The organism is Pseudonocardia sp. Ae331_Ps2 (assembly GCF_001932405.1).
In the GTDB taxonomy this organism is placed as follows: Bacteria; Actinomycetota; Actinomycetes; order Mycobacteriales; family Pseudonocardiaceae; genus Pseudonocardia.
The window spans coordinates 1,283,081-1,338,304 of the sequence record NZ_MCIM01000001.1 but is presented as its reverse complement, the minus strand read 5'-3'; the positions used below and the strand labels follow the sequence as shown (position 1 = coordinate 1,338,304).

Genomic DNA, 55,224 nt, shown 5'->3' with positions numbered 1-55,224 from the left:
ATCGAGATGCGGGACGCCGACGACGAAGACCTCGAGCGTGCCGCGGCGAATCTGGGCATCAACCTGTCCAGCCGCCCGGGCTCGGAGTCGATGACCGTCGACGACGTCGTCAACTGACCCCCGTCCGACCAGCCGCCCTTTAAACGAAGAAACAGAGGACATACGTGCTCGACGTCAACTTCTTCGACGAACTGCGCATCGGCCTGGCCACCGCCGAGGGCATCCGCCAGTGGTCGCACGGTGAGGTCAAGAAGCCCGAGACCATCAACTACCGCACCCTGAAGCCGGAGAAGGACGGGCTCTTCTGCGAGAAGATCTTCGGTCCGACCCGGGACTGGGAGTGCTACTGCGGCAAGTACAAGCGCGTCCGGTTCAAGGGCATCATCTGCGAGCGCTGCGGCGTGGAGGTCACGCGCGCCAAGGTGCGTCGTGAGCGGATGGGCCACATCGAGCTGGCCGCCCCGGTCACGCACATCTGGTACTTCAAGGGCGTCCCGAGCCGGCTGGGCTACCTGCTCGACCTGGCTCCCAAGGACCTCGAGAAGATCATCTACTTCGCGGCGTACGTGATCACCTCGGTGAACACCGAGCTGCGGCACAACGACATGTCCACGCTCGAGAACGAGATGAGCGTGGAGCGCCGCCGGGTCGAGCAGACCCGCGACGCCGACCTCGAGGCCCGCGCCCAGAAGCTCGAGCAGGACCTCGCCGAGCTCGAGGCCGAGGGTGCCAAGGGCGACGTCCGCCGCAAGGTCAAGGACGGCGGCGAGCGCGAGATGCGCCAGCTGCGCGACCGCGCTCAGCGCGAGCTGGACCGGCTCGACGAGATCTGGACGACGTTCACCAAGCTCGACGTCCAGCAGCTCATCGCGGACGAGTCCATCTACCGCGAGCTCTACGACCGCTACGGCGACTACTTCACCGGTGCCATGGGTGCCGAGGCGATCCAGAAGCTGCTGGAGAACTTCGACATCCCGGCCGAGGCCGAGAAGCTGCGCGAGATCATCCGGTCCGGCAAGGGCCAGAAGAAGCTGCGTGCGCTCAAGCGCCTCAAGGTCGTCGCGGCGTTCCAGACCACCGGCAACTCGCCGATGGGCATGGTGCTCGACTGCGTCCCGGTCATCCCGCCGGACCTGCGCCCGATGGTGCAGCTCGACGGTGGCCGCTTCGCGACCTCGGACCTGAACGACCTGTACCGCCGGGTCATCAACCGGAACAACCGCCTCAAGCGACTGATCGACCTCGGCGCGCCCGAGATCATCGTCAACAACGAGAAGCGGATGCTCCAGGAGTCCGTCGACGCGCTGTTCGACAACGGCCGTCGCGGCCGGCCGGTGACCGGGCCGGGCAACCGCCCGCTCAAGTCGCTGTCCGACCTGCTCAAGGGCAAGCAGGGCCGGTTCCGCCAGAACCTGCTCGGCAAGCGCGTCGACTACTCGGGCCGTTCGGTCATCGTCGTCGGCCCGCAGCTGAAGCTGCACCAGTGCGGTCTGCCCAAGCAGATGGCGCTGGAGCTGTTCAAGCCGTTCGTGATGAAGCGCCTGGTGGACCTCAACCACGCGCAGAACATCAAGTCGGCCAAGCGGATGGTCGAGCGCGGCCGCTCGCAGGTGTGGGACGTGCTCGAGGAGGTCATCTCCGAGCACCCCGTGCTACTGAACCGTGCGCCCACGCTGCACCGTCTCGGCATCCAGGCCTTCGAGCCGCAGCTGGTGGAGGGCAAGGCCATCCAGCTGCACCCGCTGGTCTGCGAGGCGTTCAACGCGGACTTCGACGGTGACCAGATGGCGGTGCACCTGCCGCTGTCGGCCGAGGCGCAGTCCGAGGCCCGGGTCCTGATGCTCTCGTCGAACAACATCCTGTCCCCGGCGTCGGGTCGCCCGCTGGCGATGCCGCGTCTGGACGTGGTCACGGGTCTGTACCACCTGACCCGTCTCCGCGAGGACGCCCACGGCGCCGGGAACCACTACGGCTCCGCGGCCGAGGCGATCATGGCCTACGACCGCAAGGTCCTCCACCTGCAGGCGCCGATCAAGATCCGGCTCCCGAACGTCACACCGACCCCGGGTGCCGCGGCCGAGACCGTGACCGAGGACGGCGTCTGGACCGCGGAGACCACGCTCGGGCGGGTGCTGTTCAACGAGCTCCTGCCGGCGGACTACCCGTTCGTCAACGAGCCGCTGCCGAAGAAGCGTCAGGCCACGATCGTCAACGAGCTGGCCGAGCGCTACTCGATGACCGAGGTCGCGCAGGTCCTGGACCGGCTGAAGGACGCGGGCTTCTACTGGGCCACGCGCTCCGGCGTCACGATCTCGATCGCGGACGTGCTGGTCCCGCCGGCCAAGGCGGGCATCCTCGAGGAGTACGAGGCGAAGGCCGACCAGATCAACAAGCGCTACCAGCGTGGTGCCCTGTCGCACCAGGAGCGCAACGACGAGATGGTCAAGATCTGGAGCCGGGCGACCGAGGAGGTCGCCAAGGCGATGGAGCAGAACTTCCCCGAGGACAACCCGATCCCGACGATCGTGCAGTCCGGGGCCGCGGGCAACATGACCCAGATCCGCCAGCTGGCGGGTATGAAGGGTCTGGTCGCGAACCCCAAGGGCGAGTTCATCCCGCGTCCGATCAAGGCCTCGTACCGCGAGGGTCTGTCGGTGCTGGAGTACTTCATTTCCACGCACGGCACCCGTAAGGGTCTGGCGGACACCGCGCTGCGGACCGCGGACTCCGGGTACCTGACCCGTCGTCTGGTCGACGTGTCGCAGGACGTCATCGTCCGCGAGGTCGACTGCGGCACCGAGCGCGCCATCCCGATGGCGGTCACCGAGGAGACGAGCGACGGTCGGTTCATCCCGCACCGTTACCTGCGCACCTCGGTGTACGCCCGGACCTCCGGCGAGGAGATCACCGGACCGGACGGCACGGTGCTCGTCCGCAAGGGCGACGACCTCGGCGACACCGTGCTCGACGCGCTCGTGGCGGCCGGTGTCAAGACGGTCCGGGTCCGGTCCGCACTGACCTGCGCCTCGGCCACCGGTATCTGCGCGATGTGCTACGGCCGCTCGATGGCCACCGGCAAGCTGGTGGACGTCGGCGAGGCCGTCGGCATCGTCGCCGCGCAGTCCATCGGTGAGCCCGGCACCCAGCTGACGATGCGTACGTTCAAGCAGGGTGGCGTCGCGGGCGACGACATCACGACCGGTCTGCCGCGTGTCACCGAGCTGTTCGAGGCCCGGGTCCCGCGCGGCAAGGCGCCGATCGCCGACGTCGACGGCCGCATCCGCATCGAGGACGGCGACCGGTTCTGGAAGATCACGCTGATCCCGGACGACGGCGGCGAGGAGATCGTTTACGAGAAGCTGTCCAAGCGGCAGTGGCTCGGGATGACCACCGTCGACGGCACCGAGCGTCCGCTCGCGGACGGCGACCACGTGACGGTCGGCCAGCTGCTCCTCGAGGGCATGGCGGACCCGCACGAGGTGCTGCGTGTCATGGGCCCGCGTGAGGTGCAGCTGCACCTCGTGCGTGAGGTGCAGAAGGTGTACCGCACGCAGAGCGTGGACATCCACGACAAGCACATCGAGGTCATCGTCCGGCAGATGCTGCGCCGGGTCACGATCATCGACTCGGGTGCGACCGAGTTCCTGCCCGGCGCACTGGCCGAGCGGGGCGAGTTCGAGTCCGAGAACCGCCGGGTCGTCGCCGAGGGGCTGGAGCCGGCGTCGGGCCGTCCGGTCCTGATGGGGATCACCAAGGCCTCGCTGGCGACGGAGTCGTGGCTGTCTGCGGCGTCGTTCCAGGAGACCACCCGCATCCTCACCGATGCCGCGATCAACGGAAAGCGCGACAAGCTCGTCGGGCTCAAGGAGAACGTGATCATCGGTAAGCTGATCCCGGCCGGTACCGGCATCAACCGGTACCGCAACATCCAGGTCCAGCCGACCGAGGAGGCCCGCGCGGCCGCCTACGCGCTGCCGAGCTACGACGACGGCTACTACAGCCCGGACGTCTTCGGCACGGGCACCGGTGCCGCGGTGCCGCTGGACGACTACGACTTCGGTCGCGACTACCGCTAGCGCGCAGCGCGCATCAGCGCTGAGGTAGCCGCTCGGTCCGGACCCGCGACGGTGGGTCCGGACCGTGACCGAGGAGGTCCCGGACGGGGCCGGACACCGCTCTCCCGTGGCGGTGACCGGCCCCGTTCGTGCGTCCGGGGGCTGTGCCCCGGTGCGGGCCTCAGCGCAGGCAGTCCGCGCGCAGGGCGGAGCCCAGCGTGCGCAGCGAGGAGTCGGCCTCGGCGAGCAGCCCGGCCAGGGTCGGGAAGGCGTGCCACATGCCGGGTGCGCGCTCGTAGGTGACCGGGGTCCCGGCCGCGCGGGCACGCTCGATGAGGGTGTCGGCGTCGTCGACGAGGATCTCGTCGGCGCCGGCGACGACGTGCAGCGGCGGCAGCCCCGCCAGGTCGGCCTCCAGCGGCAGGAGCTCGGGGGCCCCGGTGTGCGGGCCCGCGTAGTCGGCGACGGCGTCGGGCAGCCACGACGGGTCCAGCATAGAGTCGGAGGCGACATTGCGGGTGAGCGCGTCGGCGGTGCAGGACAGGTCCAGCCACGGCGAGATCAGCCCGATCGAGCCCGGGAGGTCCTCACCGGCGGCGCGGAGCCGCAGCAGCAGCGACATCGTCAGCCCGCCGCCCGCCGAGTCACCGGCCACCGCGATGTGCCGGGCCGGGATCCCCGCGGCGCGCAGGGCGGTCCAGGCGGCGTACGCGTCGTCGAGGGCGGCCGGGAACGGGTGCTCCGGCGCGAGCCGGTAGTGCGGTGCGAGGACGGCGCTCCCGGTGGCGTGCGCGAGCCCCGCGAGCAGCGGCCGGTGCGAGGACGACGACCCCACGAGGTACCCGCCGCCGTGCAGGTAGAGCACTCGGTGCGGGGAGAGCGGCCCGGGCGGTGCGACGACCGCGGTGGGCACCCCGCCGAGCGTCCCGAGGCTCCGGCGGGTGCCGCGGGGGAGCGGGAGGGACGCGCCGACCAGGTCGAGTCCACGCCGCCGGAGGGCGACGGGTAGTGTGGGACCGAGCAAGGGCGCGATGAGTGCTCGCGTGGCGAGGCGGTTGACGGCCGTCGGCAGGTGCATACCGGACCGTAACCGTCCCTCCGTCGCCATCGTCCACAGGGTGATCCACACCGTGATCGACACGGCGGGATCCCGTGGGGACACAGTCATCGCCCACCACCGATCCGACCGCGACGAGCGGCCGTCGATCTGCGACGAGCGGGTGAGTCCGCTTGCCAGAGGCGGCGTCGTACGGCATCGTCGGGTCACCACAGGTCTCCTCCGGAGTGTCATCCCGGGGGATCCGAGGACCATCGAAGCCCCCGATGGACCCGAAGGCAGGTCCGAGGCGAACGCCCGGAACGGACCCGCTTTGACCGCCTTGAAGAGGGCCGGGTACTCTCGTGTTCTGTGCTCGGCTCCGGTCGGGCAGGTCCGCGTGTCCCGTGGTGTGCACCGATCCGATGGTTCCGACCCTCAGGTCTGTGGTTGCGCCCCGGAGCAGGGCACGCCGGACGTCCCGACAGCCTCCGCGGGGCCCTTCCGGCCCCGAGCGTGCCCGGGACGACACGCCCGACCTCGGGGTCCGGCGCGACGGTGGCGGAGTCCGGTGAGAGCCGGCAGCCACGCCGGCGCCCGGAGTCCGGGACACCGAACCACGATCACCAGTGTCACGGCGAGCAAGACAGTCGAGCCACGTCGACGGGAAGAAGTAGACGGTTCATGCCCACGATCCAGCAGCTGGTCCGCAAGGGCCGCGAGGACAAGGTCTCCAAGACCAAGACCGCCGCGCTGAAGGGAAGCCCCCAGCGCCGCGGGGTCTGCACCCGCGTGTACACCACCACGCCCAAGAAGCCGAACTCGGCCCTGCGCAAGGTCGCCCGTGTGCGCCTGTCCAGCGGCATCGAGGTCACCGCGTACATCCCCGGTGAGGGCCACAACCTGCAGGAGCACAGCATCGTGCTCGTGCGTGGTGGTCGTGTGAAGGACCTCCCCGGCGTGCGCTACAAGGTCATCCGGGGGTCGCTGGACACCCAGGGCGTGAAGAACCGCAAGCAGTCCCGCAGCCGCTACGGCGCGAAGAAGGAGAAGAGCTGATGCCCCGCAAGGGCCCCGCCCCGAAGCGTCCGCTGGTCTCGGACCCGGTCTACGGCTCGCCGCTGGTCACCCAGCTGGTGAACAAGGTCCTCAAGGACGGAAAGCGGTCGCTCGCCGAGCGCATCGTCTACGCCGCCCTCGAGGGCACCCGTGACAAGACCGGCACCGACCCGGTCGTCACGCTGAAGCGCGCTCTCGACAACGTGAAGCCGGCCCTCGAGGTCCGCAGCCGCCGCGTCGGTGGCGCGACCTACCAGGTCCCCGTCGAGGTCCGTGCCGTCCGGCAGACCACCCTGGGGCTGCGTTGGCTGGTCACCTACTCCGGTCAGCGCCGCGAGAAGACCATGGTCGAGCGCCTCATGAACGAGCTGCTCGACGCCAGCAACGGCCTCGGCGCCAGCGTCAAGCGGCGCGAGGACATGCACAAGATGGCGGAGTCGAACCGCGCCTTCGCCCACTACCGCTGGTGACCGGCCGACCGTCGGGCGCCATCTCGCGATCGAGGGAGAGCTGAGCTAGTGGCAGCACAGGACGTGCTGACGGACCTGACCAAGGTCCGCAACATCGGCATCATGGCCCACATCGACGCCGGTAAGACGACCACCACCGAGCGGATCCTGTTCTACACCGGGATCAACTACAAGATCGGTGAGGTCCACGACGGCGGCGCCACGATGGACTGGATGGAGGAGGAGCAGAAGCGCGGCATCACGATCACGTCCGCCGCGACGACCTGCTTCTGGAAGAACCACCAGATCAACATCATCGACACCCCCGGGCACGTCGACTTCACCGTCGAGGTGGAGCGGTCGCTGCGGGTGCTCGACGGTGCGGTCGCGGTCTTCGACGGCAAGGAGGGGGTCGAGCCGCAGTCCGAGCAGGTCTGGCGGCAGGCCACCAAGTACGACGTCCCCCGCATCTGCTTCGTCAACAAGATGGACAAGCTGGGCGCGGACTTCTACTTCACCATCCAGACCATCAAGGACCGGCTGAACGCGACGCCGCTCCCGCTGCAGATCCCGATCGGCTCCGAGAACGACTTCATCGGTGTCGTCGACCTGGTCGAGATGCGTGCCCTCACCTGGCGCGGCGAGGTCGCCAAGGGTGAGGACTACACCGTCGAGGAGATCCCGGCGGAGCTCCAGGCCAAGGCCGAGGAGTACCGCACCCAGCTCATCGAGGCGGTCGCCGAGACCGACGACGAGCTCATGGAGCTCTACCTCGGTGGTGAGGACCTGACCGTCGAGCAGATCAAGAACGGCGTGCGCCGGCTGGTCAACGACCGCGCCGCGTACCCGGTCCTCTGCGGCTCGGCGTTCAAGAACAAGGGTGTCCAGCCGATGCTGGACGCGGTGATCGACTACCTGCCGTCGCCGTACGACGTGCCGCCGGTCGAGGGTTTCCTCACCGACGGTGAGACGCCGGCGAGCCGCAAGCCGTCGAAGGACGAGCCGTTCTCGGCGCTGGCCTTCAAGATCGCCGCGCACCCGTTCTTCGGCAAGCTCACCTACATCCGGGTCTACTCGGGTCAGGTCGCCGCCGGCGCCCAGGTCATCAACTCGACCAAGGACCGGAAGGAGCGCATCGGGAAGCTCTTCCAGATGCACTCCAACAAGGAGAACCCGGTCGACGAGGCCGTGGCCGGCCACATCTACGCGGTCATCGGTCTGAAGGACACGACCACCGGCGACACGCTCTGCGACCCGCAGAACCCGATCGTCCTCGAGTCGATGACCTTCCCGGACCCGGTCATCCAGGTCGCCGTCGAGCCCAAGTCGAAGGCGGACCAGGAGAAGCTCTCCCTGGCGATCCAGAAGCTGGCCGAGGAGGACCCGACGTTCCAGGTCTCCCTGGACGACGAGACCGGTCAGACCATCATCGCCGGCATGGGCGAGCTGCACCTCGAGGTGCTGGTCAACCGGATGAAGTCCGACTACAAGGTCGAGGCCAACATCGGCAAGCCGCAGGTGGCCTACCGGGAGACCATCAAGAAGGCCGTCGAGAAGTTCGAGTACACGCACAAGAAGCAGACCGGTGGTTCGGGCCAGTTCGCCCGCGTCATCATCAAGCTCGAGCCGCTCACCAGCGGCGACGGTGCGCTGTACGAGTTCGAGAACAAGGTCACCGGTGGCCGTGTCCCGCGGGAGTACATCCCGTCGGTCGACGCCGGTGCCCAGGACGCCATGCAGTACGGCATCCAGGCCGGCTACCCCGTGGTCGGTGTGAAGCTCACGCTGCTGGACGGTCAGTACCACGAGGTCGACTCCTCGGAGATGGCCTTCAAGGTCGCCGGTTCCATGGCGTTCAAGGAGGCGGCCCGCAAGGCGAGCCCCGCCATCCTCGAGCCGATGATGGCCGTCGAGGTGATGACGCCCGAGGACTACATGGGCGACGTCATCGGTGACCTGAACTCCCGCCGCGGCCAGATCCAGGCCATGGAGGAGCGGGCCGGTGCCCGTGTCGTCAAGGCGACCGTGCCGCTGTCCGAGATGTTCGGCTACGTCGGCGACCTGCGGTCGCGGACCCAGGGCCGGGCGAACTACACGATGGTCTTCGACTCCTACGCCGAGGTTCCGGCGAACGTGGCGAAGGAGATCATCGCGAAGGCCACGGGCGAGTAAGAGCTCCCCGGGGCGGGCCCCAGTGCCCGACCTGCTCGGAGGGTGCGGTCCGCGGATCGGTAAGGTCCGCGGCCCGCACACCCGACACCGACAGACCTGCCGTCAGCACGGCGGAGTACAGACACGAGTCCAGGAGGACCCAGCAGTGGCGAAGGCGAAGTTCGAGCGGACCAAGCCGCACGTCAACATCGGCACCATCGGTCACATCGACCACGGCAAGACCACGCTGACGGCGGCCATCACCAAGGTTCTGCACGACAAGTTCCCGACCCTCAACGAGGCGTCGGCGTTCGACATGATCGACAAGGCGCCCGAAGAGCGCCAGCGCGGTATCACGATCTCGATCGCGCACGTCGAGTACCAGACCGAGAAGCGGCACTACGCGCACGTCGACTGCCCCGGGCACGCCGACTACGTGAAGAACATGATCACCGGTGCCGCCCAGATGGACGGCGCGATCCTGGTGGTCGCCGCGACCGACGGCCCGATGCCCCAGACCCGTGAGCACGTGCTGCTCGCGCGTCAGGTCGGCGTGCCGTACATCGTCGTCGCCCTGAACAAGGCGGACATGGTCGACGACGAGGAGATCATGGAGCTCGTCGAGATGGAGGTCCGCGAGCTGCTGTCGGCTCAGGACTACCCGGGCGACGACCTCCCGATCGTGCGCGTCTCGGCGCTGAAGGCGCTCGAGGGCGACGACAAGTGGGCCGAGGCCATCGTCGAGCTCATGGACGCGGTCGACGAGGCCATCCCGGAGCCCGAGCGCGACGTCGAGAAGCCGTTCCTCATGCCCGTCGAGGACGTCTTCACGATCACCGGTCGCGGCACGGTCGTCACCGGCCGTATCGAGCGCGGCATCGTCAAGGTCAACGAGACCGTCGACATCGTCGGGATCCGGCCGAACAAGACCTCGACCACCGTCACCGGTGTCGAGATGTTCCGCAAGATCCTCGACGAGGGTCGCGCCGGCGAGAACGTCGGTCTGCTCCTGCGCGGTATCAAGCGTGAGGACGTGGAGCGCGGCCAGGTCGTCGTGAAGCCGGGTTCGATCACCCCGCACACCGAGTTCGAGGGCCAGGTGTACATCCTGGGCAAGGACGAGGGCGGCCGTCACACCCCGTTCTTCAACAACTACCGTCCGCAGTTCTACTTCCGGACGACCGACGTGACCGGTGTCGTGACCCTCCCGCAGGGCACCGAGATGGTCATGCCGGGTGACAACACCACCATGAGCGTTCAGCTGATCCAGCCGATCGCCATGGAGGAGGGCCTGCAGTTCGCCATCCGTGAGGGTGGCCGCACCGTGGGCGCCGGCCAGGTCACCAAGATCAACGCGTGACGTGACGGGGTCGTCCCAGCAGGGGCGGCCCCGTTACCCACCCCCCGGTCGAGGGTGCCGCACAGCGGTGTGTCATCCTTGACGGGTTGCACGATGAGCATGGCGCGTGGGAGCGCCGCCCCTGTTCCCGGTTCCCGGTAGTTCAGAGGTCGCGAACCACGCGCCATGTTCGTTGTCAGCCCCGGTACCACGGTCCGCCGTGAGGCCGGGGAGATTCCGAGCGACATGCCCGCCCCAGATGGGGGTGGGACGCGGTGACCCGGGCAGAACCATGCGGGTAGGGCGCGACACGCCCGACCTCGTGGACCGGAGAGCCCCGGCAGGACGAGTGCTCCAGGGAACTGGACGCGCGACTCCGGGCCGACAGAGACCTGAACAGAGCACGGGCCGCAGCCGGCCCGCCGGACATCCGGTGGCAGCACGGCGCGAGTTCTTACGGGGCCGAACCGCGACACCCCCGCGGCAGGAAGAAGAGGACGACCGACGACCATGGCGGGACAGAAGATCCGCATCAGGCTCAAGGCCTATGACCACGAGGCAATCGACGCGTCTGCTCGCAAGATCGTGGAGACCGTGACGCGTACCGGTGCCCGGGTCGTCGGCCCCGTGCCGCTGCCTACCGAGAAGAACGTGTACTGCGTCATCCGCTCGCCGCACAAGTACAAGGACTCGCGCGAGCACTTCGAGATGCGCACGCACAAGCGACTCATCGACATCCTCGACCCGACGCCCAAGACGGTCGACGCGCTCATGCGCATCGACCTGCCGGCGAGCGTCGACGTCAACATTCAGTGACGGCGGGGTGGAGACGATGACTGCTGCATTCAAGAAGACGACTGCCACCAAGCAGACGAAGAAGGTCACCGGCCTCCTGGGCACCAAGCTCGGGATGACCCAGTTGTTCGACGAGAACAACCGCATCGTGCCGGTCACCGTGGTCCAGCTCGGACCGAACGTCGTGACGCAGGTGCGCTCGCAGGAGACCGACGGCTACACCGCCGTCCAGCTGGCCTACGGGGCCATCGACCCGCGCAAGGTGAACAAGCCGGAGTCCGGCCACTTCGCCAAGGCCGGCGTCACCCCCCGTCGCCACGTCCTGGAGCTCCGCACCTCCGACGCCGCCGAGTACACCACCGGCCAGGAGGTCACCGTCGAGGCGTTCGCCGAGGTGGCCGAGGTCGACGTGGTGGGCGTGACCAAGGGCAAGGGCTTCGCCGGTGTCATGAAGCGCCACGGGTTCAAGGGCCTGGGCGCCTCGCACGGCACGCAGCGCAAGCACCGTTCGCCGGGCTCCATCGGCGGCTGCGCCACCCCGGGCCGCGTGTTCAAGGGTGTGCGGATGGCCGGCCGGATGGGTTCCGACCGCCAGACCACGCAGAACCTGAAGGTCCACCGGGTGGACGCCGAGCGCGGGCTGCTGCTCGTCAAGGGCGCCGTCCCCGGTCCGCGCGGTGGCCTCGTCGTGGTGAAGACCCCCGCGAAGGGTGATGGCAAGTGAGCACCGTGCAGATCAAGACCCCCGAGGGTTCCGCCTCCGGCAGCGTCGAGCTCCCGGACCACGTCTTCGACGTGACGGCGAACATCGCCCTCATGCACCAGGTGGTGACCGCGCAGCTCAACGCCGCGCGTCAGGGCACGCACGACGTGAAGGGCCGCGGCGAGGTCCGCGGCGGTGGCAAGAAGCCGTACCGGCAGAAGGGCACCGGTCGCGCCCGTCAGGGCTCGATCCGCGCGCCGCAGTTCGCCGGTGGTGGCATCGTCCACGGCCCGACCCCGCGCGACTACTCGCAGCGGACCCCGAAGAAGATGAAGGCCGCCGCCCTGCGTGGCGCCCTCTCCGACCGGGCCCGCGCCGGAGCCGTGCACGTCGTGTCCGCCTTCGCCGAGGGTGACGCGCCGTCGACCAAGTCCGCCCGCAAGGTGATCGAGGCCGTCGTGCCCGACGCCCGCCGGGTGCTCGCGGTCGTCGAGCGTTCCGCCGAGAACGCCCTGCTGAGCCTGCGCAACCTGCCGCAGGTCCACCTGATCGCGCCCGACCAGCTGAACACCCACGACGTGCTCGTCAACGACGTCGTGCTGTTCACGCAGGCGGCGCTGGACGAGTTCCTGGCCGGCCCGATCGCGAAGCCGAAGGCTGCCGGCCGCCGCGCTGAGGAGGCCGACAAGTGATCACGGACCCGCGGGACGTGCTGCTCGCGCCGGTCGTCTCGGAGAAGAGCTACGGGCTGCTCGACGAGCGCCAGTACACCTTCGTCGTGGCACCGGACGCGAACAAGACCCAGATCAAGATCGCCGTGGAGAAGGTGTTCGGGGTCAAGGTGACCAGCGTGAACACGCTGAACCGCGCGGGCAAGCGCAAGCGCTCCCGCACCGGCTACGGCAAGCGCAAGGACACCAAGCGCGCGATCGTCACGCTCTCCGAGGAGAGCAAGGCGATCGACGTCTTCGGTGGCCCGGCGAGCTGAGGGAGCGAGCTGACCCATGGCCATTCGTAAGTACAAGCCGACCACCCCGGGCCGTCGTGGCTCGAGCGTGTCGGACTTCGCCGAGATCACCCGCGACACCCCCGAGAAGTCGCTGCTGCGTCCGCTGCACAACAAGGGCGGCCGCAACGCGCACGGGCGGATCACCACCCGTCACCAGGGTGGCGGGCACAAGCGCGCCTACCGTCTGATCGACTTCCGTCGTCACGACAAGGACGGCGTGCCGGCGAAGGTCGCGCACATCGAGTACGACCCGAACCGCACCTCGCGGATCGCACTGCTGCACTACGCCGACGGCGAGAAGCGCTACATCATCGCGCCGGCGAAGCTCAAGCAGGGCGACAAGATCGAGAACGGTCCCCGGGCCGACATCAAGGTGGGTAACAACCTGCCGCTGCGCAACATCCCGACGGGCACCGTGGTGCACGCGATCGAGCTCCGCCCCGGTGGCGGCGCGAAGATCGCGCGCTCGGCCGGTGTCGGCGTCCAGCTGGTCGCCAAGGACGGGCCCTACGCGCAGCTGCGGATGCCCTCCGGCGAGATCCGCTACGTCGACGTGCGCTGCCGCGCCACCGTCGGCGAGGTGGGCAACTCGGAGCACGCCAACATCAACTGGGGCAAGGCCGGCCGTATGCGGTGGAAGGGCAAGCGCCCGACCGTCCGTGGTGTCGTCATGAACCCGGTGGACCACCCGCACGGTGGTGGTGAGGGCAAGACCTCCGGTGGCCGCCACCCGGTGAACCCCGCGGGCACGCCCGAGGGCCGTACCCGCAAGAACAAGCCGTCCGACAAGTTGATCGTCCGCCGGCGCCGTACCGGCAAGAAGCGCTGAGCAGGGAGGTAAGACATGCCGCGCAGCCTGAAGAAGGGCCCCTTCGTGGACGACCACCTGCTCAAGAAGGTGGACGCCCTCAACGAGTCCGGCAAGAAGACCGTGATCCGCACGTGGTCCCGTCGGTCCACGATCATCCCGGACATGATCGGTCACACCATCGCGGTGCACGACGGCCGCAAGCACGTCCCGGTCTTCGTCTCCGACTCGATGGTCGGGCACAAGCTGGGCGAGTTCGCCCCGACCCGCACGTTCCGGGGGCACATCAAGGACGACCGCAAGGCGCGTCGGCGCTAGAAGCCGGCCCGAGTAGCGACAAGGAGAGGTGGAGAAGATGGCAGACACTGCCGAGACCACCGGCGCTGCGCTCGAGCCGACTCGTGCGCGCGCCGTGGCACGGTTCGTCCGTAGCTCGCCGATGAAGACCCGCCGCGTCGTGGACCTGGTCCGCGGCCTGCCGGTCGACGAGGCGCTGGCGATCCTGCGGTTCTCGCCGCAGGCCGCGGCGGAGCCCGTCGCGAAGGTCGTGGCGAGCGCCGCGGCCAACGCCGAGAACAACCTGGACCTGGACCCGGAGACCCTCGTGGTCGCCGTGGCGATGGTCGACGAGGGCCCGACGCTGAAGCGGATCCGGCCGCGCGCCCAGGGGCGTGCGTACCGCATCCGCAAGCGGACGAGCCACATCACCATCGAGGTCGAGTCGGTTCCGCAGAAGGCCGGCCGTCGTGGTGCGAAGGGGAGGGCCCGCTGATGGGGCAGAAGATCAACCCGCACGGCTTCCGCCTGGGCATCACCACGGACTGGAAGTCGCGCTGGTACGCCGACAAGCAGTACTCCGAGTACGTCAAGGAGGACGTCGAGATCCGCCGCATGCTCTCCAAGGGCATGGAGCGGGCCGGCATCTCCAAGGTCGAGATCGAGCGGACCCGGGACCGCGTGCGGGTGGACATCCACACCGCGCGTCCGGGCATCGTGATCGGCCGCCGCGGCGCGGAGGCCGACCGGATCCGGGGCAACCTCGAGAAGCTGACCAAGAAGCAGGTCCAGCTGAACATCCTCGAGGTCAAGAACTCCGAGTCCGACGCGCAGCTCGTCGCCCAGGGCGTCGCCGAGCAGCTGTCGAACCGGGTCGCCTTCCGGCGTGCGATGCGCAAGGCCATCCAGTCGGCCATGCGCAGCCCGCAGGTCAAGGGCATCCGGGTCCAGTGCTCGGGCCGCCTCGGCGGTGCCGAGATGTCGCGGTCGGAGTTCTACCGCGAGGGTCGGGTCCCGCTGCACACGCTGCGTGCCGACATCGACTACGGCCTGTTCGAGGCCCGGACCTCCTTCGGCCGCATCGGCGTGAAGGTCTGGATCTACAAGGGCGACGTCGTCGGCGGCCGCCGCGAGGGCGTTCCGGCCGCTGCCGAGGCCCCGGGCCGCGGTCCGCGCCGCGAGCGTCCGGCCCGGCGCCGTTCCGGTGCCTCGGGCACCACTGCGACCAGCACCGAGGCCGGGCGTGCCGCGCAGAGCGCGGGCCAGGCCGGCGGCGCCGCGGCGGCGACCGCCGAGGCCCCGGCCTCCGGTGAGAACCAGAGCAACGGTGGGGAGAGCTGACCGATGCTGATCCCACGCAAGGTCAAGCACCGCAAGCAGCACCGTCCCAAGCGCAAGGGCATGGCCAGCGGTGGTACCGCGGTCACCTTCGGCGACTGGGGCATCCAGGCGCTGGAGCCGGCCTACGTGTCGAACCGACAGATCGAGTCGGCGCGTATCGCGATCAACCGGCACATCCGTCGTGGCGGGAAGATCTGGATCAACGTCTTCCCGGACATCCCGATGACCAAGAAGCCGGCCGAGGTCCGCATGGGTTCCGGTAAGGGTTCGCCCGAGAAGTGGGTCACGAACGTCAAGCCGGGCCGGGTGCTCTTCGAGATGAGCTTCCCGAACCGCGAGGTGGCGCACGAGGCTCTGACCCGTGCGATCCACAAGCTGCCCATGAAGTGCCGGATCGTGTCCCGTGAGGGTGGTGACATCTGATGGCGAGCAGTGGCAACACCAAGGCCGCCGAGCTGCGCGAGCTCTCCGACGAGGAGCTGGTCGTGCGTGTCCGGGAGGCCAAGGAGGAGCTGTTCAACCTCCGCTTCCAGATGGCCACCGGGCAGCTGGACAACAACCGGCGGCTGCGGGCCGTCCGTCACGACATCGCGCGGTGCTACACCGTCATGCGCGAGCGTGAGCTCGGCCTTTCCGCCGCACCGACCGAGAGTGAGGGCGCGGCGTGAGCAGCGATAACTCGGCTGAGACGAAGAACGAGGAGCGCGGGGAGCGCAAGGTCCGCGAGGGCCTGGTCGTGTCCGACAAGATGGAGAAGACGATCGTCGTCTCCCTCGAGGACCGGGTGAAGCACCCCCTGTACGGCAAGGTCATCCGCCGGACCAGCAAGGTCAAGGCGCACGACGAGGGGAACACCGCCGGTATCGGCGACCGTGTCCGCCTCATGGAGACCCGCCCGCTGTCGGCGACCAAGCGCTGGCGGCTGGTGGAGATCCTCGAGAAGGCCAAGTAGGAGTCGAAGTGATCCAGCAGGAGTCGCGGCTGCGCGTCGCCGACAACACCGGTGCCAAGGAGATCCTGTGCATCCGGGTGCTGGGCGGCTCCGCGCGGCGCTACGCCGGGATCGGCGACGTCATCGTCGCCACGGTCAAGGAGGCCATCCCCGGCGCCGGCGTGAAGCGTGGTGACGTCGTCAAGGCGGTCATCGTGCGCACCAAGAAGGAGAAGCGCCGTCCCGACGGCAGCTACATCCGTTTCGACGAGAACGCCGCCGTCCTGATCAAGGCGGACAACGGACCTCGGGGGACCCGTATCTTCGGCCCGGTCGGGCGCGAGCTGCGCGACCGCAAGTTCATGAGGATCATCTCCCTGGCCCCGGAGGTGCTCTGACATGAAGGCGAAGATGAAGGTCAAGAAGGGCGACACCGTTCTGGTGATCGCCGGCAAGGACAAGGGTGCACGGGGCAAGGTCATCGCGGCCTACCCGGAGCGCCAGCGCGTGCTGGTCGAGGGCGTGAACCGGATCAAGAAGCACACCCGGATCAGCCAGAACCAGCGCGGGGCCGAGAGCGGCGGGATCGTCACCCAGGAGGCCGCCATCCACGTCTCGAACGTGATGGTGTGCGACTCCGACGGCAAGCCGACCCGCATCGGCAAGAAGACCGTCGAGGGCGAGGACGGCACCACCCGCCGCGTCCGGATCTCCAGGCGCAACGGGAAGGAGATCTGAGATGACCACGGCTGAGAAGACCCTGCCGAGGCTCAAGCAGCGTTACCGCGACGAGATCCTCGACAAGCTCCGCGAGGAGTTCGGCTACACCAACGTCATGCAGATCCCCGGCCTGACCAAGGTCGTGGTGAACATGGGTGTCGGTGACGCCGCCCGCGACTCGAAGCTGATCGACGGTGCGCTGCGCGACCTGGCCACCATCACCGGCCAGAAGCCCCAGCTGCGTCGCGCCACCAAGTCCATCGCGCAGTTCAAGCTGCGTGAGGGCATGCCGATCGGTGCGAAGGTGACCCTTCGCAACGACCGGATGTGGGAGTTCCTCGACCGGCTGCTGACCATCGCGCTGCCCCGTATCCGCGACTTCCGCGGCCTCGAGAGCAACCAGTTCGACGGGCGTGGCAACTACACGTTCGGCCTGAACGAGCAGTCGATGTTCCACGAGATCCACCCGGACTCCATCGACCGGCCGCGGGGCATGGACATCACGGTCGTGACCACCGCGACCACGAACGCCGAGGGCCGGGCGCTGCTGCGCCACCTGGGCTTCCCGTTCAAGGAGAGCTGAGCGAATGGCGAAGAAGGCGCTCATCAACAAGGCGAACGCGAAGCCGAAGTTCGCCGTGCGGGGTTACACCCGTTGCAACAAGTGCGGTCGGCCGCGTGCCGTGTTCCGCAAGTTCGGCCTCTGCCGCGTGTGCCTGCGAGACATGGCGCACGCCGGCGAGCTGCCGGGTGTGAGCAAGTCCAGCTGGTGATCCGACCGCCCCGCGTCCGCGGGGCAGCGGATCCGATCGCCGCAGGCCCGCATCGGCGCGGTGCCCCGCACAGGGGCACCGCGCCGGTACGAGGAACCACGGCGGGAAAGAGACATACACCATGACGATGACCGATCCGATCGCAGACATGTTGACCCGTCTGCGGAACGCGAACTCGGCCTACCACGACCGCGTCGTGATGCCCCACTCGAAGCTGAAGGTCGCCATTGCGGAGATCCTTCAGAAGGAGGGCTACATCACGGCACACCACACCGAGGACGCCGAGGTCGGCAAGTCCCTGGTCGTCGAGCTGAAGTACGGCCGCAACCGTGAGCGCAGCATCGCCGGTCTGCGCCGGGTCTCCAAGCCCGGTCTGCGTGTGTACGCGAAGTCGACGAATCTGCCGCGGGTCCTGGGTGGCCTCGGCATCGCGATCATCTCGACCTCTCGGGGTCTGATGACCGACCAGCAGGCCTACCGGAGCGGCGTGGGCGGGGAAGTCCTCGCCTACGTCTGGTGAGAGAGGGGTAACGAACGATGTCGCGCATCGGAAAGCTGCCCATCACCGTCCCGTCGGGCGTGGAGATCACCATCGACGGCCGCACGGTCACCGCGAAGGGCCCCAAGGGCACCCTCTCGCACACCGCTGTCGAGCCGATCACGATCGAGCGTGACGACGACGGCACGGTGCTGGTGAAGCGCCCGAACGAGGAGCGTGAGGTGCGGGCCTACCACGGCCTGACCCGCTCCCTCGTCAACAACATCGTGGTCGGCGTCAGCGCCGGCTACGAGAAGAAGCTGGAGATCCACGGCGTGGGTTACCGCGTGCAGCTGAAGGGCAAGAACCTCGAGTTCGCCCTGGGCTACTCGCACCCGGTCGTCATCGAGCCGGCGGAGGGCATCACCTTCGCGGTCGAGTCGCCGACCCGGTTCTCGGTCTCCGGCATCGACAAGCAGCTGGTCGGCGAGACCGCTGCCAACATCCGGAAGCTGCGCCGCCCCGACCCGTACAAGGGCAAGGGTGTGCGGTACGCCGGCGAGCAGGTCCGCCGCAAGGTCGGAAAGACGGGTAAGTGATGGCCGAGACGAACGAGACGGTGTCGGGTGCCGCCCGCCGCCGGATGGCGTCCCAGGTGGCGCGCAAGCGCCGCGACTCGCGCATCCGCCGGCACGCCCGGCTCCGGAAGAAGATCTCCGGGACGCCGGTGCGTCCGCGGCTGGCGGTCAACCGCTCCTCGCGGCACATCACCGTCCAGCTGATCGACGACCTGGCGGGCCACACGCTGGCCTTCGCGTCCTCGCTGGACGCCGAGGTGCGTGGCGTCGAGGGCGACAAGAAGGCCAAGGCTGCCAAGGTCGGCGAGCTCATCGCCGCTCGGGCCAAGGAAGCGGGCATCTCCGCGGTCGTGTTCGACCGCGGCGGGCTGGCCTACCACGGCCGGATCGCGGCCCTGGCCGACGCCGCCCGCGAGGGAGGCCTGGAGTTCTGATGAACGACCAGTCGAAGAAGAGCTGTGATACAGGAGGGACTGTCTGATGCCGGGACGTACGCGGCGTGACGGCGGAGCCCCGGGTGGCAGCGGTGGGAACGACAACCGCAACAACCGGGACCGCCGGGACGGTGGCCGTGGCGGGGCGGCCCAGGACAAGACCCCGTACATCGAGCGGCTGGTCACGATCAACCGCGTGGCCAAGGTCGTCAAGGGCGGCCGCCGGTTCAGCTTCACCGCGCTGATGATCGTCGGCGACGGTGACGGCCTGGTGGGCGTCGGTTACGGCAAGGCCAAGGAGGTGCCGGCCGCGATCGCCAAGGGCGTGGAGGAGGCGAAGAAGAACTTCTTCCGCGTCCCCCGCATCGGCGGCACGATCGTGCACCGTGTGCAGGGTGAGGCCGCCGCCGGCGTCGTCATGCTGCGCCCGGCCTCCCCGGGTACCGGTGTCATCGCCGGCGGCCCGGTCCGCGCGGTGCTGGAGTGCGCGGGGATCTCGGACATCCTGTCCAAGTCCCTCGGCTCCGACAACGCCATCAACATCGTGCACGCCACGGTGGCGGCGCTTCAGTCGGTGCAGCGTCCGGAGGAGGTCGCGGCCCGCCGCGGTCTGCCGCTGGAGGACGTCGCCCCGGCGAGCATGATGCGCCAGCGCGCCGAGGCCGACGCGGCGAAGGTGTGAGCGACATGGCCACGTGGAAGATCACCCAGGTGAAGAGCCGGATCGGGACCAAGCAGAACCAGCGCGACACGCTGCGTTCGCTCGGTCTGCGCAAGATCCGGCAGTCGGTGGTGCGTGAGGCGGACCCGCAGACCCGCGGTTACGTCCACACCGTGCGCCACCTCGTGACGGTGGAGGAGGTGCAGCCGTGAGCGAGAACGAGAACTCCGTGATCAAGCTGCACGACCTGCGGCCGGCCCCGGGCTCGAAGAAGGCGCGGACCCGTGTGGGTCGCGGTGAGGGCTCCAAGGGCAAGACCGCCGGTCGCGGTACCAAGGGCACCAAGGCCCGCAAGACGGTGTCCCCGCGCTTCGAGGGCGGGCAGATGCCGCTGCACATGCGGCTCCCGAAGCTCAAGGGCTTCAAGAACCGCTTCAAGGTCGAGTACCAGGTCGTGAACGTCGGCGAGCTGGCCGTCCTGTTCCCGCAGGGTGGCGAGGTCGGCCCGGCCGAGCTGGTCGAGGCGGGCGCGGTGCGCAAGAACCAGCTCGTGAAGGTCCTCGGCGAGGGCGAGCTCTCGGGCGTCGCCCTGACCGTGAAGGCCCACAAGTTCTCCGCGTCCGCGCGCGAGAAGATCTCGGCCGCGGGCGGCTCCGTCTCCGAGCTGTAGGCCCCACCGCACGTCCCCCGGCGCCGTCCGTGGCGCCGGGTCCACCCCAGGTGGACCCGGCCCGTGGGCGGCGCCGAGGCGTTTCCGGGCCGCTGTTACAGTCACGTCCGGGCCGAGTGTCCACCGATTACCTGGCGCGCCTGGAGGCGCGCAGCCCCCGCCGGTACACACCGGCCCGGGTGTCCCGCGAGGCGCGGAACGCGCGTCGACCAACCCGGCCGACCCCTCAGGGGCCGGCGCAGGCGGTGTCGGGCCGCCGACGTCGTAGGAGGATCACCGAGTGCTCAGCGCAGTCCGGGCGGCCCTGACCACGCCGGATCTCCGCAAGAAGATCCTCTTCACGCTGGCGATCGTGGCGGTGTACCGGCTCGGGGCGAACATCCCCTCGCCGGGGGTGTCGTACCCCAACATCCAGGAATGTGTCCGTCAGGTCGAGGGCGGCGACAACGCCAGCGTCTACTCCCTGATCAACCTGTTCTCCGGCGGGGCACTGCTCCAGCTGTCGATCTTCGCGCTGGGCATCATGCCCTACATCACCGCGAGCATCATCGTGCAGCTGTTGCAGGTCGTCATCCCGCGGTTCGAGCAGTTGAAGAAGGAAGGCCAGTCCGGCCAGGCCAAGCTCACGCAGTACACGCGGTATCTGACGATCGGCATCGCCGTGCTGCAGGCCACCGGCTTCGTGGCGCTGGCCGAGCGCGGTCAGCTGTTCCAGGGCTGTGCGCTGCCGATCATCCCGGACTCGTCGGTCTTCACCCTGATCGTCATCGTGATCGTGATGGTCGCCGGGACGACGGTGGTGATGTGGCTGGGCGAGCAGGTCACCGAGCGCGGCATCGGCAACGGCATGTCGCTGCTCATCTTCGCCTCGATCGCGCACCGCATCCCCGCCGAGGGCCGGCTGATCCTGGAGAACTCGGGCGGTCTGGTCTTCGCCGGTGTCTGCGTCTTCGGCCTCGCGATCATCGCCAGCGTCGTGTTCGTGGAGAACGGCCAGCGCCGGATCCCGGTGCAGTACGCCAAGCGCATGGTCGGCCGGCGCATGTACGGCGGCACATCGACCTACCTGCCGCTGAAGGTCAACCAGGCCGGCGTCGTGCCGGTGATCTTCGGTAGCTCGCTGCTCTACCTGCCCGACCTGGTCGCCCGGCTCGCCGGGAACGACGGCGGCTGGTTCCAGCAGTTCGTGCAGACCTATCTCGTCGATCAGTCCAATCCCGTGCACATCGTGTTGTACGTAGCACTGATCATCTTCTTCACGTACTTCTACGTCGGCATCACGTTCAACCCCGACGAGCGCGCCGAGGACATGAAGAAGTACGGCGGGTTCATCCCGGGCATCCGCCCGGGCCGGCCCACCGCGGAGTACCTGAACTTCGTGCTCAGCCGCATCACGCTGCCGGGATCGTTGTACCTCGGTGTCATCGCGGTGCTCCCGAACTTCTTCCTCGGGATCACCGGCAGCGGCCAGAACCAGAACTTCCCGTTCGGCGGCACGGCCGTGCTGATCATGGTCACCGTGGGCCTCGACACCCTGAAGCAGATCGAGAGCCAGCTCATGCAGCGTAACTACGAAGGTTTCCTGCGTTAGGCTCGCCGCAACGTGGCCGAGCGGGAACCCCGGTGCGGGGCCCCGGCCCCGATCGTGGTGCCTCGGGCATCGTGTGTCGGCGAGGACGCCGGCGCCATGGACGACAAGACTTCAGGAGGTCGGGTTCTCGTGCGACTCGTTCTGGTGGGACCGCCCGGTGCCGGCAAGGGGACCCAGGCTGAGCAGATGGCCAAGCGGCTCGACGTCCCGCACATCTCGACCGGGGACCTGTTCCGGGCGAACCTGCGGGACGAGACCGAGCTCGGTCGTGAGGCGAAGCGCTACATGGACGCCGGGGACCTCGTCCCCGACGAGGTGACCGTCGGGATGGTGCGCGACCGGCTCGGCGACGCCGACACCGCGAACGGCTTCATCCTCGACGGCTTCCCGCGCAACGTGGCGCAGGCGGACTCCCTGGAGAAGATCCTGTCCGAGAAGGGGCTGGAGCTCGACGCCGTCGTCCAGTTCGACGTCGACGACGAGGTCGTGGTCCAGCGGCTGCTCGGCCGCGGCCGCAGCGACGACAACGAGGACACCATCCGCAACCGGCAGCGGGTCTACCGCGAGGAGACCGCTCCGCTGCTGGACCACTACCGTGACCGGCTGGTCACGATCGACGCCGTCGGCGAGATCGACGAGATCACCGACCGGGTCTTCTCGGCGCTGCAGAACCGCAACGACGGCTGAGGACCCGGAGGGGTGCCGGAACCGGCACCACGACGGGAACCGAGGGAAGAGCACATGAACGGTCGCGGCGGCATCCGAGGGGCGATCGCCCGTTACCGGGGTCGGGACATCGAGCTCAAGACCCACGGGCAGCTCGAGGCGATGCGGGTGGCGGGCGCGCTGGTCGCGGCCACGCTGGCCGCGGTCACCGAGCACGCGAAGCCCGGTGTGAGCACGGCGGAGCTCGACGCGCTGGCCGAACAGACGATCCGCGACGGCAACGGCGTCCCCTCGTTCCTCGGCTACCACGGCTTCCCGGCGAGCATCTGCGCCTCGGTGAACGAGCAGATCGTCCACGGGATCCCGTCGCCGAAGCAGGTGCTCGCCGACGGTGACCTCATCTCGGTGGACTGCGGTGCGATCGTCGACGGCTGGCACGGCGACTCCGCCGTGACCATCGCCGTCGGCGACGTCGCACCCGCCGACCTGGCGCTGTCGGCCGCCTGCCGCGGCGCCATGGACGCCGGCATCCTCGCCGTCCGCGACGGGGCCCGGCTGACCGACGTCTCCTACGCCATCCAGGAGGCGTGCCGGGCCGCCGCCGAGGCCGACCGCGCCGACTACGGGATCGTCGCCGAGTACGGCGGCCACGGCATCGGGACCTCGATGCACATGGACCCGTTCCTGCCCAACCACGGCGAGCCGGGCAAGGGCCCGCGGCTGCGCCCCGGCATGGCCCTCGCCGTCGAGCCGATGCTCGTCGCGGGGGATCCGGACACCCTGGAGCTGGAGGACGGCTGGACGGTCGTCACCGCGGCCGGCGGCCGCGCCGTGCACTGGGAGCACACCGTCGCCGTCACCGAGGACGGGCCGTGGCTGCTGACCGCGCCCGCCGGCGCACCGGACCGCCCCGGCGCCTGAGCGCCGTCCCACCGGTGCCCGACGCGCTCCGCGCGGGTACTGGTCCGTGACCGGGCCGGTCCGTTACCGTCGGCGGCCCGGACGTCTACCACGCCGGTCACCCCCGCCTGCGCCGGTCTCGCACGGCCTCCGTACACTGGACCTTCGGCGCGTCGTGTGACGTCCGCTCCGTGTGCTCCGTGTACCCCACAGTGTTCCCGGTCCGGCTCCGTCCGCGCGCGCCGAACCGGTCGTCGGCACCGCTGTCGATCGGGGCAACCGACACCTGTCACGGATAGCGGAGGACATGGCCAAGAAGGACGGGGCGATCGAGGTCGAGGGCCGGGTCGTCGAACCCCTGCCGAACGCGATGTTCCGGGTGGAGCTGGAGAACGGCCACCGGGTGCTCGCACACATCAGCGGGAAGATGCGCCAGCACTACATCCGGATCCTTCCGGAGGACCGGGTGGTCGTCGAGCTGTCGCCCTACGACCTGAGCCGCGGCCGCATCGTCTACCGCTACAAGTGACGACCAGCTCCACCACGGTCGGTCGCGAGACCCACAAGAACGACACACAGAGGCAGACGACGTGAAGGTCAAGCCGAGCGTCAAGAAGATCTGCGACAAGTGCCAGGTGATCCGCCGTCACGGCCGGATCATCGTGATCTGCTCGAACCTGCGCCACAAGCAGCGCCAGGGCTGAGCAGAGCGGTACCGGTCGCGATCCTCTGATCGCGCAGCAGAAGCCCCCGATGCACCTGCCGGGCCACACGGGCCCGGTAGCACCCCCGGAACCAGGCCGGGGCCCGTTCAGCTCAGCGGCGGAACGGGACGGGCATCGGGAAGACCTGGGACGACAAACAAGGAGACAACGCCGCATGGCACGTGTTGCCGGCGTCGACCTCCCCCGCGAAAAGCGGTTGGAGATCGCGCTCACCTACATCTTCGGGGTCGGACGGACCCGGTCCAAGGAGATCCTCGAGGCCACGGCGCTGAGCCCCGACCTCCGGTCGAAGGACCTGACCGACGAGGACGTCAGCAAGCTCCGCGAGTACATCGAGGCGAACCTGCAGGTCGAGGGTGACCTGCGCCGTGAGATCCAGGCGGACATCCGCCGGAAGATCGAGATCGGTTCGTACCAGGGCATCCGTCACCGTCGCGGCCTTCCGGTCCGCGGTCAGCGCACGAAGACCAACGCGCGCGGCCGCAAGGGCCCGAAGAAGACCGTCGCCGGTAAGAAGAAGGCAGGTAAGAAGTAATGCCGCCCCGCGCACGTCAGGGTGCCGGACCCAAGAAGGTCCGCCGTCGCGAGAAGAAGAACGTCGCGCACGGTCACGCCCACATCAAGTCCACGTTCAACAACACGATCGTGTCGATCACCGACCCGACCGGTGCCGTCATCGCCTGGGCCTCGTCCGGGCACGTCGGCCTCAAGGGGTCGCGCAAGTCGACGCCGTTCGCCGCGCAGCTGGCCGCCGAGAACGCCGCCCGCAAGGCGATGGACCACGGCATGAAGAAGTGCGACGTCTTCGTCAAGGGCCCGGGTTCGGGCCGCGAGACGGCGATCCGCTCGCTGCAGGCAGCCGGCCTCGAGGTCGGCACCATTTCCGACGTGACCCCGCAGCCGCACAACGGCTGCCGCCCGCCCAAGCGGCGCCGGGTCTAGGGGAAGGGAGAACCACCATGGCTCGTTACACCGGCCCCATGACCCGCAAGTCCCGCCGACTGAAGACCGACCTCGTCGGCGGCGACCAGGCGTTCGAGCGTCGTCCTTACCCGCCCGGCCAGCACGGCCGGATCCGGATCAAGGAGACCGAGTACCTCCTGCAGCTGCAGGAGAAGCAGAAGGCCCGCTTCGGCTACGGCCTGCAGGAGAAGCAGCTCCGCGCCTACTACGAGGAGGCGCACCGCCGGGAGGGCAAGACCGGCGACGAGCTGCTGCAGATCCTCGAGTCGCGCCTCGACAACGTCGTGTACCGCGCGGGCCTCGCCCGCACCCGGCGCATGGCGCGTCAGCTGGTGAACCACGGCCACTTCCTGGTCAACGGGAAGAAGGTCGACATCCCCAGCTACCGGGTGTCGCGCTACGACATCATCGATGTCCGGGACAAGTCGCGGAACACCGACCCGTTCGTCATCGCCAAGGAGACCCAGGGCGACCGCCCGGTCCCGGCGTGGCTGCAGGTCGTCCCGTCGACCCTGCGGATCCTCGTCCACCAGCTGCCCGAGCGCGCTCAGATCGACACCCAGGTCACCGAGCAGCTCATCGTCGAGTTCTACTCGAAGTAGCTCGACACGCCGCCGCCCCGCAGGGAGGGGCGGCGGTTCCTCTGCGACATCAAATAGCGGTTGTCGCAGGTGCGAAGGAGGCACACACCCATGCTGATCTCTCAGCGACCCTCACTGTCCGAGGACGTCGTCACCGAGACCCGGTCGCGGTTCGTCATCGAGCCGCTCGAGCCGGGCTTCGGCTACACCCTCGGGAACTCCCTGCGCCGGACGCTGCTGTCGTCGATCCCCGGCGCCGCCGTCACGTCCATCCGGATCGACGGCGTCCTGCACGAGTTCACCACCGTGCCGGGGGTCAAGGAGGACGTCACCGACATCATCCTCAACCTCAAGGAGCTCGTCGTGAGCTCCGAGGAGGACGAGCCGGTGACGATGTACCTGCGCAAGCAGGGTCCGGGTGCGGTCACCGCGGGGGACATCGTCCCGCCCGCCGGTGTCACCGTGCACAACCCGGACCTGCACATCGCCTCGCTCAACGACAAGGGCCGGCTCGAGGTCGAGCTCGTCGTCGAGCGCGGCCGCGGGTACGTCCCGGCGATGCAGAACAAGGCCACCGGTGCCGAGATCGGCCGGATCCCGGTCGACTCGATCTACTCCCCGGTGCTGAAGGTGACCTACAAGGTCGAGGCCACGCGAGTCGAGCAGCGCACCGACTTCGACAAGCTCATCCTCGACGTCGAGTCGAAGCCGTCCATCACCCCGCGGGACGCGCTGGCCTCGGCCGGCAAGACCCTGGTCGAGCTGTTCGGCCTGGCCCGCGAGCTGAACGTGGACGCCGAAGGCATCGAGATCGGCCCCTCCCCGCAGGAGGCGGACACCATCGCGGCGTTCGCGATGCCGATCGAGGAGCTGGACCTCACGGTCCGGTCCTACAACTGCCTCAAGCGCGAGGGCATCCACACGGTCGGCGAGCTCGTCGGCCGCAGCGAGGCGGACCTGCTCGACATCCGCAACTTCGGCGCCAAGTCGATCGACGAGGTCAAGATGAAGCTCGTCGGCCTCGGCCTGGCCCTCAAGGACAGCCCGCCCGGGTTCGACCCGTCGGCGGCGGCGAGCGACTACGGCGTCGACGGTGGGAGCGGGTTCGACCCGGACACCTTCGGTGACGACGGTCAGGACTACGCAGAAACGGAGCAGTTGTAGCCATGCCCCAGCCCACCAAGGGTGCCCGCCTCGGCGGGTCACCCGCGCACCAGCGGCTGATCCTGGCCAACCTGGCGACCTCGCTGTTCGAACACGGCCGGATCACCACCACCGAGGCCAAGGCCCGGCGGCTGCGTCCGTACGCGGAGCGGCTGATCACCAAGGCCAAGGCCGGCGACCTGCACAACCGGCGCGAGATCATGAAGGTGATCCGCGACAAGTCGGTCGTGCACCGCCTCGTCACCGAGATCGGCCCGTTCTTCGCGGACCGCAACGGTGGCTACACCCGGATCACCAAGACGATGCCGCGCAAGGGCGACAACGCCCCGATGGCGGTCATCGAGCTGGTCCAGCAGAAGACGGTGACCGACGAGGCCAACCGTGCCCGTCGCGCGGCCGCCTCGCAGGAAGCCCCGGCTGCGGCCGAGGTGACCGAGGAGAAGATCGAGCAGGCGCAGGCCGACTCGACCGCGGCCGCCGAGGAGCTGAAGGCGTCCGAGACGTCCGAGGCGCCCTACGGCGAGGGCTCGCACGCCCCGCTGGAGGACCCGGCCGAGGCTCCCGAGGGCTTCGAGATCAAGGGCAACGAGGACTCGAAGCTCTACCACGTCCCCGGCTCGGCGTTCTACGACCGCACCGTGGCCGAGGTCTGGTTCGCCACCGAGGAGGCCGCCGAGGCGGCCGGCTTCGCGAAGCCGGCGTCCCAGCAGGGTTCCGACTCCTGATCGGTCCGCACCACTCCGATGAGCCCGCCGTCACCGACGGCGGGCTCATCGGCGTTTCCGGTGTTCCGGGTCCGGGCACCGTGCGGCTGCGACTCGACGTCGCCTACGACGGCACCGACTTCTCCGGGTGGGCGCAGCAGCCGACCCGGCGCACCGTGCAGGGCGTGCTCACCGAGGCACTGTCGACCGTGCTGCGCACCCCGCTGCGGCTCACCGTCGCCGGACGTACCGACGCCGGAGTGCACGCCTCAGGGCAGGTCTGTCACGTCGACCTCCCGGCGACCCTCGCCCCGCAGATCGACGGTCTGCTCCGGCGGCTGAACCGGCTGCTGCCGCCGGACGTGCGGGTGCACGACCTCGGGCAGGTGCCCGACACCTTCGACGCCCGCTTCTCCGCGCTGCGCCGCCACTACCGCTACCGGGTCACCACGGCCCCGTTCGGTGCCGAGCCGCTGCGGGCGCGGGAGACCGTCGCCTGGCCGTACCCATTGGACCCGGAGCCGATGAACGCCGCCTCAGCGCTGCTGCTGGGCGAGCACGACTTCGCCGCGTTCTGCAAGCGCCGCGAGGGCGCGACGACCGTGCGTGCGCTGCAGCGCTTCGACTGGTCGCCCGCGCCGGGTGAGCCGGGTGTGCTCGTCGCGGCGGTCTCGGCGGACGCGTTCTGCCACTCGATGGTCCGCAGCCTGGTCGGCGCGGTGTTCGAGGTCGGCCGTGGTCGCAGGCCCGTCGACTGGCCCGCGGGGCTGCTGCGCCGCGAGGTGCGCGCCTCCGAGGTGACCGTCGCGCCGCCGCACGGCCTGTCGCTGACCGGCGTCGACTACCCCGCCGACGACGAGCTCGCCGCCCGCGCCGAGCGGACCCGGCGGATCCGGGTGCCGGGCGAGGGCTGAGCAGGCCCCGTCGCGACCGGCCCGGATGCGCGGACGGGGGCGAGCGGCCTCAGTCGATCGGCCGCACCCACGCCGGGTGCGGCGGCCCGGCGACGCGGTGGGTCCGGCGGGCGTCGAGCGCCAGGGCCACGCCCAGCCACACCAGCGACACCGACCAGCCGAGCAGGGCCAGCGAGCCGAGGACGTACAGCGGCTCGGTCGGCCCGGCGGACAGCCCGGCGGACTCGAGCAGCACCGACAGCGGGGCGCGCTCGGAGTCCTCGCTGTCGCCGAAGTCGGGCATCAGCAGCCCGCCGGCGAGCAGGAATCCGGCGCAGGCGAGGAACGGGGCGGTCACCGCAGGGGTGAGCACGCGGCGTCGGATCACGGTCAGCGACAGGACCGTCGGCACCGTCAGCAGGGCCGGACCCACCAGGGTCATGATCAGGATGATGAGGAACCAGCCCGGCGCGGTGAACCGCAGGGCCACGAAGGCCAGGAGGGCGCCGGCCTGCAGGGCCACGTTCAGGTTCGTCCGCATGCCGACGATCGTGGCGGACCGGGTCCGCCGGCGGAATCCGCAGGACTACCGACCGGACGGCCCAACCCGTGTCAACAGTCGGTTACCGAGGTTCCGTCCCGGGTGTCCCGGGAGTCAGAGTGACCCGATGACCACCGAGAACACCGTCGGCGTGGCCGCGGACCGTGGGTACGGCGACCGTATCGTCGCCGTCGAACCGGGCTCCACCGAGCCCGTACCGGACTCCGAGCGGCACGGCAGGCCGCGCCAGCTGTTCTGGACGTGGACCTCGCCGAACCTGGAGTTCGCGACGATCTTCGTCGGCGTGCTGTCGGTGACGGCGTTCGGGCAGACGGTGCCGGCGGCGATCGCGGCGATCGTCGTCGGGAACCTGCTCGCCGCGATCGCCCACGGGATCCTGTCCGCCCGCGGACCGGCCGCCGGGGTGCCGCAGATGGTGCTGGGGCGGCTCGCCTTCGGTCACCGCGGCAACGCGTTGCCCGCCGCCCTGATGACGATCACCTCGGGCTTCGGCTGGTTCGCGGTGAACAGCGTCAGCGCCGCGTTCGCGCTGTCGGCGATCACCGGCGGCGGGACGGTCGCGTGGCTGGTGGCGGTGGTCGTCGTCCAGGTCGCCGTCGCGTTCTTCGGGCACAACCTGGTGCAGGCCTTCGAGCGGCTCGCGTTCCCGCTGCTCGCGCTCGTGCTCGGGGTCGGGGCGGTGCTGGTGCTCCTCGGGTCGGACCCGGGGGCGGCCGCGTCGCCGGACGGGGTGGGCGGGGTCGGCGGGTTCCTGCTGACCGTCGGCGCCGTCGTCGGGTACTCGGCGGGCTGGAGCCCGTACGCCGCCGACTACTCCCGCTACCTGCCGCGCTCGGTGTCGGCGCGGGCCACCGGTCTCGCCGCGGGCGGCGGCCTGTTCCTGTCCACCACGGTGTTCATGTCCGTCGGCGCGGCGTCGGTCGGGGCGGCGACCGCGGCCGGGCTCGACTCGGACAACCCCGTCGCGAACTACACCGGCCTGCTGCCCGGCTGGCTGGCCGTGCTGACCCTGGTCGCCATCGCGGTCGGGGCGGTCGCGGCGAACGTCCTCAACGTCTACTCGGGGGCGATGGCGTTCCTCGCCCTCGGCATCGACGTGCCGCTGGCGCGGGCGCGGGCCGTCGTCGCGCTGGCGTTCGGGGCGGTCGGGTTCGTGATCGCGCTGGTCGCGCTCGGCGACGCCGCGGCCGGGTACGAGGCGTTCCTGCTGGTCGTCGTGTACTGGGTCGGGCCGTGGCTCGGCGTGGTGCTCACCGACCAGTGGCTGCGCCCGACCGACCCCGATCTGCTCTACGACCGAACGTACCGCAACCACGCGGGCCCGATCGCGCTCGGCGTCGGCGTCGTCGTGTCGGTGCTGTTGTTCGCCAACCAGGAGCTGTTCACCGGGCTGGTGCCGCGATTGCTGCCCGGGATCGGCGACGTGACCTTCCTGGTCGGGCTGGTGCTCTCGGCCGGGCTCTACGCGCTGCTGGTGCGCCGCACCGCCGTCGCGACGCCCGGGGGGACGCGGTGACCGAGCTCATCCCGACCGTGGACCTGGCCGCGCCGGACCCGGCCGCGGTGGACATCGCGTTGCAACGCGCCGGGTTCCTGCAGGTCGTCGGGCACGGCGTGCCGGACGCCGCGGCGCAGGCGGTGCGGGCCGCGGCGCGCGAGTTCTTCGCGCTGCCCGAGCCGGTCAAGCACGGCTACGCGGTCGGCGTCGGCGGGCGGGGGTGGCTGCCCCCCGGTGTCGAGGCCAACGACCGCGTCGAGGGCGGCGACTCCCCGCCCGACCTCAAGGAGTCCTTCGCGGTGGGCCCCTTCGCGCCGACCGGTGACCCGGACGTCGACGCGGTGTGGTTCCCACCGAACGTCTGGCCGGAGCAGGTCCCGGCGCTGCGGGAGGCGGTGACCGCATACTGCACGGCGATGACCCGCGTTGCGGGCGCGCTGCTGGAGCTGTGCGCGGGAGCCCTCGGGCAGGAGCCGTCGACGCTGCGCGACCTCGCGACCCACCCGACGTGGACGTTCAACATCAACCGCTACCCGCCGATGACCGAGACAGGCACACCGCTGCCCGGTCAGTTCCGGATCGGCCCGCACACCGACTTCGGCACCGTCACCCTGCTCGACCGGGAGCCCGGGGCGGGCGGGCTGCAGGTCGACGTCGAGGGACACGGCTGGACCGACGCGCCGTACACCCCGGGTGCGCTGACGGTGAACGTCGGCGACCTGCTCGCGCACTGGACCGGGCACCGCTGGCGGGCCGGGCGGCACCGGGTGCTGCCGCCGCAGACCCACGCCCCGACCGAGGACCTGGTGTCGCTGGTGTTCTTCTTCGAGCTGGACCACGACGCCGTCGTCACGCCGCTGGCACCGCCGCTCGGGCGCACGGCGCTGGAGCCGGTGGTGTCCGCGCCGTTCCTGCGCGAACGCCTCGACGCGATCTCGGTATAGGTTCGCGCGCATGGATCCGAGCTGGCTGGACGTCGCGGTGGAACAGGCCAGGGCCGGGCTGGCCTCGGGCGGCATCCCGATCGGCGCCGCACTCGTCGGACCGGACGGGGAGGTGCTCGGGCGCGGTCACAACCGTCGCGTGCAGGACGGCGACCCGACGGTGCACGGCGAGACCGCGGCGTTCCGCGACGCGGGCCGCCGCCGCGACTACCGGTCCACGACGATGGTCACCACGCTCTCGCCCTGCTGGTACTGCTCGGGGCTGATCCGGCAGTTCGGCATCGGCGCGGTGCTCGTGGGGGAGGCCCGGACCTTCCACGGCGGCCACGACTGGCTGGCCGAGCACGGGGTGCGCGTGCAGGTGCTCGACGACGCGCGTTGCGTGGACATGATGACCGCGTTCGTCGCCGAGCGCCCCGACCTGTGGAACGAGGACATCGGCGTCGCGGAGTAGCGCTCAGCCCGCCGTGAGCGGGACGTCCGGGTCGAGCTCGATCGCGACCTCGCGCAGCGCCGCGTCGAGCACCGACCAGACCCATCGGGCGAGGTGCTCGGCGAGCTCGTCGAGCGGCAGTGGGTCCGTCGAGGAGAGCCAGCGCTCGGTCGCCCCGTCGACCAGTCCGACCGCGCCCGCGGCCAGCGGCGCCGCGACGGTCGCGGGCAGCCCGGGGTAGCCCCCGGTCAGCAGGCCGGTCATCCGGTCGGCGATGCGGTGCCGGATGTCGGTGACGGCCGTCGTGACCCCGGCGGCGCGCAGCACGTAGCGGTAGAGCTCGGTGTGCGCGGCCAGCCACCGCACGTGCGCCGCGATGGCGGCGACGAGCATCTCCCGCGGCGTCCCGCGCGGGCTCCACACCGGTGCGAGCGCCTCGGAGTAGAGGCCCAGCGCGGCCTCGGCGATCGCGCCCTGCAGGTCCTCCAGGCCGTCGAAGTGCCGGTACAGCGCGGGCCGGGGGACCCCGGCACGACCGGCGATCTGCTCGGTCGTGGCCTCCGGTCCGTGCTCGGCGATCGCGGCCATCGCGGCCTCGACGACCTCGGCCCGCCGGGCCGCCCGCTGCCCGGCCCAGCGGCGGGCGCGGCCGTCGCCGGGGGTCACGGATCGGTTCACCCGGCCATCATCCCGCTCCTGGTTGACACCGCGCCCGGCGCCACCCATGATCGGCCAGTAAGGGGTACGCGCTGTACGGGATACTTTCTGTACCAGATGCGACCCGCTCGTCGACGACGACCGGAGGACCGACGTGACCGAGACGGCGACCAATGACGGAACCGGCGCACGTCCGCGCAGGCTGACCGGCGGCGACGTCGGCATCCCGCCGCGCCACCTGGACTTCCGGCTGCCCGAGCAGATGGCCCGCTGGGCCTACGCCGACAACGCGACCGCGACGCTGTTCCTCGCGATGCTCTCGGCGATCTTCCCGCCGGGGGAGGACTTCTTCGTCCGCTCGGTGATCCACTTCCGGGACCGGGTGACCGAGCCCGAGCTGCGCGCCAGGGTCGCCGGGTTCACCGCGCAGGAGGTCATCCACAGCCGCGAGCACGACCGGCTCAACGAGGCGTTCCGCTCCCGTGGTTTCCCGGTGCACGTGCCGGAGGCCGCGGTCGCGCTCGCCCTGAAGGTCCTCGACCGCACATCCCCGCGTCAGCAGCTCGCCTGCACCGCGCTGATGGAGCACTTCACCGCGGTCATGGCTGAGGACATCCTCGGCAGCGACGAGTTCGCCGAGCGGGTGCACGCCGACATCCGCGAGCTGTGGCACTGGCATGCGCTCGAGGAGCTCGAGCACAAGTCCGTGACCTGGGACGTCTACGAGCTCATCGGCACCGACGGCCCCGAGCGCGGCCGGGCCGCACCGCTGGTCGCCGCCACCGTGCTGCCCGCGGTCGTGTTCGGGTGGGTGTACCTGCTCGTGCAGCAGGGCGTCTGGCGACGGCCGCGGGACCTGCGCGAGGGCTACCGCCTGCTGTTCGGCCGCGGCCAGTTCCTGCGCCGCGTGCTGGGCCGGATGCCCGTCTTCGGACACCCGCGCTTCCACCCCGACCGGCACGACACCCGCGAGCTGGAGCAGCGCTGGCGCGACACCCTCTTCGGCGAGGACGGCGCCCTGGCCGAGCAGCTGCGCCGTCCCCTCCGCGAGGCCTGACCCGGCTCCACGGCCGCAGCACCGGCCCGGGCCGCGCGCAGCGGTCAGGTGGCGTACTTCTACGCAGCGTCCGTGGATCGGGTCCGGTCGGGCCGCGGCGGTCCTACCGTCCGTGCGGTGCGCACCGATCCCGCCCCCGCGCGCGTGCAGCGCGCCCCGGCGACCCGCGACCAGGTCGACGCCCACCGCTTCGGTGTGCGCCGGATGGAGGCCGCCCTGGTGCGCGCGGACCCGGTGCCGCGGCACGAACAGATCCGGTCCCAGCATCGCGCGGTGTTCGCCGGAGTGCTGGTCGGGCTGCTCGCGCTCGGGGTGGCGGCGTTGCTGGCCCGGGTCGACCCGGCCACCGACTGGCGTTCCCGGGCGCTGGTGCAGGGGGAGCGCAGCGGTGTGCTCTACGCCGTGGTCCGTGCCCCCGACCGGTCCGAGCTGCTCGTGCCGGTGCCCGACCCGGTCGCCGGACGGCTGGTCCTGGCCGCGCACGGACGCGACGACGGCGCCACCGCCGTGCCCGTCCCGGTGCCCGACGGCGCGCTGGCCGCGGCGCCGCGCACCGCACCCGCCGCGGTGCCCGGCACCGTCGGCGTCCCGCTCGACGGGGTCCCGGTCCCGCCCGCGTGGGCGGTCTGCGACACCCGCGGTGAGGGCACCGGCGCCGGCGCCGGCACCACGACCGTGCTGGCGGGGTCGCTCGGCCCCGCCCCGGCCGGTCCGGAACCGGTCGTCCTGCTGACCGCCGAGGGCAGCGCCACCTACCTCGTCCACGACGGCGCCCGGCACCGGCTCGACCCGGCCGACCGGAACGCCCTCGACGGCCTCGGCCTGCTCGGCGCCCCCGTCCGCCGGGTCGGCGACGGCCTGCTCTCCGCGATCCCGGAGGGCGCGCCGCTGCGGGTGCCCACGCCGGAGCCGACCCCCGTCGCGGGGCTGGGGCGGAGCGGGGAGGTCGTGCGCAGCCAGTCCCTCGGCGCCGGGTCGACGTACTTCCTGGTGGTCGACGGCGGGCTCGCCCGTATCCCGGTCACCCTCGCCGACGCCGTCCGCTCCCGGACCGGGCAGGCCGAGCCGGCGACGCTGCCGCCCGGCCTGGTCGACGACGTCCCGCAGACCCGGGTGCCCGGTGCCGAGGCCTGGCCCGCCGCCCGGGCCGAGCTGACCGACGTGACCGAGGTGCCGCCGGTGCTGTGCGGGACCTGGCGGGAGGGGCGGCGCGCACTCGTCGCGGGGACCGAGGAGCCGGTCGCGCCCGGCGCGGTCCGGGTGCGCCTGGCCGGTGCCGACGACGCCGGGCCCGCCCTCGACACCGTGGTGCTGCCGGTGACCGGTCCGGGGCCGCTGCGGACCGGGCCCGCCGACACCGGCGACGGCGACGGCGGGACGCGCCTGCTGCTCGCCGCCTCCGGCGCGGTGCACGGCGTCGCGGACGCCGAGACCGGGCGGGCGCTGGGGATCGGGGTGGCGGGGGACGCCCCGGCGGAGATGGTGCGGCTGCTGCCGCGGGCGGGCGTGCTGAGCGTCGCGGCGGCGAGGGAGGTGGCGGACCTGCCGGGCTGACGGTGCGCCGCCGCGCACGGGTCGGCCTCACACGGGTCGGCCTCACAGGGGTCGGCCTCACACGGGTCGGCCTCACACGGGTCGGCCTCACACGGGTCGGCCTCACACGGGTCGGCCTCACACGGGTCGGCCTCACACGGGTCGGCCTCACACGGGTCGGCCTCACACGGGTCGGCCTCACACGGGTCGGCCCCACACGGGTCGGCCCCACAGGGGGTCGGCTGCGCACGGGGGCGGCGGCGACACCGGCGGGCTGCGGGCGGCTGCTGGGCGAGCGGCTGTGCAGGGCAAGGAGTGCCGGAGGTCGGAGGTCAGGGGCGCCTGGGGCGGCGCCGCAGCCCCGCCAGCGCCGCGACGAGCGCCCCGCCGACCGCCGCGACCGCCCCGACCCCGGCCACCGCCGGCAGGTCCGGCGGCGGGGTTGTCGCGAGCGGCAGCGGCGCCCGGCCCGCCCCGGGTGAGCCGGCGCGGTCGCCGGGACCGGCGGGACCGTCCGGGGTCAGGAGCAGCGGCTCGGCGGTCAGCGCGGCCCCGGGGTCGAGCACGCCGTGGCCGGTGCGGCCGTCGCCCGCGCTGGGGCGGGCCGTGGCACGCAACCGGTCGGCGACCTGGCGCGGGGTGAGCATCGGGAACCGCTCGCGCAGCAGCGCCGCGGTCCCCGCGACCAGCGGTGCCGAGTACGACGTCCCGCGGACCACCGCGCCGTCCGGTCCGGACGGGCGGGGCAGGTCCTGGCCCGGGGCGGCGAGGTCCACCCAGGGGCCGGGCACGGAGAAGTCACCGGGGACGTCGTCGCCGTCGACCGCCCCGACGGCGAGGACCGAGTCGTAGGACGCGGGCAGCGGCCGCAGGTCCGGGTCGCCGGTGCAGGTGCCCGCCTCGTCGATGTTCCCGGCGGCGGCGACGACCAGCACCCCGGCCCGCTCGGCGTCGTCGACGGCCTCGCGCAGTGCGCCCCCCGCGGAGTCGACCTGCGCGGACGGCACGCACACCACCTCGGACACGTTGACGACGCTCGCACCGAGTGCGACGGCCCGGTCGATCGCCGCGGCCAGGGTGCGGATCTCGCCGGCGGGTCGCTCGGTGCCGTCGGTGCCGCGTACGGCGAACCGCCCCGAGGACTGGCGCAGCGACAGGATCCGCGCGCCGGGCGCCATGCCCGCGCCGAGCCCGGTGACCGGGTCGGCGGCCCCGGCGAGGAGCAGCGCGACGTCGGAGCCGTGGCCGTCGCAGTCGGTGAGACCGTCGCCGCCGGTGAGGTAGTCCCCGCCGCCGACGAGCCGTCCGGCCAGCCGGGGCAGCGGCGCGACCCCGGTGTCGACGACGGCGACGAGCTGCCCCGCGCCGGTCGCGAGCCCCGGTGGCGGCTGCGGGACCGCACCGCGGGCGGCGCCCGGGCCGTCGTCGCCGGGCGGGGTGCAGGCGCGGGTCTGCCGCAACCCGTCGGCCGGTCCCGGCGGCCCGGGCTCGGCGGCCGCGACGGCAGGCCTCGTCCGCACCCCTCCGCCTGCTCCCGCACCTGCTGCGCGGGGTGCGGCGACCCCACAGGGGGTGCGGACGGCGCAGGACATGGCGGGGGCGACGGCGGCGGGAACGGGTGACGGGGGCGGGGTGGGCAGCGCGAGGACCGACGCGGCCAGCAGCGGCACCGCCAGCAGCGGCGCGATCCGCGGTGCTGCCGTCGGTGGGGCGGCAGCGGGGTGCCGGACGGGCCCGGTCACAGGGTGCGGACCAGGGAGAACAGGCCCATCGCGGCCAGCGCGGCGGGCACCGCGGCGGCGGTGAGGACGAGCTCGCACACGTCGAGCGCCCGGCGGGCCGGCGGCGACGGCGTCGCCCGCGCCGCGGCGGCCCCCAGTCCGACGGCGAGCAGCAGCCCCGCCGCCACGGCGAGGCGCGGCGCGGGCTCCAGCGCGAGCGCTGCCGGGACGGCGGCGGTGGCGACCGCGACCACCGCGGACCCGGTCAGGATGCGGGCCGGCGCGGGCTCGACGAGCGCACGGGCCCGCAGGAGCAGCACCGCCGCCGTCACCACCAGCAGCAGACCACCGGTCCAGCCCCCCGTCGCGGCGACGGCGCCCGCCCCGGCGGCGACGACCGCGGTGCCGGCCAGCGTCCCGGTGTGCAGCCCGCGGGCCAGCCCGGCCCGGGCGGTCAGCTCCGCGCCGGGCAGCACCTGCTCGGCGCCCGCGACGGAGTCGGCGTCGGTCGGGACCGCCGGGGCCGGGATCCCGGCCAGGCGCAGCGCCAGCCGCGGCAGCAGCGGCCCGGCGGCGAGCGCCGGGGCCGCGAGACCGGCGGCGACGGCCGTCACCGGGGCCTCCAGCAGCAGCCGGGCCAGCGCCGCCACGGCGGTCCCGGACGCGGCCAGGGCCACCGCGAGCAGGACCGGGGACACCGCCCGGGCGATCGCCTGGCCCGCGGCGGCGGCCAGTCCGGCCCCGGCCGCGGCGAGCAGCAGCGCCCCCGCCCCGGCCGGCCCGGGCAGCGCGGTGAGCCCGGCCGTCGCCGCGGCGGGAACCGCGCAGAGTGCGGCGGCGGTGGCGAGCCGGTCGTCGTGGCGGCCGCGGTGGGCGACCACCAGCGCACCGACGGCGCCCACGGCGGCGAGTGCGCACGCCCACGGCCGCCACGGTCCGTCCACGGTGGACAGCACGGCGCCCGCGGCGGCCGTCGCCAGGACCGCCGCGGCGGTGCCGGACCAGCGCGCCGTCCCGGCGGCGTCGGCCGCCTCGCGCACCGCGCCGGCGACGGTCTCGGCGGCGTCGTCGAGGACGGGCGGCGCCGGCGCCGGGCGCGGCGGGCCCAGGTGCAGCAGCTCGCCCTCGCGGACGCCGAGCTCGTCGAGGGTGGCGGCCGCGGGCAGCGGTCCGCCCGCGGGCCCGGTGAACCGCCACGCCTGCGGGGTGTCCGCGGTGGCGCGGCCCAGCAGCTCACGCACCATCGGGACCAGCTCGGCGACGGCGACGTCGGCAGGCAGCGCCACGTCGAGGCGTCCGCGTGGGGTGTGCACCCCGACCCGGGTCCAGCGGCCGGGCACGGGCCCGGACGTGGCGGCGGACGTCGGGTCGCCGGGATCGGTCGCGGCCGGTACGGGCAGGACGGAGGTCACGAGCGGCTCCCTGACGGATCTCTCCGAACGGCCCCGGCGGGCCCGGGGCGGCTGCGAGTATCCGACGGTCCCGGTGCCGCCGTGGGCGTTCGGGAGAACCGTGAACGGGAGGAAGGCGATGGCGGGAACCGTCGGGGTGCGACGTCCGCGGCGCTCGGTGCCCGAGCTGCCCGGCGGCGAGCTGGTGCTCGAACCGCCGCCCGAGCCGGAGCGCCCGGTCCCCGGCGGCCTCGTGCAACGGCTGCTGCCGCTGGCGATGGTCGGCGGGGCGCTGCTGTTCGTCGTGCTGGGGCGCGGGGACACGAGCACGTGGCTGTTCGGCGGGATGTTCGCGTTGTCCGCGCTGGGCATGCTGGCCGGCGGCGGCCGCGGCGCCGGAGCACGCACCGCGACGATGGACGAGGACCGCCGCGACTACCTGCGTTACCTCGACGTCCTGGGCGGGCGGGCCCGCGCGATCGCCGCCGAGCAGCGGCACGCGCTGGAGACCGTGCACCCCGACCCGGCAGCCTGGCCGGACGTGCTCGCCGCGGACCGGCTGTGGGAGCGCCGCCCCGGCGACGACGACTTCGGCCGCCTGCGCGCCGGGCGCGGCACCCAGCGGCTCGCCACCCGGCTCACCGCGCCGCACACCGGTCCGATGGAGACACTCGAACCGCTGTCCGCACTGGCACTGCGCCGGTTCCTGCGCCGTTGGTCCACGGTGGACGATCTCCCGGTGGCCGTCGACACCCGCGCGTCGGCGACGATCTGGCTCGAGCCGGACCCGGACGCCGCACCGGTGCTCGACCTCGCCAGGGCCCTGGTCGCCCAGTACGTCACCTGGCACGGCCCCGACGACGCGCGGCTCGCCGTCGTCGCACCGGGGGGTGCGGCCGCGCGCTGGGAGTGGGCGAAGTGGCTGCCGCACGTGGCGCACCCGCGGCGCACCGACGCCGTCGGGCCGGTCCGGATGATCACCGACGACCCGGACCGAGTGCGGCGCTGGTGGGTGGACGAGCCGTCCGCGGCCCAGCAACACCTGCTCGTCGTGCTGGACGGTGCGGCCGACACCCCCGGTGCCTGGGCCGGGCTGCCCGGCGTCACGGTGCTGCGGCTGGGGCCCGCGGGCGGGCGCAGGCCCGCGGCGTCGGTGCTGCGCCTGGCCGCCGGCACCGGGCCCGACGGCGTGCGCACGCTGCGCCGGGGCGGGCCGGGCGGCCGGGAGGTCGGTGTCCCCGACGGGCTCGTCGTCGCCGAGGCACTGGCGCTGGCGCGGCGGCTCGCGCGCTACCGCCCGGACGGCACCGCCGACGTCGTTGCGTCCGGTGTGGACAGTTCGGCGGCCGGGCTGCCGTCGCTGCTCGGTCTGTCCACGACGGACTCCGGCGGCGTCGCGGTGCTGCGATCGCGACGGGGCCCCGCGGAGCGGCTGCGGGTCCCGCTGGGCACCGACGGCGGCGGCCGACCGGTGCTGCTCGACCTCAAGGAGTCCGCACAGGGCGGTGCGGGGCCGCACGGGCTGTGCATCGGCGCGACCGGCTCCGGCAAGAGCGAGCTGCTGCGCACGCTGGTCCTCGGGCTGGTCGCGACGCACACGGCCGAGGAGCTCAACCTGGTGCTCGTCGACTTCAAGGGCGGCGCGACGTTCCTCGGGCTCGCCGGGCTGCCGCACACCTCCGCGGTGATCACCAACCTGGCCGAGGAGCTGACCCTGGTCGACCGGATGGCCGACGCGCTCGCCGGGGAGATCACCCGTCGCCAGGAGGTGCTGCGCGCCGCGGGGAACCTGTCGTCGCTGGCCGAGCACGACGCGCTGCGTCGGGACGGGGCGCCGCTGGACCCGCTGCCGTCGCTGCTGGTCGTCGTGGACGAGTTCTCCGAGCTGCTCGCCCAGCGGCCGGAGATGATCGACCTGATGGTGACGATCGGCCGGCTCGGCCGTTCCCTCGGGATCCATCTGCTGCTGGCCTCGCAGCGCCTGGAGGAGGGCCGGCTGCGCGGCCTGGAGTCGCACCTGTCCTACCGGATCGCGCTGCGCACGTTCTCCGCCGCGGAGTCCCGCGCGGTGCTGGGCGTGCCCGACGCGCACCTGCTCCCACCGACGCCCGGCGCCGCGTACCTGTCCGCGGGCACCGACGAGCTCGTGCGCTTCCGGGCCGCCTACGTCTCCGGCCCGGACACCCCGCGCCTCGCGCGCCGGCGGGCCCCGGGGGCGCCGCGGGTCGCGCTGCCGTTCCGCGCGGGCCCGGTGGCGCTGCCCGCCTCGGCGCAGCTCCCGGCGCCGGACCCCGAGCCGGCACCCACCGGCACCGTTCTCGACCGCATCGCCGAGGCGGTGTCCGGGCCCGGCCCATGCGCGCACCGGGTGTGGCTGCCGCCGCTCGCGGAGCCGCCGCCGCTGCCGGTGGTGCTGGGCGACCCGCTGGTCCGGACCGGGCGGGGGCTGTGCGCGCCGGGGCCTGTGGGACGGCTCGCCGCGCCGATCGGTCTGGTCGACCGGCCCTACGCCCAGCGGCGCGACCCGCTGGTGCTGGACCTGTCCGGCGCGGCCGGGCACCTGGCCGTCGTCGGAGGGCCGCGGTCGGGGAAGTCGACCGCGCTGCGCACCGTCGTCACCGCGCTCGCGCTCACCCACACCCCGGCCGAGCTGGGCGTGCACGTGCTCGACCTGGGCGGCGGGACCCTGGCCCCGCTGGCCGGGCTGCCGCACGTCGGGACCGTCGCCGACCGTCGCGGCACCGACCTGGTGCGCCGGGTGGTGGCCGAGACCGTCGCCGCCGTCGACGAGCGCGAGCAGCTGTTCGCCGCGCACGGCGTCGCCGGGATCGAGGAGTTCCGGGCCCGGCGCGCCGCGGGCGGCTTCGCCGAGGTGCCCGCCACCGACCTGCTGCTGGTCGTCGACGGCTACGCGGCGCTGCGCGCCGGGTTCGAGGACCTGGACGAGAAGCTGACCGCGCTCGCCGCCCGCGGGCTCGCCTACGGCGTGCACCTCGCGCTGTCCGCGGCCCGCTGGGCCGAGATCCGGCCGGCGCTCAAGGACCAGCTCGGCAGCCGGGTCGAGCTGCGGCTGGGCGACCCGTCGGACTCCGAGGTGGACCGGCGTCGTGCCGCCGCCGTGCCGGCGCTGCCCGGGCACGGCCTGTCCGCCGACGGCGAGGCCACCGTCCTCGCCGCGCCCTGCCTGGTCCCCGGCACCGACCCCGCCCGGGCGATCGACGACGCCTGGGACGGCCCGTCGGTCGGCCCGGTGCGGCTGCTGCCCGCCCGGATCGAGGTCGCCGAGCTCCCGCCCGGACCGGGCCGCGGGCCCGCGTTCGGCGTCGACGAGGACCGGCTCGCCACCGTCGAGCTCGACCCGGACGAGCCGCACCTGCTCTGCTTCGCCGACTCCGGCGGCGGAAAGACGACGCTGCTGCGGACCCTCGCCCACGGCATCGCCGCGCGGTGGACGCCGGACCGGGCGCGGATCGTCGTCGTCGACCACCGGCGGACGCTGCTCGGCGGGATCCCGCAGAGCCACCTGCTCGCGCACACCTCCACCGCGCAGGCCACCACCGACGCCTGCGCCGAGATCGCGGGCTCCCTCGGACGGCGGCTGCCCGGTCCGGACGTCACCCCGGCCCAGCTGCGGGAACGGTCCTGGTGGAGCGGACCGGACGTGTGGCTGCTCGTCGACGACTACGACCTCGTCGTCCCCGCGGCCGGATCGACCGGGACGCACCCGCTGCTCGCGCTCGCCGAGTACCTGCCGCAGGCCCGCGACGTCGGGCTGCACGTCGTCCTCGCGCGGCGCACCGGCGGCGCCGGGCGGGCGCTGTTCGACCCGGTACTCGGGCGGCTGCGCGAGCTCGGCGCCCCCGGCCTGGTCGGCTCCGGCAGCCCCGACGAGGGTGCGCTGCTGGAGAAGGTCCGCCCCGGGCCGATGCCGCCGGGACGGGCCGTGCTGGTCGACCGGCGGGCCGGGGCACGCCGGGTGCAGCTGGCCTGGACCGAGCCGGGGTGAGCGGCGTCGCGGTCGCCGTGCACGACCGCCGCGACGCGGTGCTGCTCGCCGCCGCCGACGCCGGCGGGCTGCGCCTGGTCGCCGCGGCCCCACCCGGCGACGGCCGTCGCGGACTTCTTCGGCGACGATCCGCCCGGCGTCGTCGTCCGGGTCGGGACGACGGCGGGCGGTGCCTTCCCCGGAGGTCCGCGGGTGCTGGTGGTCCCGGCCGCGGTCGCGGTGCTCGCGGCCGAACCGGAGCTGCCGGGCGGGCCGGTCCTGGTCGTCGACGACGACGGCGCGACCCTCGTACGCGACGGGGTGCCGGAGCCGGTGGGGGAGCCGGGCACCGACCTGTCGGACCTCGCTGACCTCTCGGACCTCGCTGACCCGGCGGGTCTCGCGGCGCTCGTGCGGGCGACCGGTGCGAAGCTGGTCGTGGTCGCGGGGACGGTCGGCCCGCTCCTCGTGGCGGACGCCCCGGATCGGCGCGCCGGGTCCGGTGCCTGCCCGGACCGTCGGGGGGACGACCGTGGGCCGGGCCCCGAGGCGGCCGGGTGCGCGGACGGCCGGGACCCGGCGCGGCCCGCGGATCGTGCCGGGGCCCGGCTGCCCCGCCCGGTGCTGCCCTGCCCGGTGCGTGTCGCCGGGCTGCGTCCCGCCGGCGGCGAGCCCTGGGGGCCGGAGGCGGCGGCGGTGGTCGGTGCGGCCGTGCTCGGGGCCGGTGTGTCCACCGACACCGGGCCGGACACCTGGCCGGGCTCAGGGCCGGGCACCGAGCTCGGTCCGGCCTCCGGTGCCGACCCCGACCCCGGCCCCGGCCAGGGCGCCGGCCGCGCCGCCCCCTGGCCCGGTGACCCCGGCGCGGGAGCGGGCCCGGCGGAGCCGGGACCGGCCGGGGCACCCGTCCCCGCCACCCCGCTCGCGGACGGCCCGGACCGGGCCCGGGCGGCGATCGTCGTCGCCGGTGTGCTGGGCGCGGTCCTGCTCGGCGCCGGGCTGCTCCTGGCGGGCCCGCACCCGGCGCCACCGGCCGGGGCGACGGTCGTCCAGTACGGCTACGCCGCCACCCTGCCCATCGGCTGGGAGCACACTGGCGGTGACCCGCAGCGTCGACGGGTGCTGCTCACCCCGGTCGGCAGCCCCGACGGTGCCGACCTGCTCGTGCTGGAGCGCAGCCCGCTGGGCTACGACGCCGGACGCGAGCCCGACCGTGCCCGTCGCGAGCTCGCCGCACTCGTCGGCGGGGAGGGCCCGGCGAGCGCGACGGTCGGCGGGCGGCCGGTCCTGCGGTGGAGCGAGGACCCCGGCGACGGGACCGTCGTCGACTGGCACGTCGTGTTCGACGGCTCCGACCAGCTCGTCGCCGGGTGCCGCAGGCCCGCCGGCGCCCCGGTCGCGCCCGCCTGCGCCGAGGTCGTCGCCTCGCTGCACCGGGTGCGGTGACCCGGGCGGCGTTCCCGGTCGCGAACGGTCCGCGCCGTTCGGCCACGGCGGCCCGGCCGCCCTGCCACTGTGCGCGGGCCGGGGACACCGCGTCCCCGGGCCTGGTCGCCGGACACCCGACCGGCCGGGCGACGGGACGGGGACGAGGTGGGGTCCATGGCCGACGGGTTCGGTACGACGACCGAGGAGATGGTGCGCGCGGCGGGCCAGGTGCGGGCGGTGAGCGACGCCGTCAACGGCGAGCTCGCCCGCCTGCGCAGCCAGCTGGGGCCGCTGCAGGGGCAGTGGTCCGGCAGCGCGGCGACGGCGTTCGCCCAGCTGATGGCCAAGTGGGACACCGAGGCACGGCGGCTGAACGAGGCGCTCGGCGCGATTGGTGAGCAGCTCGGCGGCACGGCGACGACGTACCAGCAGCAGGAGGACCAGAACCGCACCGCCATCACGTCGGTGCTCGGGTGAGGGGGAGCTACATCGTGGGATCCGAGATCAAGGTCACCTTCAGCGCGCTCGAGCGGGCGTCGGCCGACACCGTCGCGACGACCGCGCGCATCAACTCCCAGCTCGAGGACCTGCGGCGCTACCTGGCGCCGATGGTCGGGACCTGGACCGGTGACGCGGCCAGCACCTACCAGGCGTCGCAGCAGAAGTGGGACACCTCGGCGGCCGAGCTGACCACCACCCTGGGCACCATCGGGAAGCTGGTCGGCCAGGCCGGTCAGAACTACCGCGACACCGAGCAGGCGAACCGGGCCCGGTTCGCCTGACCCCCGGTCCGGGGGCCCGGACGACCCCCTTGCGTCCGCCCCCGGAACCGGCGGGTACCCTTGGCTCTCGTTGTGCAGCGGTGGAGACCCGCGGGCGCCGTCCTCCGGCGACAGCGGCGGGATCGAGCGTCCCTCCGGCGTCCACCAGCAGCACGCTGAGGAACCAGAGACTAGAGAGTGGGCCGGAACCCGTGCGGACGGCCCACCAGCCGAGAACGACGACGAGGTAGATCCGTGCCCACGTACAGCCCCAAGCCCGGCGACATCCAGCACGCCTGGCACGTGATCGACGCCGAGGACGTGCGCCTCGGTCGGCTCGCCACCCACGCTGCCACGCTGCTGCGCGGGAAGCACAAGCCGACCTACGCCCCGCACGTCGACAACGGCGACTTCGTGGTCATCGTGAACGCGGAGAAGATCTCGGTGTCCGGCAACAAGCGGGCCGACAAGTTCGTCTACCGCCACTCCGGCTTCCCGGGTGGCCTCCGCCAGCGCTCCGTCGGCGAGATGATCGACAGCCAGCCCGACCGCCTCGTCGAGAAGGCGATCAAGGGCATGCTGCCGAAGAACCGCCTCGGCCGCGCCATGGCCAAGAAGCTGAAGGTCTACGCCGGCCCGGCGCACCCGCACGAGGCCCAGAAGCCGCAGCCGTTCGAGATCAAGCAGGTCAGCCAGTGACCACCCCGAGCAACGAAGAGGGACAGCCCGTGACCAGCCCCGAGAACGGACCCGACGAGGTCGTCGACGCGGTCGAGACCGAGGGTGCGGCCGCCGAGGCGACCGAGACCGAGGCCACCGAGACCGAGGTCGCCGACGTCGACTACACCATCGGTGACGCCGCCGACTTCGACGCCGACGAGTTCGCCGCCGAGGCCCCCGTGCTGGGCGACCGCCCGGTCCAGACCGTCGGCCGCCGCAAGGAGGCCGTCGTCCGCGTCCGGCTGCTGCCGGGCACCGGCGGGTTCACCCTGAACGGCAAGCCGCTCGAGGTGTACTTCCCGAACAAGCTGCACCAGCAGATCGTGAAGGAGCCGCTCGTCCTCGTCGAGAAGACCGAGCGCTTCGACATCTTCGCCAACCTCAAGGGTGGCGGCACCGCGGGTCAGGCCGGCGCTCTGCGTCTGGCGATCGCCCGTGCGCTGGTCGAGCTGGACTCCGAGGACCGCCCGCCGCTGAAGAAGGCCGGCTGGCTGACCCGTGACGCCCGCGCCGTCGAGCGCAAGAAGTACGGCCTCAAGAAGGCCCGTAAGGCGCCCCAGTACTCCAAGCGCTGATCGCACACCGGATGCCTCGTCTCTTCGGAACCGACGGCGTCCGGGGCCTGGCCAACGGCGAACTCCTCACTCCGGAGTTCGCCGTTGGTGTCTGTGCCTCGGCCGCCCGCACGCTCTCGAACGGCTCCGGCCGCCGGCCCCTCGCGGTCGTCGGACGCGACCCCCGCGCGAGCGGCGAGATGCTCGAGGCCGCGGTCGTCGCCGGGCTCACCTCGGCCGGCGCGGACGCGATCCGGGTCGGCGTGCTGCCGACCCCGGGCGTCGCGCACCTGGTCGCCGAGACCGGCGCCGACCTCGGCGTGATGATCTCCGCGTCGCACAACCCGATGCCCGACAACGGCATCAAGCTCTTCGCCGCGGGCGGTCACAAGCTGCCCGACGACGTCGAGGACGCGATCGAGCAGCAGTTCGCCGAGGGTCTCGGTGCCCGACCGACCGGTGACGGCATCGGCCGGGTCTGGGACGCGCCGGACGCCACCGACGTCTACGTCGCGCACCTGCTGTCCGCCGCACCGGGCTCGCTGTCCGGGCTGCGCGTGGTCGTCGACTGCGCACACGGCGCCGCGGCGCTGGCCGCGCCGGAGGCCTACCGGCAGGCGGGCGCCGACGTGATCGCGCTGCACGCCGAGCCGGACGGTCTCAACATCAACGACGGCGTCGGGTCCACCCACCTGGACCTGCTGCGGTCCGCGGTCCTGGAGCACGGCGCCGATCTCGGCATTGCCCACGACGGTGACGCCGACCGCTGCCTGGCCGTCGACGCGACCGGGGCGGTCGTCGACGGTGACCGGATCATGGCGGTGCTGGCACTCGCCATGCGCGAGGCCGGCGAGCTCGCGCACGACACGCTCGTCGCCACGGTGATGAGCAACCTGGGCCTGCACATCGCCATGCGCGAGGCCGGGATCACCCTGGACACCACCAAGGTCGGCGACCGCTACGTGCTGGAACGGCTGCGCGAGGGCGGGTTCACCCTCGGCGGCGAGCAGTCCGGGCACGTGGTGCTGCCGGGCCACGCCACGACCGGCGACGGTCTGCTCACCGCCCTGCGGCTGATGTCGCGGGTCGCGCAGACCGGCACCCCGCTGGCCGAGCTGGCCTCGGTGGTCACGGTGCTGCCGCAGGTGCTGCGCAACGTGCCCGTCGCGGACAAGGACGCGGTCGCCGCGTCGGCGGACGTGGCCGAGGCCGTCGCGAAGGCCGAGGCGGAGCTGGGCGACACCGGCCGGGTGCTGCTGCGCCCGTCGGGCACCGAGCAGCTCGTCCGCGTGATGGTCGAGGCGCCCAGCGAGGACGAGGCCGATGCTGTCGCGGGCCGGCTGGCCGAGATCGTCGCCGCCGCGCGCTGACCGACGCACGCCGATCGGGGCCGTCACCCACACCGGGTGGCGGCCCCGACGTCGTCCGGCCGGCCTGCCGCGACTCCGGTTCGCGATGGCGAACCGGATCCGCGCGTCCGGGCCCGCCGGCGCGGGCCCGTCGCCATGCTGGGGCGATGCGACCGGACGTGCGGCGGGACCCCGATGCGCTCGACCGCGCGGCCCGCGGGCTGGCGGACCTGGCTGCCGGGCTGACCGAGGCCCCCGCGACCGGCCCCGGTGACGGGGACCGCGCGGTCCGGCTGCGGCGGGTCGCGGACGAGCTGGCGTCGCTGGCCGACGCGGCCCGGCGCGCCGCGGCCACCGCCCGGGTGGCGGACACCGCCGCGGCCACCGCGTTCCGGGACGCCCCCGACCCCCGGCACGGGCCCGGCCCCGGCGGGGCGCGACCGTGCTGACCGGCGGCCCGGACGCCGGCGCCGCGGACCAGGCCACGGCCCTGCGGGCGCTGGTGGACCGGCTCGACGACACCGCTGGTCTGCTCGCCGGGATCCGCGCCGCCGTCGCCGCCGCGTGGGACGACCCGGCCGGGGAGGCGGTGACGGCCCGGCTCGACCTCGTCGGGCGCGAGGTGGGCCGGCTGGCCGACGAGGCCGCGCGCGCCGCGACCCGGGCGGAGGACGCCGTCCCCGGCATGCGGCTGCCCGGTCTCACCGGGACGCGCGTCACCGACCGCCGCGGTCCCGTGGCCCCCTCGCTCGCCGGCCCGTACGAGCGGTGAGCAGGCGGAACGGCCTCAGAGATCCGAGGCCACCAGGTCCGCCTCGATCCCCGCGGCGGCCTCCAGCAGGCGCGGCAGGTGCCGCCCGGTCAGCTCCTCCCGCGAGGCCACGCCGACGTGGGTGGACACGTTGACCGCGGCGATCACCCGCCCCGACCGGTTCCGCACCGGCGCGGCGATCCCCCGCAGGCCGTCCTCGAGCTCCCGTTCCACCAGCGCCCAGCCCTGCTCCCGCGCGGCGACGACCGCCTCGCGCAGGGCCGCCACGTCGCGCACCGTGTGGTCGGTGCGCCGCTGCACCGTCACCGACGCCAGGTGCGCGTCGAGCTCGTCGTCGGGCAGGCCGGCCAGCAGCACCCGGCCCATCGACGTCGCCCACGCCTCGTACCGGGTGCCGACGGTGATGCGCAGCCCGCTCAACCGGGAGCTCTGCGCCAGGGCCAGGTACACGACGTCCGGCCCGTCGAGCTCGGTGAGCGACGCGGTCTCCCGCAGCTCGTAGGACATCGCCTGCAGGTGTGGCAGCGCGACGTCGACCAGCGACAGTCCGGACAGGTAGGCGTAGCCGAGCTCCAGCACCCGCGGCGTCAGCTCGAAGCGGTCCCGCCCGGAGCGGCGCGCGTAGCCGAGGTCGACGAGCGTCAGCAGCAGCCGCCGGGCCGTCGCCCGGTCCAGGTCGGTGCGGGACGCGACCTCGCTCAGCGTCATCGACGGCGTGTCCGGCCCGAACGCGCGGACCACCCGGAACGCCCGCTCCACCGCCCGCACGAAGTGGCGTTCCTGGCCGGCCGGCTCCGCCGTCATCGGACCCCTCTCCCGTCGGACGCCCGACCCTACCGGCGGGCCGGAAGCGCCCCGGTCTTGCGACCAGTGCTCGGCGCGCCGTACGGTTGTGCGCACAGCACACGAGTGTGCGCACAGCGCACAACGCAAGGACGCGTACAGGAGAAGGTCATGACACAGGTGTCATCAGCCCAGCCGCCGGGCGCACCGGCCGGAGCACGGCGTGCCGCTGCCGGCTCGTTCGTCGGCGCCGTCGTCGAGTGGTACGACTTCCTCCTCTACGGGGTCGTCGCCGCACTCGTCTTCGGCCCGCTGTTCTTCCCGAGCGAGAGCCCCACCGCCGGCGCGCTGGCCGCGTTCGCGACCTTCGGCATCGGGTTCCTGTTCCGCCCGCTCGGCGGGATCGTGTTCGGCCACCTCGGCGACCGGATCGGCCGCAAGCGCACCCTGGTCTGGACGATCGCGATCATGGGCATGACGACGGCGGCGATCGGCCTGCTGCCGACCTTCGACCAGGTCGGCTACCTGGCCCCGGTCCTGCTCGTCGCGCTGCGCTGCGTGCAGGGCCTCGCTGTCGGCGGGGAGTGGGCCAGCGCCGCGCTGCTCGCCGTCGAGCACGCCCCGAAGCGGTGGAAGGCGCTGTACTCCAGCGGTGTGCAGGTCGGCTACTCGGTCGCGCTGCTGATGGTGAACGGCTTCGTCGCGATCCTGGTCGCGGTCATGAGCGAGACCGCCTTCGAGACCTGGGGATGGCGCATCCCGTTCTTCTTCGGCCTGCTGCTGACGCTGGTCGGGCTGTGGATCCGGTCCGGCGTCGACGAGTCCGAGACGTTCAAGAAGGCTGCCGCCGCGCAGGCCGCCGAGCCCGTCGAGAAGCAGAAGCTGCCGGTGCTGGAGGCCCTGCGCCGCCACCCCGGCGCCTTCGTCAAGATCGTCGCGCTGCGTCTGGCCGAGCTGCTGACCATGTACATCGTCGTGACGTTCGCGCTGGCCTACGCCACCGAGCAGTACGGCTTCACCCGTGGCTTCATGCTCGGTGTCGGGCTGCTCGTCGGCGGGCTCGGGATCATCACCATCCCGCTGTTCGGCTGGCTGTCCGACCGCTACGGACGCCGCCCCGTCTACCTGGTCGGCGCCGTCGTCGCGGTACTCGCGTCGGTGCCGTTCTTCGTCGCGATGGAGCAGGGCTCGGCGGTGCTGCTGGTGCTGTGCGCCGTGCTGCTGGTCAACATCGGCCACGACGCGATCGTCAGCGTGCAGCAGCCGCTGTTCACCGAGATGTTCGGCGCCCGGCACCGCAACAGCGGCGCGGGCCTGGGCTACCAGCTCGCCAGCGTGGTCGGCGGCGGGTTCACCCCGTTCATCGCGACGGCGCTGGTCGCGGTCGGCGGCGGCAGCTGGTACCTGGTCGCGGCCTACCTCTGCGGCGGCTGCCTGATCTCGCTGCTCGTCGCGTCCTTCATGAGCTACGCACCCCACGCCGAGAGCGAGGAGGCACCGGCCACCCCGGTGGCCTCGCGTTCCTGACCGCACCCGACGACCCGGGAGACCCTCATGTCGACCACCTCCACCGCCCCCGCCCCCGCCACCACCGTGGCCGTGCGGCTCACCGGCCTCGCCCGCGTCGACACCGGTCGCACCGGTACCGGCTCGGGTCGCACCGATACCGGCTCCGGCCGCGCCGACACCGGCTCCGGTGGCCTCGACACCGCTCCCGGCCGTCTCGACGTCGTTCCGGTCGCGGCGCCGGAGCCCGGGCCGGGCGAGGTCCTCGTGCGGGTCACGGCGGTCGGGCTGTGCGGCACCGACCTGGCCGTCCGCAGCGGCGCCCGGCCGGTCCCGGAGCTGCCGTGGACGGTCGGGCACGAGGGCGGCGGACGGGTGGTCGCCGTCGGCGCGGGCGTCGACCCGGGCCGGGTCGGCGAGATCGTCGTGGTCGAGCCGAACCTCGCCTGCGGACGCTGCCGGTTCTGCGTCGCGGGCCGCACGTCGGCCTGCCCGGACCGGCGCAGCCTCGGGGTGAACGCGCCGGGCCTGCTCGCCGGACTCGTCGCCGTCCCGGCCGGGTACGCCCACGCCCTGCCGGCCGGGCTCGACCCGGCGACGGCCGAACGGGTCGTCGCCTGCGTGGAGCCGTGGGTGGTGACCCGGGCCGCGCTCCGCCGGGCCGCACCGGAACCGGGATCGCGCTGCCTGGTCGTCGGGGCGGGCAGCCAGGGCACCCTGCTGTGCCTGAGCCTGCTCGCGGCCGGGCACGTCCCGGTCGTCGTCGAGCCGCACGACGGGCGCCGGCGGCGCGCGGTGGATCTCGGCGCCGAGGAGCTCGTCCCCGGCGAGGTGTTCGGGACGGTGTTCGAGACCTCCGGCGCCCCCGCCGCCTGGCCGACGGCCGTCGCCGCGGTCGACCGGGCCGGGACGTTGCTGCTCATCGGGCAGCACGACGGCGAGTCACCGGTGAACACACACGACCTGGTGCAGCGGCAGGTGACCGTCACCGGGTCGCTGATCTACGACCACCCCGGCGACTTCGCCGGTGCGCTCGCGGACCTGCCCGCCGTCGCCGACGCCCTGGTGGGGCTCATGGAGCCCGAGCCGTTCGCGCCGGACCGGGCCGCCGCCGCGTTCGACGCCGTCGCCACCGCCGACCGGAAGGTCTGGCTGGCGCCCTGAGCCGCCGCCGGGACGTGTCCGCGCGCTGATCCGCGCCCCGCGCGCGTCCGGACGCGCGCGGGCGGCGGATCACCGCGCGAGGTGCGGATCTCCGCGCGGGCGGCGGATCCCTGTGTCGGCGGACCTGTGCGGGCGCGGGGCGGAGGGGTCAGCGGCCGATGCCGAGGAGCCCGGACGGCTGCTGGTCCTGCTCGTCGTCGGGCTGCGGGGTGAGGTCCACCAGCGGGGCCCCGGGCACGTTCCCCGAGGTCAGGGAGGACACGCGCTTCTCGTTCTGCAGCTCCTGCATGAGGAACGCGGTCACCAGTGCCCGGGTGATCTTCCGGGTCCGGTGCTGCGGGCGGTTCTGCAGCAGGAAGCTCGTCCAGTGCCTGCCCTCGCAGAACCCGAGGTGCCCGGCCTTCTCGATCTCGCGCAGCGTCACGTCGGTGCCGGCCTCGTGCTGGGCGGTGGCGATCCGCTGCGCGTGTCCCTCCATCGGGGCCAGCGAGTCGACCGCGGCGGCCAGGTGCAGCGTCGGGACGGTCACCGCGGCGGCCGCCTCGATCGCGGACGGCTTCACCTCCGACGCGGCGAGGGTCACCAGCGCGCCGAGGCGCTCGCGCCGGGCCGCGGCGAGGACGGCCGCGCCGCCCCCGGTGCCGTGCCCGACCAGGGCGGTCTTGCGGGCGTCGACGCTGACGTGACCGTCGCCGAGCCGGACACCGACGCACACGTCCAGGACGGTGTTCAGGTCCGAGGCGAACTGGGCGATGCTCGGGACCGGGCCGCGCTGGGTGTTCGGCGCGGCGGCGACGAACCCCCAGGTCGCGAGGTGTCGCAGCAGCTCGTGGTAGCGATGCGCGGGCTGCAGCCACGCGTGCCCGACGACCACGGCGGGCAGCTGGTAGCCCTCCGCGGGGGTGTAGACGATGCCCGGCAGGCCGATCAGCCCCAGGTCGCCGTACTTCACCGGGTTCGGCCCCGGACGCGACAGCACACCGAGGGCGTCCTTGGCCCCCTTCGTCGACGGGGGGCGGGTCACGCTGGTCCGGGCCACGGACGGCACCGTACCGGTGCAGGTCACCGCGTGCCCGCCTCGCACGGGCGCCCGGCGTGGCGCCGGTCGCACCCGTCGCCCGAAGATCGGCAACCGGGCGTCGATACGCTCAGCCTTATGTGTGGCATCGTCGGTTACGTCGGTCATCGGTCCGCACTCGGCGTCGTCCTCGGCGGCCTGCGACGACTGGAGTACCGCGGTTACGACTCCGCCGGCGTCGCGCTGCCGGACGGCGGTGAGCTGCTGGTCGAGCGCAAGGCGGGCGCCCTGGCCAACCTGGAGGCACGCCTCGACGAGATCGGGCGGGACCGGTTCACCGGGACCTCGGGCATCGGGCACACGCGGTGGGCGACGCACGGCCCGCCCACCGACCGCAACGCCCACCCGCACCGCAGCAGCGACGGCAGGCTCGCGGTCGTCCACAACGGCATCATCGAGAACTTCCTGGAGTTGCGGGCCGAGCTGGAGGCGCAGGACATCTGGGCGGAGTCCGACACCGACACCGAGACCGCCGCGCACCTGGTCGCGCTCGCCTACGCCCACGGTGACACCGCCGGGGACCTCCCGGCCTCGGTGCGCGCCGTCGCGCGGCGGCTGGAGGGCGCGTTCACCCTCGTCGTGACCCACGCCGACGAGCCGGACCGGATCGTCGCCGCCCGCCGCAACTCCCCGCTGGTGCTCGGCATCGGCGACGGCGAGACGTTCCTGGCCTCCGACGTCGCGGCGTTCATCGAGTTCACCCGCTCCGCGGTCGAGCTCGGCCAGGACCAGGTCGTCACGATCACCCGGGACGGCTACGAGGTCACCGACTTCGTCGGGGAGCCCGTGGCGGTCAACCCGTTCGAGGTGACCTGGGACCTCGCGGCCGCCGAGAAGGGCGGTCACGACTACTTCATGCTCAAGGAGATCGAGGAGCAGCCGACCGCGATCGCCGACACCCTGCGCGGCCACCTGGTCGACGGGCGCATCGTGCTCGACGAGCAGCGGCTCACCGACCAGGAGCTGCGCGACGTCGACAAGGTCTTCGTCGTCGCCTGCGGCACCGCCTACCACTCCGGTCTGCTCGCGAAGTACGCGATCGAGCACTGGACCCGGATCCCGGTCGAGATCGAGCTGGCCAGTGAGTTCCGCTACCGCGACCCGGTGCTGGACCGCTCGACGCTGGTCGTCGCGATCTCCCAGTCCGGCGAGACCGCGGACACCCTGGAGGCGCTGCGCCACGCCAAGGAGCAGAAGGCCAGGGTGCTGGCCATCTGCAACACCAACGGGGCACAGATCCCGCGCGAGTCCGACGCGGTGATCTACACCCACGCGGGCCCGGAGATCGGCGTCGCCGCGACGAAGACGTTCACCGCCCAGGTCGCGGCGAACTACCTGGTCGGCCTGGCCCTGGCGCAGGCGCGCGGCACCAAGTACCCGGACGAGGTGGTCCGCGAGTTCGAGGAGCTGGAGGCCATCCCGGCGGCCGTCGCCCAGGTGCTGGAGTCCCTCGGCGAGGCCCGCGCGCTCGGGCAGGAGCTGGCGCCGTCGAAGGCGGTGCTGTTCCTGGGGCGGCACGTCGGCTACCCGGTGGCGCTGGAGGGCGCGCTCAAGCTCAAGGAGCTCGCCTACATGCACGCCGAGGCGTTCGCCGCCGGCGAGCTCAAGCACGGCCCGATCGCGCTGATCGAGGACGGGCTGCCGGTCGTGGTGGTGATGCCGTCGCCGAAGGGGCGCGCGGTGCTGCACTCCAAGCTGCTGTCCAACATCCAGGAGATCAAGGCGCGCGGTGCCCGCACCGTGGTGCTCGCCGAGGCCGGCGACGAGACGGTGCGGCCCTTCGCCGACCACCTCTTCGAGCTGCCCGCGGTACCGACGCTGCTGCAGCCGCTGGTCGCCACGATCCCGCTGCAGGTCATCGCGGCCGAGATCGCCCGGGCCCGCGGCTACGACGTCGACAAGCCCCGCAACCTGGCGAAGTCGGTCACCGTCGAGTGATCACCGGTCGGGGAGCGGAGCGCTCGCGACGCGGGCGCCCCGCTCCACGACCGTCGGACACGGGCGCCCGGCGCTAGCCTCGCGGCCATGCACGCGCTCCACACCGCGGACCAGGTACGGGCGGCCGAGGCGGCCATGATGCGCACCGTCGGCGACGGGGTGCTGATGCGCCGGGCCGCGGCCGGGCTCGCCCACCACGTCGGCGAGTTCCTCGGCTCCACCTACGGCCGCCGGGTGGTGCTGCTCGTCGGGGCGGGTGACAACGGCGGCGACGCGCTGTGGGCCGGCGCCGGGCTGCGCCGCCGGGGCGCGCACGTCACCGCGGTGCTGCTGGCCCCGGACCGCGCGCACCCGGAGGGTCTGGCCGCGCTGCGCCGGGCCCGCGGGCGGGTACTGGCCCTGACCCCCTCCGCCCCGGCCGCCGACCCCGGGGGCACCGGGGCGGGGACCCCGGTCGCCGCCGGTGCCGGCGGGCTCGACGCGGCGCGGGCGCTGGTGGCCGGCGCCGACGTCGTCGTGGACGGGATCGTCGGGATCTCCGGGCGCGGTGCGCTGCGCGACCCGGCGCCGGAGCTGGTCGCCGCCGCCGACGGGGCCGGCGTGCCGATCGTGGCCTGCGACCTGCCCTCCGGGGTCGACGGCGACACCGGGGCGACCGACGGGCCGCACGTGCGCGCCGCGCTGACGGTCACCTTCGGCACCCGCAAGCCGGTGCACGCCCTCGCCGCGCCGCTGTGCGGGCCGGTGCGGCTGGTGGACTTCGGGCTCGGGCCCTTCCTGGAGGGGGTCGAGCCGCACGCCCGGGTGCTGTCCGACGCCGACGTCGGCGACCGGTGGCCCGTCCCCGGGCCGGACGACGACAAGTACAGCCAGGGCGTCGTCGGGATCGCGGCCGGGTCGGCCACCTACCCGGGCGCCGCCGTCCTCGCCGCGGGCG

General features: G+C 72.7%; 63 protein-coding genes (2 of these 63 only partly in view). 56 read left to right on the top strand and 7 right to left on the bottom strand.

The genetic code is table 11. The features are described 5' to 3' along the window. Together Ae331Ps2_RS06290 and Ae331Ps2_RS06285 are read left to right on the top strand one after the other, a co-directional pair. Positions 1-117, top strand: the end of a protein-coding gene (locus tag Ae331Ps2_RS06290) for a DNA-directed RNA polymerase subunit beta (protein WP_075310144.1). It extends 3,393 nt beyond the left edge of the window; 117 of the gene's 3,510 nt are visible here — the last part of the coding sequence; its start codon lies beyond the left edge, outside the window; the stop codon is at positions 115-117. 47 nt (positions 118-164) lie between these two features. Further along, complete coding sequence (locus tag Ae331Ps2_RS06285) at positions 165-4,076, top strand: DNA-directed RNA polymerase subunit beta' (protein WP_075310146.1); 3,912 nt, start codon at positions 165-167, stop codon at positions 4,074-4,076. A gap of 160 nt (positions 4,077-4,236) precedes the next feature. On the opposite strand, the gene Ae331Ps2_RS31830 is transcribed toward Ae331Ps2_RS06285, so the two are convergent. Next, a complete protein-coding gene (locus Ae331Ps2_RS31830; protein ID WP_158071537.1) occupies positions 4,237-4,968 on the bottom strand; it encodes an alpha/beta hydrolase in 732 nt (243 codons plus the stop codon). A gap of 807 nt (positions 4,969-5,775) precedes the next feature. Between Ae331Ps2_RS31830 and rpsL the strand changes: the two genes are divergently transcribed. The 36 genes from rpsL to truA all read left to right on the top strand — a co-directional run bounded on the left by rpsL (position 5,776) and on the right by truA (position 28,474). Then, entirely contained in the window at positions 5,776-6,150 is a 375-nt protein-coding gene (gene rpsL / locus Ae331Ps2_RS06275; RefSeq protein ID WP_020622943.1) for a 30S ribosomal protein S12, read from the top strand. Beyond that, positions 6,150-6,620, top strand: a complete 471-nt coding sequence (gene rpsG, locus Ae331Ps2_RS06270; protein WP_020622942.1) for a 30S ribosomal protein S7 — start codon at positions 6,150-6,152, stop codon at positions 6,618-6,620. Before rpsL ends, rpsG begins: the two co-directional genes overlap by 1 nt. Positions 6,621-6,668: 48 nt before the next feature. Further along, positions 6,669-8,771: an elongation factor G gene (gene fusA / locus Ae331Ps2_RS06265; RefSeq protein WP_043277197.1), complete on the top strand. Its 2,103-nt coding sequence runs from the start codon at positions 6,669-6,671 to the stop codon at positions 8,769-8,771. Between the two features lie 145 nt (positions 8,772-8,916). Next, entirely contained in the window at positions 8,917-10,110 is a 1,194-nt protein-coding gene (tuf, locus tag Ae331Ps2_RS06260) for an elongation factor Tu (protein WP_020622940.1), read from the top strand. A 489-nt stretch (positions 10,111-10,599) separates the two neighbouring features. Further along, positions 10,600-10,905 (top strand): 30S ribosomal protein S10, encoded by a 306-nt coding sequence (gene rpsJ, locus Ae331Ps2_RS06255; protein ID WP_003938093.1) that lies wholly within the window; start codon positions 10,600-10,602, stop codon positions 10,903-10,905. A gap of 16 nt (positions 10,906-10,921) precedes the next feature. Next, positions 10,922-11,608, top strand: a complete 687-nt coding sequence (gene rplC / locus Ae331Ps2_RS06250) for a 50S ribosomal protein L3 (protein ID WP_051050086.1) — start codon at positions 10,922-10,924, stop codon at positions 11,606-11,608. Further along, on the top strand, positions 11,605-12,279 hold the full coding sequence (gene rplD / locus Ae331Ps2_RS06245) for a 50S ribosomal protein L4 (protein WP_020622938.1): 675 nt from the start codon (positions 11,605-11,607) through the stop codon (positions 12,277-12,279). The genes rplC and rplD overlap by 4 nt, the downstream gene beginning before the upstream one ends. Further along, complete coding sequence (gene rplW / locus Ae331Ps2_RS06240; RefSeq protein WP_075310150.1) at positions 12,276-12,575, top strand: 50S ribosomal protein L23; 300 nt, start codon at positions 12,276-12,278, stop codon at positions 12,573-12,575. The genes rplD and rplW overlap by 4 nt, the downstream gene beginning before the upstream one ends. A gap of 16 nt (positions 12,576-12,591) precedes the next feature. Beyond that, complete coding sequence (gene rplB / locus Ae331Ps2_RS06235; RefSeq protein WP_043277193.1) at positions 12,592-13,425, top strand: 50S ribosomal protein L2; 834 nt, start codon at positions 12,592-12,594, stop codon at positions 13,423-13,425. 15 nt (positions 13,426-13,440) lie between these two features. Continuing rightward, positions 13,441-13,722: a 30S ribosomal protein S19 gene (gene rpsS / locus Ae331Ps2_RS06230; RefSeq protein WP_020622935.1), complete on the top strand. Its 282-nt coding sequence runs from the start codon at positions 13,441-13,443 to the stop codon at positions 13,720-13,722. A gap of 37 nt (positions 13,723-13,759) precedes the next feature. Next, positions 13,760-14,176 (top strand): 50S ribosomal protein L22, encoded by a 417-nt coding sequence (gene rplV, locus Ae331Ps2_RS06225; RefSeq protein WP_043277206.1) that lies wholly within the window; start codon positions 13,760-13,762, stop codon positions 14,174-14,176. After that, positions 14,176-15,021 carry a 30S ribosomal protein S3 gene (gene rpsC, locus Ae331Ps2_RS06220; RefSeq protein WP_075310152.1) on the top strand — a complete coding sequence of 282 codons (846 nt, stop codon included), beginning with the start codon at positions 14,176-14,178 and terminating at the stop codon, positions 15,019-15,021. The genes rplV and rpsC overlap by 1 nt, the downstream gene beginning before the upstream one ends. A gap of 3 nt (positions 15,022-15,024) precedes the next feature. Continuing rightward, a complete protein-coding gene (rplP, locus tag Ae331Ps2_RS06215; RefSeq protein ID WP_020622932.1) occupies positions 15,025-15,444 on the top strand; it encodes a 50S ribosomal protein L16 in 420 nt (139 codons plus the stop codon). Then, positions 15,444-15,689 (top strand): 50S ribosomal protein L29, encoded by a 246-nt coding sequence (gene rpmC, locus Ae331Ps2_RS06210; protein ID WP_020622931.1) that lies wholly within the window; start codon positions 15,444-15,446, stop codon positions 15,687-15,689. Before rplP ends, rpmC begins: the two co-directional genes overlap by 1 nt. Beyond that, on the top strand, positions 15,686-15,973 hold the full coding sequence (gene rpsQ, locus Ae331Ps2_RS06205; RefSeq protein WP_020622930.1) for a 30S ribosomal protein S17: 288 nt from the start codon (positions 15,686-15,688) through the stop codon (positions 15,971-15,973). Before rpmC ends, rpsQ begins: the two co-directional genes overlap by 4 nt. Positions 15,974-15,981: 8 nt before the next feature. Continuing rightward, complete coding sequence (gene rplN / locus Ae331Ps2_RS06200; RefSeq protein ID WP_010228481.1) at positions 15,982-16,350, top strand: 50S ribosomal protein L14; 369 nt, start codon at positions 15,982-15,984, stop codon at positions 16,348-16,350. 13 nt (positions 16,351-16,363) lie between these two features. After that, positions 16,364-16,690, top strand: coding sequence for a 50S ribosomal protein L24 (gene rplX, locus Ae331Ps2_RS06195; RefSeq protein WP_043277204.1), 327 nt, complete (start codon positions 16,364-16,366; stop codon positions 16,688-16,690). A 1-nt stretch (position 16,691) separates the two neighbouring features. After that, positions 16,692-17,255, top strand: coding sequence for a 50S ribosomal protein L5 (gene rplE, locus Ae331Ps2_RS06190; RefSeq protein ID WP_075310154.1), 564 nt, complete (start codon positions 16,692-16,694; stop codon positions 17,253-17,255). A 4-nt stretch (positions 17,256-17,259) separates the two neighbouring features. After that, on the top strand, positions 17,260-17,445 hold the full coding sequence (locus Ae331Ps2_RS06185; RefSeq protein WP_020622927.1) for a type Z 30S ribosomal protein S14: 186 nt from the start codon (positions 17,260-17,262) through the stop codon (positions 17,443-17,445). Positions 17,446-17,566: 121 nt separating this feature from the next. Beyond that, positions 17,567-17,965, top strand: coding sequence for a 30S ribosomal protein S8 (rpsH, locus tag Ae331Ps2_RS06180; protein WP_075310156.1), 399 nt, complete (start codon positions 17,567-17,569; stop codon positions 17,963-17,965). 17 nt (positions 17,966-17,982) lie between these two features. Then, positions 17,983-18,522, top strand: coding sequence for a 50S ribosomal protein L6 (gene rplF, locus Ae331Ps2_RS06175; protein ID WP_020622925.1), 540 nt, complete (start codon positions 17,983-17,985; stop codon positions 18,520-18,522). Between the two features lie 44 nt (positions 18,523-18,566). Next, positions 18,567-18,935, top strand: coding sequence for a 50S ribosomal protein L18 (rplR, locus tag Ae331Ps2_RS06170; RefSeq protein ID WP_164514875.1), 369 nt, complete (start codon positions 18,567-18,569; stop codon positions 18,933-18,935). A gap of 46 nt (positions 18,936-18,981) precedes the next feature. After that, positions 18,982-19,617: a 30S ribosomal protein S5 gene (gene rpsE / locus Ae331Ps2_RS06165; protein ID WP_020622923.1), complete on the top strand. Its 636-nt coding sequence runs from the start codon at positions 18,982-18,984 to the stop codon at positions 19,615-19,617. Between the two features lie 5 nt (positions 19,618-19,622). Then, positions 19,623-19,808 (top strand): 50S ribosomal protein L30, encoded by a 186-nt coding sequence (gene rpmD, locus Ae331Ps2_RS06160; protein WP_020622922.1) that lies wholly within the window; start codon positions 19,623-19,625, stop codon positions 19,806-19,808. 17 nt (positions 19,809-19,825) lie between these two features. Further along, positions 19,826-20,266, top strand: coding sequence for a 50S ribosomal protein L15 (gene rplO / locus Ae331Ps2_RS06155; RefSeq protein ID WP_043277202.1), 441 nt, complete (start codon positions 19,826-19,828; stop codon positions 20,264-20,266). A 280-nt stretch (positions 20,267-20,546) separates the two neighbouring features. Beyond that, positions 20,547-21,857, top strand: coding sequence for a preprotein translocase subunit SecY (gene secY / locus Ae331Ps2_RS06150; protein ID WP_075310158.1), 1,311 nt, complete (start codon positions 20,547-20,549; stop codon positions 21,855-21,857). 129 nt (positions 21,858-21,986) lie between these two features. Further along, positions 21,987-22,544 carry an adenylate kinase gene (locus Ae331Ps2_RS06145; protein ID WP_043277190.1) on the top strand — a complete coding sequence of 186 codons (558 nt, stop codon included), beginning with the start codon at positions 21,987-21,989 and terminating at the stop codon, positions 22,542-22,544. Between the two features lie 54 nt (positions 22,545-22,598). Next, positions 22,599-23,444: a type I methionyl aminopeptidase gene (gene map, locus Ae331Ps2_RS06140; RefSeq protein ID WP_020622918.1), complete on the top strand. Its 846-nt coding sequence runs from the start codon at positions 22,599-22,601 to the stop codon at positions 23,442-23,444. 286 nt (positions 23,445-23,730) lie between these two features. Further along, entirely contained in the window at positions 23,731-23,952 is a 222-nt protein-coding gene (infA, locus tag Ae331Ps2_RS06135) for a translation initiation factor IF-1 (protein WP_010228514.1), read from the top strand. A 61-nt stretch (positions 23,953-24,013) separates the two neighbouring features. Further along, the gene (rpmJ, locus tag Ae331Ps2_RS06130; protein WP_020622917.1) at positions 24,014-24,127 is read left to right on the top strand and encodes a 50S ribosomal protein L36; all 114 of its coding nucleotides are present in this window, start codon (positions 24,014-24,016) and stop codon (positions 24,125-24,127) included. A gap of 175 nt (positions 24,128-24,302) precedes the next feature. Continuing rightward, the gene (gene rpsM, locus Ae331Ps2_RS06125) at positions 24,303-24,683 is read left to right on the top strand and encodes a 30S ribosomal protein S13 (protein WP_020622916.1); all 381 of its coding nucleotides are present in this window, start codon (positions 24,303-24,305) and stop codon (positions 24,681-24,683) included. Beyond that, on the top strand, positions 24,683-25,090 hold the full coding sequence (gene rpsK, locus Ae331Ps2_RS06120; RefSeq protein ID WP_020622915.1) for a 30S ribosomal protein S11: 408 nt from the start codon (positions 24,683-24,685) through the stop codon (positions 25,088-25,090). The genes rpsM and rpsK overlap by 1 nt, the downstream gene beginning before the upstream one ends. A 17-nt stretch (positions 25,091-25,107) precedes the next feature. Next, positions 25,108-25,713: a 30S ribosomal protein S4 gene (gene rpsD / locus Ae331Ps2_RS06115; RefSeq protein WP_043277188.1), complete on the top strand. Its 606-nt coding sequence runs from the start codon at positions 25,108-25,110 to the stop codon at positions 25,711-25,713. A gap of 90 nt (positions 25,714-25,803) precedes the next feature. Continuing rightward, positions 25,804-26,856 carry a DNA-directed RNA polymerase subunit alpha gene (locus tag Ae331Ps2_RS06110; protein WP_020622913.1) on the top strand — a complete coding sequence of 351 codons (1,053 nt, stop codon included), beginning with the start codon at positions 25,804-25,806 and terminating at the stop codon, positions 26,854-26,856. Between the two features lie 2 nt (positions 26,857-26,858). Beyond that, positions 26,859-27,581, top strand: coding sequence for a 50S ribosomal protein L17 (rplQ, locus tag Ae331Ps2_RS06105; RefSeq protein WP_020622912.1), 723 nt, complete (start codon positions 26,859-26,861; stop codon positions 27,579-27,581). A gap of 86 nt (positions 27,582-27,667) precedes the next feature. After that, positions 27,668-28,474: a tRNA pseudouridine(38-40) synthase TruA gene (truA, locus tag Ae331Ps2_RS06100; protein ID WP_198932341.1), complete on the top strand. Its 807-nt coding sequence runs from the start codon at positions 27,668-27,670 to the stop codon at positions 28,472-28,474. Positions 28,475-28,523: 49 nt separating this feature from the next. Here truA and Ae331Ps2_RS06095 read toward each other — a convergent pair whose 3' ends face one another. Then, positions 28,524-28,994 (bottom strand): hypothetical protein, encoded by a 471-nt coding sequence (locus tag Ae331Ps2_RS06095; RefSeq protein WP_020622910.1) that lies wholly within the window; start codon positions 28,992-28,994, stop codon positions 28,524-28,526. A gap of 127 nt (positions 28,995-29,121) precedes the next feature. Here Ae331Ps2_RS06095 and Ae331Ps2_RS06090 point away from each other — a divergent pair, with 127 nt between their 5' ends. The 3 genes from Ae331Ps2_RS06090 to Ae331Ps2_RS06080 are packed head-to-tail and all read left to right on the top strand — an operon-like array spanning position 29,122 to position 31,911. After that, entirely contained in the window at positions 29,122-30,531 is a 1,410-nt protein-coding gene (locus Ae331Ps2_RS06090; protein WP_020622909.1) for a cytosine permease, read from the top strand. Next, positions 30,528-31,457: an isopenicillin N synthase family oxygenase gene (locus tag Ae331Ps2_RS06085; protein WP_020622908.1), complete on the top strand. Its 930-nt coding sequence runs from the start codon at positions 30,528-30,530 to the stop codon at positions 31,455-31,457. Before Ae331Ps2_RS06090 ends, Ae331Ps2_RS06085 begins: the two co-directional genes overlap by 4 nt. A gap of 10 nt (positions 31,458-31,467) precedes the next feature. Further along, positions 31,468-31,911: a nucleoside deaminase gene (locus tag Ae331Ps2_RS06080; RefSeq protein WP_060710562.1), complete on the top strand. Its 444-nt coding sequence runs from the start codon at positions 31,468-31,470 to the stop codon at positions 31,909-31,911. A gap of 3 nt (positions 31,912-31,914) precedes the next feature. On the opposite strand, the gene Ae331Ps2_RS06075 is transcribed toward Ae331Ps2_RS06080, so the two are convergent. Further along, entirely contained in the window at positions 31,915-32,568 is a 654-nt protein-coding gene (locus tag Ae331Ps2_RS06075) for a TetR/AcrR family transcriptional regulator (RefSeq protein WP_233147665.1), read from the bottom strand. Positions 32,569-32,701: 133 nt separating this feature from the next. On the opposite strand from Ae331Ps2_RS06075, the gene Ae331Ps2_RS06070 reads away from it, so the two are divergent. Together Ae331Ps2_RS06070 and eccB are read left to right on the top strand one after the other, a co-directional pair. Beyond that, positions 32,702-33,604: a metal-dependent hydrolase gene (locus Ae331Ps2_RS06070; protein WP_020622830.1), complete on the top strand. Its 903-nt coding sequence runs from the start codon at positions 32,702-32,704 to the stop codon at positions 33,602-33,604. A 117-nt stretch (positions 33,605-33,721) separates the two neighbouring features. Then, positions 33,722-35,158: a type VII secretion protein EccB gene (gene eccB, locus Ae331Ps2_RS06065; protein WP_075310162.1), complete on the top strand. Its 1,437-nt coding sequence runs from the start codon at positions 33,722-33,724 to the stop codon at positions 35,156-35,158. Positions 35,159-35,469: 311 nt separating this feature from the next. Here eccB and mycP read toward each other — a convergent pair whose 3' ends face one another. Together mycP and eccD are read right to left on the bottom strand one after the other, a co-directional pair. Then, a complete protein-coding gene (gene mycP / locus Ae331Ps2_RS06060) occupies positions 35,470-36,879 on the bottom strand; it encodes a type VII secretion-associated serine protease mycosin (protein WP_075310164.1) in 1,410 nt (469 codons plus the stop codon). Next, positions 36,876-38,270: a type VII secretion integral membrane protein EccD gene (gene eccD, locus Ae331Ps2_RS06055; RefSeq protein WP_075310166.1), complete on the bottom strand. Its 1,395-nt coding sequence runs from the start codon at positions 38,268-38,270 to the stop codon at positions 36,876-36,878. Before eccD ends, mycP begins: the two co-directional genes overlap by 4 nt. Before the next feature lie 118 nt (positions 38,271-38,388). Between eccD and eccCa the strand changes: the two genes are divergently transcribed. The 9 genes from eccCa to Ae331Ps2_RS06010 all read left to right on the top strand — a co-directional run bounded on the left by eccCa (position 38,389) and on the right by Ae331Ps2_RS06010 (position 47,818). Next, entirely contained in the window at positions 38,389-42,255 is a 3,867-nt protein-coding gene (gene eccCa, locus Ae331Ps2_RS06050; RefSeq protein ID WP_075310168.1) for a type VII secretion protein EccCa, read from the top strand. 192 nt (positions 42,256-42,447) lie between these two features. Continuing rightward, a complete protein-coding gene (locus Ae331Ps2_RS06045; protein ID WP_075310170.1) occupies positions 42,448-43,680 on the top strand; it encodes a type VII secretion-associated protein in 1,233 nt (410 codons plus the stop codon). 156 nt (positions 43,681-43,836) lie between these two features. Then, complete coding sequence (locus Ae331Ps2_RS06040) at positions 43,837-44,139, top strand: WXG100 family type VII secretion target (protein WP_075310172.1); 303 nt, start codon at positions 43,837-43,839, stop codon at positions 44,137-44,139. Between the two features lie 14 nt (positions 44,140-44,153). Beyond that, entirely contained in the window at positions 44,154-44,444 is a 291-nt protein-coding gene (locus Ae331Ps2_RS06035; protein ID WP_075312780.1) for a WXG100 family type VII secretion target, read from the top strand. Positions 44,445-44,678: 234 nt separating this feature from the next. Next, positions 44,679-45,122: a 50S ribosomal protein L13 gene (gene rplM, locus Ae331Ps2_RS06030; protein WP_020622762.1), complete on the top strand. Its 444-nt coding sequence runs from the start codon at positions 44,679-44,681 to the stop codon at positions 45,120-45,122. Then, complete coding sequence (gene rpsI, locus Ae331Ps2_RS06025; protein WP_369804852.1) at positions 45,119-45,718, top strand: 30S ribosomal protein S9; 600 nt, start codon at positions 45,119-45,121, stop codon at positions 45,716-45,718. The genes rplM and rpsI overlap by 4 nt, the downstream gene beginning before the upstream one ends. Before the next feature lie 11 nt (positions 45,719-45,729). Next, positions 45,730-47,067, top strand: a complete 1,338-nt coding sequence (gene glmM, locus Ae331Ps2_RS06020; RefSeq protein ID WP_075310174.1) for a phosphoglucosamine mutase — start codon at positions 45,730-45,732, stop codon at positions 47,065-47,067. 146 nt (positions 47,068-47,213) lie between these two features. Then, positions 47,214-47,495 carry a hypothetical protein gene (locus tag Ae331Ps2_RS06015; RefSeq protein WP_075310176.1) on the top strand — a complete coding sequence of 94 codons (282 nt, stop codon included), beginning with the start codon at positions 47,214-47,216 and terminating at the stop codon, positions 47,493-47,495. Continuing rightward, a complete protein-coding gene (locus Ae331Ps2_RS06010) occupies positions 47,489-47,818 on the top strand; it encodes a hypothetical protein (RefSeq protein ID WP_075310178.1) in 330 nt (109 codons plus the stop codon). Before Ae331Ps2_RS06015 ends, Ae331Ps2_RS06010 begins: the two co-directional genes overlap by 7 nt. Positions 47,819-47,833: 15 nt before the next feature. On the opposite strand, the gene Ae331Ps2_RS06005 is transcribed toward Ae331Ps2_RS06010, so the two are convergent. Then, the gene (locus Ae331Ps2_RS06005) at positions 47,834-48,622 is read right to left on the bottom strand and encodes an IclR family transcriptional regulator C-terminal domain-containing protein (RefSeq protein ID WP_020624595.1); all 789 of its coding nucleotides are present in this window, start codon (positions 48,620-48,622) and stop codon (positions 47,834-47,836) included. A gap of 150 nt (positions 48,623-48,772) precedes the next feature. Between Ae331Ps2_RS06005 and shiA the strand changes: the two genes are divergently transcribed. Next, positions 48,773-50,128, top strand: a complete 1,356-nt coding sequence (gene shiA, locus Ae331Ps2_RS06000) for a shikimate transporter (protein ID WP_020624596.1) — start codon at positions 48,773-48,775, stop codon at positions 50,126-50,128. 27 nt (positions 50,129-50,155) lie between these two features. Continuing rightward, positions 50,156-51,271, top strand: a complete 1,116-nt coding sequence (locus tag Ae331Ps2_RS05995) for a zinc-binding dehydrogenase (RefSeq protein ID WP_083695284.1) — start codon at positions 50,156-50,158, stop codon at positions 51,269-51,271. 148 nt (positions 51,272-51,419) lie between these two features. Here Ae331Ps2_RS05995 and Ae331Ps2_RS05990 read toward each other — a convergent pair whose 3' ends face one another. Beyond that, positions 51,420-52,310 carry a dienelactone hydrolase family protein gene (locus Ae331Ps2_RS05990; RefSeq protein WP_233147664.1) on the bottom strand — a complete coding sequence of 297 codons (891 nt, stop codon included), beginning with the start codon at positions 52,308-52,310 and terminating at the stop codon, positions 51,420-51,422. 117 nt (positions 52,311-52,427) lie between these two features. On the opposite strand from Ae331Ps2_RS05990, the gene glmS reads away from it, so the two are divergent. Next, entirely contained in the window at positions 52,428-54,287 is a 1,860-nt protein-coding gene (glmS, locus tag Ae331Ps2_RS05985) for a glutamine--fructose-6-phosphate transaminase (isomerizing) (protein WP_075310182.1), read from the top strand. Between the two features lie 87 nt (positions 54,288-54,374). Further along, on the top strand, positions 54,375-55,224 hold the 5' portion of the coding sequence (locus Ae331Ps2_RS05980; protein WP_075310184.1) for an NAD(P)H-hydrate dehydratase. 689 nt of this gene lie beyond the right edge of the window; only the first 850 of its 1,539 coding nucleotides appear in the window; the start codon lies at positions 54,375-54,377; the stop codon falls past the right edge of the window.

What these genes read in the sequence shown, in the direction of transcription:
- rpsL (WP_020622943.1), top strand. Translation starts at nt 5,776, where the DNA reads ATGCCCACGATCCAGCAGCTGGTCCGCAAGGGCCGCGAGGACAAGGTC.
- rpsG (WP_020622942.1), top strand. Translation starts at nt 6,150, where the DNA reads ATGCCCCGCAAGGGCCCCGCCCCGAAGCGTCCGCTGGTCTCGGACCCG.
- rpsJ (WP_003938093.1), top strand. Translation starts at nt 10,600, where the DNA reads ATGGCGGGACAGAAGATCCGCATCAGGCTCAAGGCCTATGACCACGAG.
- rplC (WP_051050086.1), top strand. Translation starts at nt 10,922, where the DNA reads ATGACTGCTGCATTCAAGAAGACGACTGCCACCAAGCAGACGAAGAAG.
- rplB (WP_043277193.1), top strand. Translation starts at nt 12,592, where the DNA reads ATGGCCATTCGTAAGTACAAGCCGACCACCCCGGGCCGTCGTGGCTCG.
- rpsS (WP_020622935.1), top strand. Translation starts at nt 13,441, where the DNA reads ATGCCGCGCAGCCTGAAGAAGGGCCCCTTCGTGGACGACCACCTGCTC.
- rplV (WP_043277206.1), top strand. Translation starts at nt 13,760, where the DNA reads ATGGCAGACACTGCCGAGACCACCGGCGCTGCGCTCGAGCCGACTCGT.
- rpsC (WP_075310152.1), top strand. Translation starts at nt 14,176, where the DNA reads ATGGGGCAGAAGATCAACCCGCACGGCTTCCGCCTGGGCATCACCACG.
- rplP (WP_020622932.1), top strand. Translation starts at nt 15,025, where the DNA reads ATGCTGATCCCACGCAAGGTCAAGCACCGCAAGCAGCACCGTCCCAAG.
- rpmC (WP_020622931.1), top strand. Translation starts at nt 15,444, where the DNA reads ATGGCGAGCAGTGGCAACACCAAGGCCGCCGAGCTGCGCGAGCTCTCC.
- rplX (WP_043277204.1), top strand. Translation starts at nt 16,364, where the DNA reads ATGAAGGTCAAGAAGGGCGACACCGTTCTGGTGATCGCCGGCAAGGAC.
- rplE (WP_075310154.1), top strand. Translation starts at nt 16,692, where the DNA reads ATGACCACGGCTGAGAAGACCCTGCCGAGGCTCAAGCAGCGTTACCGC.
- Ae331Ps2_RS06185 (WP_020622927.1), top strand. Translation starts at nt 17,260, where the DNA reads ATGGCGAAGAAGGCGCTCATCAACAAGGCGAACGCGAAGCCGAAGTTC.
- rpsH (WP_075310156.1), top strand. Translation starts at nt 17,567, where the DNA reads ATGACGATGACCGATCCGATCGCAGACATGTTGACCCGTCTGCGGAAC.
- rplF (WP_020622925.1), top strand. Translation starts at nt 17,983, where the DNA reads ATGTCGCGCATCGGAAAGCTGCCCATCACCGTCCCGTCGGGCGTGGAG.
- rplR (WP_164514875.1), top strand. Translation starts at nt 18,567, where the DNA reads ATGGCGTCCCAGGTGGCGCGCAAGCGCCGCGACTCGCGCATCCGCCGG.
- rpsE (WP_020622923.1), top strand. Translation starts at nt 18,982, where the DNA reads ATGCCGGGACGTACGCGGCGTGACGGCGGAGCCCCGGGTGGCAGCGGT.
- rpmD (WP_020622922.1), top strand. Translation starts at nt 19,623, where the DNA reads ATGGCCACGTGGAAGATCACCCAGGTGAAGAGCCGGATCGGGACCAAG.
- map (WP_020622918.1), top strand. Translation starts at nt 22,599, where the DNA reads ATGAACGGTCGCGGCGGCATCCGAGGGGCGATCGCCCGTTACCGGGGT.
- infA (WP_010228514.1), top strand. Translation starts at nt 23,731, where the DNA reads ATGGCCAAGAAGGACGGGGCGATCGAGGTCGAGGGCCGGGTCGTCGAA.
- rpsM (WP_020622916.1), top strand. Translation starts at nt 24,303, where the DNA reads ATGGCACGTGTTGCCGGCGTCGACCTCCCCCGCGAAAAGCGGTTGGAG.
- rpsK (WP_020622915.1), top strand. Translation starts at nt 24,683, where the DNA reads ATGCCGCCCCGCGCACGTCAGGGTGCCGGACCCAAGAAGGTCCGCCGT.
- rpsD (WP_043277188.1), top strand. Translation starts at nt 25,108, where the DNA reads ATGGCTCGTTACACCGGCCCCATGACCCGCAAGTCCCGCCGACTGAAG.
- Ae331Ps2_RS06110 (WP_020622913.1), top strand. Translation starts at nt 25,804, where the DNA reads ATGCTGATCTCTCAGCGACCCTCACTGTCCGAGGACGTCGTCACCGAG.
- rplQ (WP_020622912.1), top strand. Translation starts at nt 26,859, where the DNA reads ATGCCCCAGCCCACCAAGGGTGCCCGCCTCGGCGGGTCACCCGCGCAC.
- Ae331Ps2_RS06095 (WP_020622910.1), bottom strand. Translation starts at nt 28,994, where the DNA reads ATGCGGACGAACCTGAACGTGGCCCTGCAGGCCGGCGCCCTCCTGGCC.
- Ae331Ps2_RS06090 (WP_020622909.1), top strand. Translation starts at nt 29,122, where the DNA reads ATGACCACCGAGAACACCGTCGGCGTGGCCGCGGACCGTGGGTACGGC.
- Ae331Ps2_RS06080 (WP_060710562.1), top strand. Translation starts at nt 31,468, where the DNA reads ATGGATCCGAGCTGGCTGGACGTCGCGGTGGAACAGGCCAGGGCCGGG.
- eccCa (WP_075310168.1), top strand. Translation starts at nt 38,389, where the DNA reads ATGGCGGGAACCGTCGGGGTGCGACGTCCGCGGCGCTCGGTGCCCGAG.
- Ae331Ps2_RS06040 (WP_075310172.1), top strand. Translation starts at nt 43,837, where the DNA reads ATGGCCGACGGGTTCGGTACGACGACCGAGGAGATGGTGCGCGCGGCG.
- glmM (WP_075310174.1), top strand. Translation starts at nt 45,730, where the DNA reads ATGCCTCGTCTCTTCGGAACCGACGGCGTCCGGGGCCTGGCCAACGGC.
- Ae331Ps2_RS06015 (WP_075310176.1), top strand. Translation starts at nt 47,214, where the DNA reads ATGCGACCGGACGTGCGGCGGGACCCCGATGCGCTCGACCGCGCGGCC.
- Ae331Ps2_RS06005 (WP_020624595.1), bottom strand. Translation starts at nt 48,622, where the DNA reads ATGACGGCGGAGCCGGCCGGCCAGGAACGCCACTTCGTGCGGGCGGTG.
- shiA (WP_020624596.1), top strand. Translation starts at nt 48,773, where the DNA reads ATGACACAGGTGTCATCAGCCCAGCCGCCGGGCGCACCGGCCGGAGCA.
- Ae331Ps2_RS05995 (WP_083695284.1), top strand. Translation starts at nt 50,156, where the DNA reads ATGTCGACCACCTCCACCGCCCCCGCCCCCGCCACCACCGTGGCCGTG.
- glmS (WP_075310182.1), top strand. Translation starts at nt 52,428, where the DNA reads ATGTGTGGCATCGTCGGTTACGTCGGTCATCGGTCCGCACTCGGCGTC.